Source organism: Pseudomonas sp. 478, from assembly GCF_003254125.1.
GTDB lineage: Bacteria > Pseudomonadota > Gammaproteobacteria > Pseudomonadales > Pseudomonadaceae > Aquipseudomonas.
In genome coordinates, this window is the sequence record NZ_QKZG01000002.1 from 228,076 (window position 1) to 284,750 (window position 56,675).

Genomic DNA, 56,675 nt, shown 5'->3' on the forward strand with positions numbered 1-56,675 from the left:
ACGACCTGCGCCGCGTCGATATGAACCTGTTGGTGATTTTCGAAACCCTGATGTTCGAAAAGAACCTGACCCGGGCCGGGGAGAAGCTGTTTCTCGGTCAGCCCGCCGTCAGTGCCTCACTGGCCAAGTTGCGCGATCTGTTCGACGACCCGCGGCTGGTGCGTAACGGTCGGGTGCTGGAGCCGACCCAGCGCGCATTGGCGATCCTCAAGGAATTGCAGCCGGCGATGGACACCATCTCCGGCGCGGTCAGCCGGGCCAAGGATTTCGACCCGTCCACCAGCCGCGATGTGTTTCGCATCGGCCTGTCCGACGACGCCGAGTTCGGCCTGTTTCCGCCGCTGCTCAAGCAAATACGCGAAGAGGCGCAGAACGTTGTGGTGGTGGTGCGGCGGGTGAATTTTCTGCTGATGTCGTCGATGCTGGCCAGCGGGGAGATTTCCGTCGGGATCAGCTACACCACGGAGCTGCCAGCCAACGCCAAGCGCAAGAAGTTGCGTGACCTGAGCGTGAAGATCCTGCGCGGCGACAATCGCCCCGGCACCCTGACCCTGGATGAATACTGCGAACGTCCGCATGCGCTGGTGTCGTTCTCCGGGGATTTGACCGGGGCCATCGACAACGACCTCGCACGTATCGGCCGCTCACGCCGGGTGGTGCTGGCGGTGCCGCAGTTCGCCGGCCTGCGCGCCTTGCTGGCCGGCACCGATATGCTGGCCACGGTGCCGGACTACGCGGCGTGCGCGCTGATTGAAGGCAGCAGTCAGCTGCGGGCCGACGACCCGCCGTTTGACATCGTGCTGTCCGAACTGTCCATGGTCTGGAACGGGGTCAACGATAACGATCCGGCAGAACGTTGGTTGCGCTCGCGAATAGCCCAACACATGTCGGCGCCGCTGCCGGGGCATTAATCGATTGGAAAGCAGCGGGGTCGGTCTCGCGCAGGTACACCGGCAGGTCAGTGACCGGTGGCATGACCGGGATCTCGAAATACATCTGGATCACCCAGCCGCGGTGATAACTGGCGTGGTTGACCACATGCATCAGTATCGCGCCGGCGCTCATGATGCCGCTTTCCCCCGAGACAAAGCTAAACTCCACGGGTTTATCCAGCGAGGCATCGGTCTGCTGTTCGCTCCAGTCGCAGTACCAGTGATCGATGTCCTTTTGCGCCAGGCGCAGCTCGGCGAGTTCGGGGTGCAGCAGATCGTGTGAAGTTTTAAAGCCGTGCCCTCGGCCTTCGAGGTGGGCTCGCCAGATGCAGTCCACCACGTAGATGTGGTTCAGGGTGCCGATCATGTTCTTGAACACCGACACGCGCTCTTTATTGACCTCACCCGGTGGCAGTGCGGCCAGGCTGTCAAAGAGGCGTTGATTGGCCCAGCGTTTGTAATCGGCAAGCATGCGGGCAGTGCGTACGTTAATCATCGCAGGTCTCCCATTGTGATGGGCGCACTGCCAAGCATAGCCCTCAGGGCGAGCGGCATTGCAAACGCTGATTACCGGTCACTTCGCGACCTGCGAATGCGGGGTCAGATGGTCCACCACCCGATCGGCCAACGCCAGGCAACTCGTCAAGCCCGGTGACTCAATACCGAACAGGTTCACCAACCCCGGCACACCATGCTCGGCCGGGCCACTGATGACAAAGTCGGCCGCCGGTTCGGTCGGCCCGGTGATTTTCGGGCGGATTCCGCTGTAAGCCGGTTGCAGGCTGTTATCGGGCAATCCCGGCCAGTAGCGCCGGATCGCCTCGTAGAAGCCATCGGCTCGGCGTGGATCCACACGATAATCGACCTGATCGACCCATTCGACGTCCGGCCCGAAGCGCGCCTGGCCGCCCAGGTCGAGGGTCATGTGCACGCCCAGCCCCGCACTCTCCGGGGCCGGATACACCAGATGCCGGAACGGCGCCCGACCACTGAAACTGAAATAGCTGCCTTTGCACAATCGTGCCTCGGGAACGTACTGCGACGGCAAGCCTTCAATCCGGCTCGCCACCTCAGGCGCAAACAATCCGGCGCAATTGATCAACTCACGGCAGCTCAAGGTCATCGGTTGGGCACCGCCCATCTGCAGTTCGAAACCTTGCTCGGTGCAACGGGCCGACGTCAGCGGCGTATGAAAAACCAGCGATGTGCCGCTGGCCTCGGCATCTGCCTGAAGCGCCAGCATCAGGGCATGGGAATCGACGATCCCGGTGGACGGCGACCAGAGCGCAGCGACGCAGGACACTGCCGGTTCAAGTTCCCGCGCCTGTTCGGCATCAAGCCATTGCAAGTCATCGACGCCATTGCGCCGGCCCTGCTCCAGCAACTTCTGCAAGGCCGCGCACTGACCGTCATCGGTGGCGACGATCAACTTGCCCAGGCGCCGATAATCGACGCCGCGCTCATCGCAAAAGGCGTAAAGGCGTTGCTTGCCCTCCACGCACACTTGCGCCTTGAGGCTGCCGCTCGGGTAGTAAATGCCGGCGTGGATCACTTCCGAATTGCGCGAACTGATGCCCACGCCAATGCCCTCGCCCGCCTCGACCAGGATCACGTCCCGCCCGCTGCGGGCCAGGGCTCTGGCGACCGCCAGCCCGACCACTCCGGCCCCGACCACCACGCATTCGATATCGACGCTCACCTGCCCTGCGCTCCTTTCACGCCAGCCCTCGTTCCCGATAATCGATCAGGCTGGAGAATATCGCCAGCAGCATGGCCATGACCACGAAGAAGATCAGCACCAGGAAATACGACCCGGTGAACTGCACGATCAGCCCGATCAGGATCGGCACGATCACCCCGGCCATATGTTCCCGCAGAAGTTCATGGTGCCGGCCAATACGCCGGTTTTCGAGGTGCCGCCGAGGATCGAGGGAATGCACCAGTACATGCCACACCTGCGAATGAAAAACATCGCCACGCAGAGCAAGCCGATCGCTTTGCTGGCCTCGCTCGCATACGCCACCGCCAGCATGCACAGGGCCGACCCAATGCCAGTCAGCCATGGTTCTGAATACCGCAATCCCTGTGGGAGCGACCTGTGGTGAGGGGATTTATCCCCTCGCCACAGGTCGCTCCTACAGGTTTTGCGTTTTGACTGATCGAGTATTGGGCAAGCGGCTCCACTCTAATCACCCCCCCGAAAGCTGAATAATGAGGGGATCTGATGGGGGGATCACCAATCGTCATCCCCCCAAAAAATCAGAACGTACCGGGGTAGCTGCCGCCGTCCAGCAACAGGTTTTGCCCGGTGAGGAAACCGGCGTGGGCGCTGCAGATGAACGCGCAATAGGCGCCGAACTCGTCGGGCTGGCCGAAACGCTGGGCCGGCACGTGCTGGCGGCGCTGCTCGCTGATGCTCTCGACCGTGGTGCTATTGGCTTGCGCGGCGGCACTCAGGGTTTTGTGCAGGCGCTCAGTCTCGAACGGGCCTGGCAGCAGATTGTTAATGGTCACGTTGTGCCCGGCCAGACGCGACTGACGCGCGAGCCCGGCGATGAAACCGGTCAGCCCGCTGCGGGCGCCGTTGGACAGGCCCAGCACATCGATCGGCGCCTTCACCGCACCAGAGGTGATGTTGACGATGCGCCCGAACCCGCGCTCGGCCATGCCATCGACGCAGGCCTTGATCAGCTCGATGGGCGTGAGCATGTTGGCATCCAGCGCTTTCAACCAGTCTTCGCGCTGCCAGTCACGGAAGTCACCCGGCGGCGGACCGCCAGCGTTATTGACCAGGATGTCCACCTGCGGACACGCCGCCAACACCTGCTCACGCACCGCAGGCGTGCTGATGTCCCCGGCCACCGTGCGCACTTCGATGCTCGGTGCCAGGTTGCGCAACTCAGAGGCGGCAGCCTGCAGCGTTTCATCGCCGCGAGCGTTGATCACCAGATTGACGCCCTCCTTCGCCAAGGCACGCGCACAGGCCAGTCCCAAGCCCTTGCTGGCGGCGCAGACGATGGCCCAGCGACCCGAAATAGCCAAATCCATGATGGTGCTCCTGTTGGTTGTGAGTTGAGGAAGACTGTGTGCGTTTAGAGTGAAGTCGTGGTGTTTCTGGACGCCGCACCAGGCTTCGGAACCAGCCCTCACCCTAGCCCTCTCCCGGGGGGAGAGGGAACTGACCGAGGTGTTTGCTCGGAATACGGCGAGCTGAGATATAGAGTCGAACTCAGGCTTTGAAAGCAACAAAGATCTGCTCCCTTTCTCCTCTCCCCCGTGGGGAGAGGGCGTAGGTAACGACGCAAGGTGTTGTAGCTGCTTATGACGTAACACCGATTGTCTTTAAACAGTCGTCGTTAAACAGGTTTATGCACTGCGCCAGATCCGACGCCATCGCGAGCAGGCTCACTCCCACAGGGCCCGATGTCGGCCACAAATTTCGCGAACACTATAAAACCAATGTGGGAGCGGGCTTGCTCGCGAAAGCGGTGTGTCAGGCAACAGTGTTTTTGACTGTGCCACCGCCTTCGCGAGCAAGCCCGCTCCCACAGGGGGCTGTGCCCACCACAAACTTGCGGAGTTAGCCGTCGCGCGTTTCTAGGGCTTGACGATTGCGATGCGCCAGACCTTGTTCCCGACATCGTCAGCCACCAACAACGCTCCGCCCTGATCAAGCGTGACGCCCACCGGGCGCCCTTGGGCTTCGCCATCGGCATTGAGGAAATCAGTCAGGAAGTCCACCGGCAGCCCCGAGGGTTTGCCATCGCTGAAGGGAATGAACACCACTTTGTAACCGGCCTGGGGGTTACGGTTCCAAGAGCCGTGTTCACCGACAAACACGCCATTGGCGAAATTGGCGGGCATGCCTCGGGCATCAGAGAACGTCAGGCCCAAGGGTGCGACGTGGGTGCCCAACGCATAGTCCGGCGCGATCGCCTTGGCCACCCGGTCCGGACGCGGCGGCTCGACACGGGTGTCGACATGGGCGCCGTAGTAGCTCCACGGCCAACCGTAGAACGCACCGTCCTGCACCGACGTCAGGTAATCCGGCACCAGGTCGCTGCCGATTTCGTCGCGCTCGTTGACCACCGTCCACAATTGCGTCGAACCGGGCTTCCAGGCCAGTCCGTTGGGGTTGCGCAGGCCGCTGGCAAACAGACGTTTGCTGCCGCTTTTAACGTCTACCTCCCAAATTGCAGCGCGCCCTTCTTCCGCATCGAGGCCGTTCTCGCCGACGTTACTGTTGGAACCCACCGTGACGTACAGCTTTGTCCCTTCAGGGTTGGCGATGACATTCTTGGTCCAGTGGTGATTAATGCCTGCGGGTAGATCGGTCACTTTCACCGGCGTCGCATTCACCTCGGTCTGACCCGCGTTGTACGGCACTTTGACCAGTGCATCGGCATTGGCAATAAACAATTCATTGCCCACCAACGCCATGCCAAACGGCGAAGCGAGGCCAGTCATGAAGACCTTCCGCACTTCCGCGTGGCCATCACCGTCGGCATCGCGCAACAAGGTAATGCGATTGGCGCTGGGTGCATCAGCGCCGATGCGGCCCATCACAACACCCATGACGGTGCGTTTTGCCCAGGCGATCGGCCCGGTGCCACCGTCAGTCGCGCCTTCCGGCATCGGCGGGTGGTTGCTCTCGGCAACCAGCACATCGCCGTTGGGCAGCGTGTACACCCAGCGCGGGTGATCGAGGTTTTCGGCCAGCGCGGTCACTTTAAAACCGGCAGGTGCCTTGGGCATGTCATTACCGGCCCAGCCGATCGCTTTGGACACTTTTAACGTGGGGATCAACGAGGTGGTGGGTTCAGGCAATTGCGGGGACGGACCGACGCTGGCCTGAGGCGGCAATTTGGACGACTCGCCACACGCGGTGAGCAGCACAGCAGTGGTCATCAAGAGCGCAAGTCGGTTGGACACATTCATTGTTCTAACCTCGCAACGGCCATCCGTGGGCCAATTATTGGGCAGGCAAAATCCCGCGAAGTATCCCGGCGCGGGCCCGTTTCAAACACCGCGCCTGTCGCAAATCAAATTTGCCTGAAACGCACGAATGCGCGCCTCCAAAGCCGGGCACTATCGCAAGTGCCTGTTTCAACCGGCCCCGAGCTCAAACCGGGTTCAACAACGCCTCTCGCAGCAACCTGGCCGCCGGCGAGTCCGGCACGCCTTTGCGCGAAACCAGCTCATACGGTTCGCTGCGCGAGGTGATGGGCAGCGGCAGCGTGGTGGTGAAACCGTAGCCGGAGCAGAACTTCGCCACGTCGGTCGACACCAACGCGACGAGGGTCGGGTTTTCCTGAAGCAGCGACAAGGTGGCAAACGCCGATGTGGTTTCCAGCAGGTGCACCGGGAAACGCAGGTCAGCCTCGTGAAACTCGCGCTCCAGCAGCAAACGCATCGGCATGTTGGCGCGATAGACCACCCAGCGGTAATCCACCAGGTCTTTCAGCGAGAGCTGCCGGGCATAGGCGAACGGATGCTGAGTGCTGGCGATCACCGCCAGGGTTTCTTCGACGAAGGTGGCGCTCTCATACAAGTAGGGCGTGGTGCTGATGGTCGTGCGGCAGATCGCGAGATCCAGGCGCCCGGCGTCCAGCTGGCTAAGCAGTGCGGCGCTGGTGTCCTCGACGATCTCGATGGACAGCTTCGGGTGGTCGGCAATCACCCGGCTGATCGCGGTGGTCAGCAGCGGGACGGCGCCCATGATGGTGCCGACGGACACACGTCCGCCCTCGCCGCTCATGATGCCGATGATCTCCTCGCGCAGATGGGCGAGGTCGGTCTGGATCAAGCGGGCGTAACGGATGACCGAGCGTCCGGCATCGTTCGGCTCAAGCCCGCGGTTAGTACGGGTGAACAGCGAAGTGCCGAAGGTGGTTTCAATTTCTTGCAGGGCTTTACTGGCGCCGGGCTGGGTCAGCGCGACCTGTTTGGCCGCGCCCAGCAAGGAGCCGTGTTCATCAAGGGCTATCAACAAGCGCAGCTGCTTGATGTGCAGGCGGGACATGATCGAATTGAGTGAGGGTGTCATCAGGGTTAACTAAAAGTTATAGAGGTATCGAAAGTTGTCAGTATCGAGGCTCGCCACGACGGCCCTATAGTCCACCCCACAACCAGGCAATGCAATGGGTTTGACCAGATAGCGAAAGCCTTCCTGCCGCAGACCGATTGCAACAATAACAATCCTGTATAACTTGTGGTGAATCATGTCCCTCATCAATTACGTCACCAAGATCCAGTTCGGCTACGACAGCCTGCAGCATCTGGCCGCCGAAGCCGAGCGCGCGGGCATTACCCGGCCACTGATTGTCACCGACATCGGCGTGCGCAATGCCGGCATCGTCGACAAGGTCATCGCGGCCCTCGGCGCCAGCCTGCCCCCTTCAATTTTCGACGCCACCCCGTCCAACCCCAACGAACATGCGGTACGTGAAGCCGTGGCGCAATACCACCTCGACGAGTGCAACGGCATCATCGCGGTCGGCGGTGGTTCTTCCATCGATCTGGCCAAAGGCGTCGCGGTCTGCGCCACGCACGACGGTCCCCTGCACAGCTTTGCGGTGATCGAAGGTGGGCTGGATCGCATCACCTCTGCCACCGCGCCGCTGATCGCCATTCCCACCACGGCGGGCACCGGCAGCGAAGTCGGCCGAGGCGCCATCCTGATCCTCGACGATGGTCGCAAGGTGGGCGTAATCTCACCTTATGTGGTGCCTCGCGTGGCCATCTGCGACCCGGAACTGACCCTGGGCCTGCCACCGATGCTGACCGCCGCCACCGGCATGGACGCGATCGCTCATTGCATCGAGACGTTCATGGCGCCGGCCTTCAACCCTGCAGCAGATGGCATCGCCCTCGATGGCCTGTGGCGTGCCTGGGAACACATCGAGCGCGCCACCGCCGAACCCGGTGATCGCGAAGCGCGAATGAACATGATGAGCGCGTCGATGCAGGGCGCACTCGCCTTTCAGAAGGGATTGGGCTGCGTGCACAGCCTGTCCCACGCCTTGGGCGGCATCAATCCGAAGCTGCACCACGGCACCTTGAACGCCATCTTTCTGCCCGCGGTCGTGGACTTCAACGCCAACGCCCCGACCGTTCGCGACGAACGCAAGCTCGAACGCCTGCGCCATGCCATGGGCCTTGAGGCCGGCGCCAATATCGGTACGGCCATCGAGGACATGACCCGCCGTCTGGGCCTGCCGACCCGCCTGAGCGAAATCGGCGTCGATGAAAGCCTGTTCGCCGGCATCGTTGAAGGCGCCTTGCACGATCACAGCCACAAGACCAACCCCCGCGAAGCATCGTCCGCGGACTACCTGTCGATGCTTGCGCAGTCTTTGTAAACCACCGCTATCCAACAACAATAAATCAGGAGGCAGCCGCAGCGTCGAACGTGATTCGACGCCAGCGGAACAATCATGAAGCCCACCGTCCTTATCGACCGGCAAGACAGCCTTGCCACCGTCACCCTCAGCCACCCGGGGAAAATGAACGCCCTGACCTTATCCATGTGGCAGGACCTGGGTGATGTCATGACCGAGTTGTCCGCCGACGCCAGCGTGCGCTGCGTCATATTGCGCGGTGCCGGCGAGCAAGCCTTTGCCGCTGGCGCCGATGTCAGCGAGTTTCCGACCGTACGCGCCAACGCCACACAGGCCCGGATCTATGCCGAGATCACCTCGGCGGCCATGCGTGCAGTCGTGCACTGCCCACACCCGGTGATCGCGATGATCCATGGCGTGTGTGTCGGCGGCGGCCTGGAAATCGCCGCACTCTGCGACCTGCGTATCTGCGGCACCTCCAGTCGTTTCGGCGCACCGGTCGGCAAGCTCGGGCTGGTCATGTCCTATGACGAAATGGCTGGACTGGTGGCGCTGGCCGGACGCTCGACGACCCTGGAGATTCTTCTTGAAGGCCGCATTCTCGACGCCCATGACGCCTACGTAAAAAACCTTGTGACCCGCGTCGTACCCGATGCCGAGGTCGAGTCCGAAACCCTCGCCACCGCCAGGCGCATCGTCAATGGAGCGCCCCTCGTCGCCCGCTGGCATCGCCAGGCCGCACGCCAGCTTGAGGCCGGCGTTGCCCCCAGCGTCGAGCAGATTGACGCGAGTTACTTCTGCTACGACACCGAAGATTTTCAGATCGGTCTGAACGCTTTCATCGAGAAAGCCAAACCACAATTCAAGGGGAAATAACATGGGACCGCTGACAGGAATGCGCGTGGTAGAACTGGCTCACATCATGTCCGGCCCGGTGTGCGGAATGATGCTGGCCGACATGGGCGCCGACGTGGTGAAGGTCGAGAAAGTCCCGGGCGGTGATGATTCGCGCCGCTTCTCGCCGATCATGGCCAGCGGTGAATCCGCCTCGTTCATGGTGGTGAACCGCAACAAGCGCGGCATTGGCCTGAACCTGAAAACCGAGGGCGGGCGCGACGTGTTGCGCCGCCTGTTGATGGACGCCGATGTGGTCACGGAAAACTTCCGTGCCGGCACCATGGAGAAATTCGGCCTGGGCTATGAAACGCTGAAAACCCTCAATCCAGGGCTGATCTACTGCGCGATCTCCGGCTACGGGCGCAGCGGGCCGTTCGGCGAGAAAGGCGGTTTCGACCTGATTGCCCAGGGCATGAGCGGCATGATGAGCATGACCGGTGAAGCCGGGCGTGAGCCGGTCAAGGCCGGTTCGCCTGTGGCCGACATCAACTCCGGCATCCTCGCCGCCCTCGGCATTTGCGCCGCTTACGCTGCCAAGCAGAAAACCGGCCTGGGGCAGATGGTCGATACCTCGCTGTTCGAAGCCGGACTGCAACAGATGTACTGGCCGGCGGCGGCGTATTTCGCCGATGGCACCATCCTGCCGAAGATGGGTTCGGCCAACTCTACCAGCGCGCCGTATCAGGTGTTCCGCACCGCAGACGGCTGGATCAACATTGGCGCCGCCAACCAGGCCAACTACGAACGGCTGGTCGAGGCGCTCGCCGTGCCACAACTCAAAGCCGACCCACGATTCGCCAGCAACGCGTTGCGTATGGAGCACCGCCTGGCCCTGGTGGAAATCCTCAACGAAGTCCTGGTCGCGCGCACCACGGATGAATGGATGGTGCTGTTCGACAGCCTCGGCCTGCCTGCCGGGCCGGTCCTCGATATCGCCGCGGCACTGGCTCATCCGCAAACCGAAGCACGCGGCATGATCGTCGAGACCCAACACCCGACCGAAGGCCGGGTACGCGGCATGGGCCTGCCGATTCACTTCTCCGACATGGACAACGCCGCGCCGCCGACCAGCCGGCATGCCCCGCTGCTCGGTGAACACACCCGCGAAGTGCTGAAAGAAAGTGGCTACGCGGAAGATGAAATCGACGAGTTGATTCGAACCCAGGCCGTGGTGGCACTGGCGTAACGCACAAAAACTGTGGGAGCGGGCTTGCTCGCGAATGCGGTGGGTCAGTTGACATAAATGCTGACTGACACGACGCCTTCGCGAGCAAGCCCGCTCCCACAAGGAGCAGCGTTCACTTAACTGATTCGCTGTTTTTTAGAACAACTACAAAAACAATAAGGTGAACATCATGAGCCGTATCTTGACCGAAGCTGTCAGCCGTCGATCATTCCTGGTATCTGCCGGCGTCACCGTCGGCGGTGCATTCGCCGCCAACCTGCTGCCCTCCAGCGTCTTCGCCGCGACCAAACCCATCGTGTTGCGCTACACCAGCAGCCTGCCCGACACCCATCCACTGAACATCCAGATGAAGGCGGCTTCACTCGCCATCAAGGCTGAAACCAACGGCGCCGTGGACTTGCAGGTGTACGCCAACGGCGCCATGGGCGGCGACACCGACATGCTCTCCCAGGTGCGCGCCGGCGCCATCGACTTCATTCCATTGCCAGGCGCGATTCTCTCCACGCTGGTGCCGGCCATGTCGATCGAAAGCATGCCATTCGCGTTCAAGGACTACGACAGTGTCTGGGCCGCGCTGGACGGCAAGCTGGGCGAATACGTACGCGCCAAGACCGAGAAGGTCGGCCTGATCCCGATGGAGAAAGTCTGGAACAACGGCTTCCGCCAGATCACCAGTTCGACACGGCCGATCTACACGCCGCAAGACCTGGCCGGTTTCAAACTGCGGGTGCTGGTCAGCCCGTTGTGGACTTCCATGTTCAGTGCCCTGGGCGCCTCCCCTACCGGCATCAGCATCAACGAGACCTACTCGGCATTGCAGACCAAAGTGGTCGACGGCCAGGAAAACCCACTGGTGGTGGTCGAAGCCGCGCGCTTCTATGAAGTGCAAAAATACTGCTCCATGACCGACCACATCTGGGGCGGTTTCTGGATCGTCGCCTCGGGCAAGACCTTTCCCAAACTGCCCGCGGACGTACAGGAAATCGTTTCCCGGCAAATCAACGCCGCCGCGCTGGTTCAGCGTCAACAGGTGATCGATCTCAACTCCAGCCTGGAGCCATCCCTGACCGCCCATGGCATCACCTTCAACAAAGTCGACCGTTCATTGTTCCGCACTGAGTTGCAGTCCAAAGGCTTCTACACCCAATGGAAAGAAAAGTACGGCAATGAAGCCTGGAGCTTATTGGAGCAGTACGCGGGTCAACTGTCCTAAGCCGGAGACAAGGTCATGAAAAACGAAATACCAATGACGGATGTTTCTCCCGCTGAAGGACTCAGCACGCGCCCCACCACCTTTCGTCTCGGTCACGCCTTGGACACCGGGCTGCGCTGGCTGACCGAGGGCAGCGCGGCGTTGCTGGTGGTTGTCGAAGTCACGCTGCTGTTTTGCAATGTGTTCTCGCGCTACGTACTCAATCAACCCATTGTCTGGGGCGACGAACTCGCCTCGCTGCTGTTTCTCTGGCTGGCGATGCTCGGCTCAGTGGTGGCGATGCGTCGAGGCGAGCACATGCGACTGACCTCGTTCATCGGGCGGCTGCCGCTGGAAAAACGCGCCTTTGTCGACACCTTGGGTGCGGTGATCGTCATCGCGTTCATTGGGTTGCTGTTCACCCCGGCCTGGGAATACGTCAGCGACGAGTGGATCATCACCACCGCCGCCCTTGAAATCCCCAACGCCTTTCGCGTGTCTGCCATCGCGGTCGGTCTGAGCCTGATGCTGATGACCTGTGTCGCGCGTCTGCTGACCAGTGCCCGGTTGATCGACTTCTCCGTGTCGGTGGCGATGCTGGCTTCCCTGGCCGCGTTGTTGTGGGTGGCTGAAGGCTGGATGTTGCTGATGGGTAACTGGAACCTGATCATTTTCTTCATGGTCGGTGTGATGGCGATGATCGTGATCGGCGTACCGATCATGGTAGCGTTCGGCCTGGCGACGGTGGCTTATCTGTCGACCATGACCGGCACGCCCTTGACCCTGGTGGTGGGCCGGATGGACGAAGGCATGGCGAGCCTGATCTTGCTGGCCATCCCGTTGTTTGTGTTTTTGGGGGCACTGATCGAGGCCATGGGCATGGCCCGCGCGATGATCCGCTTCCTTTGCTCGTTAATCGGCCATGTCCGTGGCGGCCTGTCGTATGTGTTGATCGGGGCCATCTACCTGATTTCCGGCATTTCCGGCTCCAAGGCTGCCGACATGGCGGCCATCGCACCGGCGCTGTTTCCGGAAATGAAGAAACGCGGTGAGGATGAAAACGAACTGGTGGCGATGCTCAACGCGTCCGGGGCGATGTCGGAAACCATTCCACCGAGCCTGGTACTGATCACCATTGGATCGGTGACCGGTGTGTCGATTTCCGCCCTGTTCACCGGTGGTTTCATGCCGGCGGTGGTGGGTGCCATCGCTATGGCGGCGGTGATCTGGTGGAAAAACCGCAAAGGCGAGGCCTCCACCGGTAAACGCGCCTCAGGCAAGGAAATCGGCCACTCGCTGCTGGTGGCATTACCGGCACTGGCCCTGCCCTTCGTGATCCGCACCGCGGTGGTTGAAGGGGTCGCGACCGCCACCGAAGTCGCCGCCATCGGCGTGGCCTACACCTTTGTCGTCGGATTGCTGTGCTACCGCTGCTTTGACTGGCGCCGGCTGTATCCGATCCTGGTCAGCACCGCGTCGCTGTCCGGCGCGATCCTGATCATCATCGGCAGCGCCACCGCCATGGCCTGGGCATTGACCCAGTCAGGCTTCTCCCACCAGTTGGCGCAGGTGATGTCGACGGTGCCGGGCGGCGCGATGGGCTTCCTGATCATCTCCGCCGTGGCGTTCATCCTCCTGGGCAGTTTTCTGGAAGGCATCCCGGCCATCGTGCTGTTCGGACCGCTGCTGTTTCCGATTGCCAAGGCCATGGGTATCAACGACGTGCATTACGCCATGGTCGCGATCTTCGCCATGGGCCTGGGTTTGTTCGCACCACCGTTTGGCGTGGGTTTCTACGCCGCTTGCGCCATCGCCAAGGTCGACCCCAGCGGCGCCATGCGTCGGGTCTGGCCGTATCTCGGCGCACTCGTTGTCGCCCTGGGCGTGCTGATCGCCGTGCCCTGGATTTCCATCGGTTTCCTGCCCAACGCCTGAATCACTTTTTGACTGTCAGCACTCAACTACGAGGTTTCTCATGAATTTCTCCACACTCGAAGCCGGCACCGCCACCGAACGCCGACTGGTCATCGACAAGCAACGCACCATCTCGTTTCTGGGCGAGGACTTGCGCATCTACGCCACGCCCCGGTTGGTGGATGACATCGAACAGACCTGCCTTGATTACCTGCTCACCTTCCTCGATGAGGGCGAAAACACCGTCGGTGCGGCCGTCGACATCCGCCACGTCGGCGCCACGTTGCTCGGCATGTCGGTCAGCATCGTCGCCACGGTCACCCGGATCGAGGGTCGCAGCGTCACCTTCAACGTCGAAGTACGCGATGACGTCGAGCTGGTGGCCACGGCGGCGCATACCCGGGTGGTGGTGAACGTCGCCAAACTGCGCAGCCGCGTTCAGGCCAAGGCCGAGGCGGCCGCCGCAGGGGACGTCGAAGACGGCGTGCTCAGCCCTTCCCAATTCGCCGCGTCGCGCTGAGCAAGGGTGACGACATGATCACGCTGCACGAACGCAACGGCTTGCCGAACCTTGCGGCCGAGGATGCACTACCGATTGTCGATGCTCACCACCACTTGTGGGACCTGGGCAACGGTCGTTATCCCTGGCTGCAGGACGACTATCACGAGGATTTTTTCCTCGGCGACTATCACAGCCTGTGCCGTGATTTCTTGCCGGAAAACTTTCTCGCCCTGACCGAAAGACAACGGTTGGTGGGAACGGTGCATGTCGAGGCCGAACGTGCTCGCGATGAGCAAGTCGCCGAGACACGCTGGCTGGAACAGGTGAATGCCCGTTACGGCTTCCCGAATGCCATCGTTGCCCACGCCTGGTTTGATCGTGAGGACAGCGCGGACATTCTCGCGGCTCAGGCCGCCAGGCCGCTGGTGAAAGGCATACGCTCCAAACCGGTGACCTCGGCATCGCCGGACGTATCGATTGCCGGCGCCAAGGGCACCATGCAGGACCCGAAATGGCTGGAAGGCTTTTCGCGCCTGGCTGAGCACGGTCTGTCGTGGGACCTGCGCGTGCCGCCGTGGCACTTGGTCGAGGCCGCCGAAGTGGCGGCGATGTTTCCGCAGATCCAGATCGCCCTCAATCACACCGGTTTCGCCTGGGATCGCAGCCCGCAGGGCATGACCCGCTGGCGCAAGGGCCTGGAAGCGCTGGCCTTGCAGCCCAACGTGCACATCAAGCTGTCGGAGTTCGGGCTGAAAGACTCGCCCTGGAACTACGACGACAACCGGATCGTGGTGCTGACCGCATTGGAGATCTTCGGTCCCGAGCGCTGCATGTTCGCCAGCAACTTCCCGGTCGCCGGTTTGCGCGCGTCCTACGACACGATTGCCGATGGCGTGGCCGCGATGCTCGCGCCACTGGGGCGTGCCGTGCAGGAAGCGGTGTTCGCCGGCAATGCACAACGCTTTTATCGTCTGGAGGAACAGCATGGATAACCCCTCCGTGATCGACTGGCGCGCGCGCTTTCTAGCCAGCGGCGAGGATGCGGACTTACCCATCGTCGACGCTCATCAACATTATTTCGACATCGAAAAACATTACTACCCGTGGCTGAACGACCGCCCGTTGCGAGCGTTTCGTTATGGCGATTACTCGTCGATCTGCCGCAACTTTCTGCCTGAGGACTATCGCCGGCTGACGGGCAACCATCGGATCGTGCAGACCGTCGTTATCGAGGGTGAATGGGACCCTGCGACCCCCGCCGACGAGGTGAGGTTTGTCGAGTCACTGGCACAAAATGAACCGACGTTGGCGGCGATGGTTGCGCAGGTTTGGCTTGATCGTGAAGACGCATCGGACCTCTTGCGCCTGTACGGCGATCATCCGTTGGTGCGCGGTGTGCGCCACAAACCGGCGGTCACCAGCCTTGAAGCCTGGCGCGAAGATTTCGTGGCGCCCGGCTCCATGCGCGACCCTCGTTGGCGTGAGGGCTACGCACAACTGGCTGAAAACGGTCTGCATTTCGAGTTGCAGGCGCCCTGGTGGCATCTGGCGGAAGCGGCCGAGCTGGCCAGGGACTTTCCCGACGTGACCATCGTGGTCAATCACGCGGCGCTGCCATCTGATCGTTCGCAACAAGGGTTGGCCGGCTGGCGTGAAAACCTCGCGTTGCTGGCACGGGAGCCGAACGTGGCCCTGAAGATTTCCGGCATTTGCATCCCCGGTGAGGCGTGGCCCGTCGAGGCGAACCGCGTGGTGGTGAACGACGCGATCTCGATTGTCGATGTCAGTCGCTGTGCGTTTGCCAGCAATTACCCGGTCGACGGCGTCGTGAACGGCATGAGCGAGATCTTCGACGGCTTCAAAACGATTGTCAGCGACCGCTCCCTGACGGATCGGCTCGCCCTGTTTCATGACAACGCCCGACGCATTTACCGGCTCACTTGACCCTCATTTGAACAGCCCTTCAGGAGTTCCCATGTTTGAAGTTTCAGGCCACAACTACATCGCTGGCGCTCGTTCGGCAAAAGGCTCGAGCACCTTGCAAAGCCACGACGCCACTACCGGCGAAGCACTGCCGTATCGCTTCCATCAGGCGACCGTGGATGAAGTGAATGCGGCCGCAGAAGCGGCGACCACGGCTTACCCGATCTTTCGTAATCTTTCATCCGCCCGACGCGCTCAGTTTTTGGAGGCGATTGCCACTGAGCTTGAGGCGCTGGACGACTCGTTCATCGCCCTGGTGTGCAGGGAAACTGCCCTGCCCGCCGGCCGTATTCAAGGTGAGCGGGCACGCACCAGCGGCCAGATGCGCCTGTTCGCCACGATGCTGCGTCGCGGCGATTTCTACGGCGCGCGCATCGATCGTGCGCTACCCGAGCGTCAACCGTTGCCCCGCCCTGACCTGCGCCAGTACCGCACGGGGCTCGGTCCGGTCGCCGTGTTCGGTGCCAGCAACTTCCCGTTGGCCTTCTCGACCGCTGGCGGCGACACCGCTTCCGCCCTCGCAGCAGGCTGCCCGGTGGTGTTCAAGGCCCACAGCGGTCACATGGCAACCGCCGATTACGTCGCCGATGCGATCACTCGCGCGGCCCGGAAAACTGGAATGCCTGATGGCGTGTTCAACATGCTCTACGGCAGCGTCGGTGAAGCATTGGTCAAGCATCCGGCGATTCAGGCAGTGGGGTTCACCGGGTCATTGCGTGGCGGTCGGGCCTTGTGTGACATGGCGGCGGCCCGTCCTCAACCGATTCCGGTGTTCGCCGAGATGAGCAGCATCAACCCGGTGTTGTTGATGCCAGAAGCACTCAAGGCGCGCGGTGACAAGATCGCTGCCGAGCTGAGCGCTTCCGTGGTGCTGGGTGCGGGTCAGTTCTGCACCAATCCCGGTTTGGTTTTGGGCATTCGTTCGCCAGAATTCACTGCTTTTCTGGAACGTTTTGCCGGTTTGATGGGCGAGCAATCCGCGCAAACGATGCTCAATGTCGGCGCGCTGAAAAGCTATTGCCACGGCCTGGACAATCTTCACGCGCACCCCGGCATGACGCACCTGGCCGGCGCCGCACAACAGGGTAATCAGGCGCAGCCGCAGGTGTTCAAGGCCGATGTCAGCCTGCTGATTAATGGTGATGAGTTGCTTCAGGAAGAAGTCTTCGGCCCGACCACCATTGTGGTGGAAGTCGCTGACCAGGCCGAATTGCTCCAGGCACTGCACGGTTTGCGCGGCCAGTTGACCGCCACGCTGATCGTCGAAGATTCGGATCTCAGCACCCTGAACGAAGTGCTGGCCCTGCTGGAACAGAAAGTCGGGCGCGTGCTGTTCAACGGTTATCCAACCGGCGTGGAAGTCTGCGACGCCATGGTTCATGGCGGACCGTACCCGGCCACTTCGGATGCTCGCGGTACATCGGTCGGTACGTTGGCGATTGATCGTTTCCTGCGTCCCGTTTGTTATCAGAACTGCCCCGACAGCTTGCTGCCGGACGCCCTGAAGAACGCCAACCCGCTGGGCATTGCCCGACTGGTTGACGGTGTCAGCAGCCGTGATGCGCTGTAAGTCACCGAACTAACACCCACCGTTAATAACAACTCCGTCGCCTATCGAAAAATAGGCGCCGGACACGCTCGCCTCCAAAAACGCTGTAACCCACAACAACAAAAACAGAGGAAGTCTCATGCACGTTCAACTTCACCCGAAACACCGCTTTTGTAAATTGATGCTGGCCGTGACCGCCGCCGTGATGATCAACACCGCAGGCACTCAACTGGCCGTTGCCGAAACCGCTCCCGCCGCGACGACAGCCCCTATGCAATGTGTCACTGAAACCACACCGCGCTACACCAAAACCCCCACCGGTTACCTCATGGTCCTGCGCATGGGCGACAACGCCTTCAAGGAACTGACCAAACTGGCCATCGCCGAGAAAATCCCCAGCGCCTCCATCAGCGGCATCGGCTTCGGCAACGTGAAGTTCGGTTTCTGGAACAAGGACAAAAAGGACTTCGACGCCAAGACCTTGAACAGTGTCGAGATGGCCAGCATCACCGGCTCGGTGGCGTGGAAAAATGATCAGCCTTCGATCCATATGCACGGCGTCGCCGGTGACGCCACGTTTCAAGCGTACGGCGGCCACATCCTCGACTTCGAAGTCACCACCGGTTCGATGGAAATCACTGTGATCGTGCACCAGCGTCGTCTGGAACGCGGGATTGACCCGTGCATCGGCGCCAACGTGTTGGGTATTTAAGCCGGGCAAATAACGCTCCCGCAGGCATCGATCGTTGCCGGCACCCGTTACTGCGGGAGCCACCCTCCCAAATTCAAACTACAAAAATAAAGGGGCGATTCAGATGAGCAAGAAGAAAACGGCGGTGACGTTTGCATTGAGTGCCATTGCACTCAGCACCCAGGCGCACGCCGACTTCCTGAGTGACAGCAAAGCCACTCTGGGGATGAGAAATTTCTACTTCAACAACGACAACCGTGACGGCACCGCCGCGCCTTCGAAAACCGAAGAGTGGGCGCAGGGTTTCATGCTCGATTACAAGTCGGGCTACACCGATGGCACGGTTGGTTTTGGTGTCGATGCACTGGGCCTGATGGGGATTACGCTGGACAGCGGCAAGGGACGGCACGTCGGCAGCTCGATGATTCCTTCAGAGAGTGATAACCGCGCTGTCGATGAATGGAGCCGGTTGGGGTTGACTGGCAAGGTCAAAGTCTCGAAAACCGAACTGCGCCTTGGCACGCTGATGCCCAAACTTCCAATCCTTGTCTCCAACGACGGCCGTCTGCTGCCGCAGACCTTTGAAGGTGGCCAGATCACCTCGGGCGAGTTCAAGGACTTGACCCTCACGGGAGGCCGAATCGAACACGCAACAGGACGGGGCTCAAGCGATCAAACGGGGTTGGCCGCCACGGGCGGCACCCGCGAAAGCAACGCGTTCGACTTCGCCGGCGGCGACTGGAAAATTACCAAGGACCTGACCGCCCAGTATTACTACGCCAACCTCGACAACTACTACACCCAGCAGTTTTTCGGCCTGATCCACACACTGGCGATCGCGGAAGGTCAATCGCTGAAAACCGATTTGCGCTACTTCAAGACCGATTCATCCGGTGAAAACAGCTCGGGCACTTCAGGCTACAAAATCAGCGGCTACACCCAAGGCAATGATGGCGAGATCGACAATCGGACCTGGAGCGCCGCGCTGATTTACACGGTGGGTGGCCATGGCCTCACAGCGGGCTATCAAAGCGTTTCCAGCGGCAGCAACTTCACGCAGCTCAATCAGGGCGGCCTGGCCAACAAGGGGGCCGGCGGCTCCAGCGTTTACCTGTACACCGACCGACTGATTCAAACCTTCACCCGCGCAGGGGAACGCACAGCCTTCGGTCAATACGCCTATGACTTTGCCGCCATGGGGGTGCCCGGACTGAAAGCGTCGGTCATGTACCTCAGTGGTGACGACATCAAGACGACCTCTGGCGACACCCAGAAGGAATGGGAGCGGGACATAGCGCTGGACTACGTGATTCAGTCCGGTTCGCTTAAAGGTGTCGGGTTCGGATGGCGTAACGGCAAGTCCAACAGCGAGGCGTCCCGTGACCAGGACCAAAATCGCTTGATCGTGAGCTACAGCATCCCGCTGCTGTAGGAGCAAAGCTTGCTCCGGGCGGCGATCCGACGATGGCGTCGGCACACTCAACATCAAGGTGACCGACCCACCGCCTTCGCGAGCAAGCCCGCTCCCACATAGGACCTCCGGTGGCCGCAGAATGTGTGATCAACCCAATTCCCTGTGGGAGTGAGCCTGCTCGCGATGGCGTCGGCACACTCAACATCAAGGTGACTGACCCACCGCAATCGCGAGCAGGCTCACTCCCACATTGAATCTCGGATGGCCGCAGAACTTGTGATCAATTTAATTCCCTGTGGGAGCGGGCTTGCTCGCGAAAGCGTCGGCCCACGCAACATCAAGGTGACTGACATACCGCCTTCGCGAGCAAGCCCGCTCCCACATTTGGACCTCCGGGGAACGCAGAATGTGTGATCAACCTGATTCCCTGTGGGAGTGAGCCTGCTCGCGATGGCGTCGGCACATGCAACATCAAGGTGACGGACACACCGCCTTCGCGAGCAAGCCCGCTCCCACATTTGGACCTCCGGTGAACGCAGAATGTGTGATCAACCTGATTCCTTATGGGAGCGGGCTTGCTCGCGATGGCGTCGGCACACGCAACATCAAGGTGACGGACACACCGCCTTCGTGAGCAAGCCCGCTCCCACATTTGGACCTCCGGTGAACGCAGAATGTGTGATCAACCTGATTCCTTATGGGAGCGGGCTTGCTCGCGATGGCGTCGGCACACGCAACATCAAGGTGACGGACACACCGCCTTCGCGAGCAAGCCCGCTCCCACATTTGGACCTCCGGTGAACGCAGAATGTCTGATCAACCTGATTCCCTGTGGGAGCGGGCTTGCTCGCGATGGCGTCGGCACACGCAACATCAAGGTGACTGACACACCGCCTTCGCGAGCAGGCTCACTCCCACATTTGGACCTCCGGTGGCCGCAGGAATTGTGGCCAGCCTCAATCCCGATCAATGCCTGGTCTTGCGCTCCAGCAATCGCACGCCAAGTGACAGCGGATAACACAGCGCAAAGTAGATCGCGCCCACCAGGATGTAGATTTCAAGTGGCATGAAGTACACAGAACTCAAGTCCTGAGCCCGCAACATCAGGTCCGGCGCCGCGATCAGCGAGGCCACCGAGGTGTCCTTCAACAGCGAGATCGCGACGTTGCCGATCGGCGCGAGCACGATGCGAATGGCCTGTGGCAACACGACCCAGCGCAACACCTTGAGGTGGGGCATGCCAATCGCTTTCGCGGCTTCCACTTGTCCCTTGGGCACCGCCTCCAGACCCGAGCGGTAAATCTCCGACAGGTAGGCCGCGGCATTCAACCCCAAACCAATCATCGCGGCTTGAAACGAGCTGAATTGAACGCCGATTTCGGTCAGGCTGAAGTAGACGATAAACAGTTGCACCAGCGCCGGGGTACCGCGGAACACCTCGATGTAGATCAGCGCCGCACGGCGCAATGGCCGGCTGCGAGACAGTCGTGCCAGTGCCACCAGCAAACCGACGACCAGGCCGATGACCAGCGCTCCGAACGCCAATTGGAGTGTGGCCCAGGCCGCGGCCAGCAATTCGACATGGGTTGCTTCCCACAACTCGCCATAGCCCATATCAGTTCTCCTTGACGACTTTGAGACGGCGTTCGGTACGCGCCGCCCAGTGGGAAAGCACCAGGCTCAACACCAGGTAGATGGTCGCCAACAGGAAGTAAATCAGGTTGGTCTGGTAGGTTTCGCTGACCAGCATTTTCGCCTTGAAGGTCAGCTCCGGCACCGCCGCCGCCGAGGCCAGGGAAGTGTCTTTGAGCAGGCCGATGGCGAAGTTGGCCATCCCCGGAATCGCGACCTTGAACGCCTGGGGCAGCACGATGATGCGCATCGCAAGGGAGCGGGTCATGCCGATGGAATACGCCGCTTCACTTTGTCCGCGATCGATGGTGCGGATGCTCGAACGGAACACCTCGGAAAGAATCGCCGCACCGTTCAGACCAAAACCGATAATCGCCGCACCGATGGCCGGCAAGGTAATGCCGATGTAGGTCAGCCCGAAATACAGGATGAACAGCTGGGTGAGGATCGGTATGTTGCGAAACACCTCCAGGTACGCACTGGCAATCAGGCTCAATACTCGGCTGCGCGAGAGTCGCATCAACGCCAGGCAAAACCCCAGTAGCGTCGCGACCACAAACGCGGCAGCCGTCAGACCGACAGTCGTCAGTGCACCGATGCCCAGCACATTCAAAAAGTACGGGAGCATTTCGATGGCTTTGTTCAGTGCAATGGAATCGAACATCGATCAGTGCTCCTGCACAGCGCGGATAAAGGAGCGGGTGCGTTCGATCTGGCTCTCGCGGAAAATCTGCCGAGGCGGCCCCTGTTCGACAATGTTGCCGTCGGCCATGAAAATCACCTGATCGGAGACGCTTTCGGCGAAGTGCATTTCATGGGTCACGATAATCATCGTCATGCCCTCCTCCGCCAGTTTGCGCATGACCGTCAGCACTTCACCCACCAGTTCCGGGTCCAGCGCCGAAGTGGCCTCGTCGAACAACATCAGCTTGGGCTGCATCGCCAGCGCCCGGGCGATGGCGATCCGTTGCTGTTGCCCGCCCGAGAGCTGTTCCGGGTACACGTCACGTTTGGCAAACATCCCCACCTTGTTCAGCAGGTCCTCGGCGAGTTCCACCGCTTCGGCGCGGCTGCGCTGTTGCACCTTGAGTGGGCCGAGGATGATGTTGTCCAGTACCGAGAGGTGCGGAAACAGGTTGAAGCGCTGGAACACCATGCCGATCTCGGTACGCATGCGTGCCAGTTCCTTGTCGCTCATGGGCACTTTTCGGGTGCCCACCAGACGCTGGCCGATCAGTTCGTTGTCGATGTAAATGTCGCCTTTGGTCGGTTCTTCCAGGTAGTTGACGCAGCGCAACAAGGTGGTCTTGCCCGACCCGCTGGGGCCGATGAGCGAGATCTTCTGACCCTGCTGCACGTTGAGGTCGATGCCTTTGAGAACGTCCAGGCTGCCGAAGGACTTGTAGAGCCCTTCGATGCGCACCAGTGGGGTTGATTCAGCCATGAGCTATATCCTCGACTCAGGCAAAGGCCTGACTGAAATCTCGCGGTTGATGCTTGAACGGCCCGATGAGGTTGCCCTGCTCGTCCCGGTCGACGCCGATGCGCGGGTCCTTGGTCGGAGGCACGAGGTAATCGGGGTTCTTGATCCCGTATTTGGCGAGGATCGGTTTGATCTGATCCGTGGCTTTGAGCCAGCGCAGGCCTTGATTGATGCCGTCGAACAGATCCTGGTGCTGCGGATGGACGCCCCAGATCGCCTCGAACTTGGCGGTCAGGCTGGGGAATTTTTCATCGTAGGACATCGGGATCTGTTTGAGTTTGAGGCTCGGGTCCTGAAGGATCATGTAGTCGATGGTCGGGGCATCCAGCACGGCAAAATCCAGGCGACCGGCACGCACATCGCGCAGGCAGGAGTCGGTGTTGTCGTAGAGTTTGACCTCCTTCACGCCGTCGATTTTCTTCATGTCCGGGATGGTGAAATAGCCGGTGATGGCGCCGATGGTGCGGCCCTTCACGTCGTTCACGGTGATGGCGGTATCGAACGGCTCATTGTCGCGCATGATCACGTAGGCACCGGTGTAGAACACCGGGTCGGTCAACAGCAGGATTTTGGAGCGCATCGGATTCCAGGCGAAGTTGCCACCGAACCAGTCGGCGCGCCCTGATCTCACGGCTTCCATCACCGCCGGGAAACCCATGGTCAGCACATCGAGCTTGAGCTCGAGACGGTCGGCGATGATTTTCAGCAATTCCAGATCGGTGCCGACGGGTACGCCTTCGCGCAACGCCCCCAGGGGCATGTCGCCCAGGCACGCCGCGGTCAGGTAGCCCTCGCGCACGGTCTTGATCGGTTTCCCGGCCGCGAAGGCGAAGGACATCGGGCCCATTGCGCTTGCCGCCAATGCCGCTAACGAACCGTAGCCAGTGGCTTTGAGGAGACCGCGTCGGGAAAAACCTTGGGTATCAAACTTGAAGTCGGACATAGATCACCTATGGGCAAATTGTTGTTTTGACCGGTACAAGCCTTGCAACTCAATCGCCGTCCGTGGCTGGATTTCCCTGTGTTTTATGACCGTGTCGACAAACCCGCCAAGATGTCGATGGCACTGACATGCGGTTTGTTGGCCTGTTGGCGTTGGAGCTTGAGCACCAGGTACGCAGCGGAAACCACGCCGAGACTGACGAGGCTGGCGAGGAACTGCGTACGCAAGGAATCCTGGAACGCCATGGCGACCAAAACACCCGCAATCACTGCCACCACAGCATAGGACAGCCATGGGAACAGCCACATTTTCAGGGTCAGTCGGGCCGGCGCGGTGGCTTCTACCTGACGGCGAACCTTGATCTGCGCGAGCGCTACCGCGAGGTACACGAACAGCATCACCGCACCGGACGCGTTGACCAGAAACAGGAACACACCCTCCGGAGAAATGATCGCCGCCATGATGGCGATATAGCCGATCACGCTGCTCAGCAGCACGGCGGCTCTTGGCACTTTGCGGCCGGTGAGGGTCGACAATTTGGCCGGTGCATCGCCGCGCTGACTGAGGCCGAACAGAATCCGCGAAGACACGTACAACCCGGAGTTCAGCGCCGAGAGCACGGCCACCAGCACCACTGCTTGCATGATCATCGCCGCGCCGGGAATGCGCATGACTTCAAGCGCTGCCACGAACGGCGAATGGCCGGCAACGATCTGACCCCAGGGCACCACGCAAACGATCAGGAAAATCGAGCCGACATAGAACGTGATGACCCGGAAAATCACCGAACGGGTCATGTTCGCCACGTTCTTCGAGGGATCGTCGGATTCAGCGGCGGCGATGGTCGCGATTTCCGCACCGCCCACGGCAAAGATCACCGTCGGCACACCGGCCAGAATCGCACTCACCCCGTAAGGCATGAACCCGCGGTCATTCACCAGGTTGCCCAACAGGTCGCTGGTGCTCGGGGCGAAACCGAAGAGGTAGGCGCCGACCACGAAGATAAAGACGATGATCGCGAACACTTTCAATGACGCGAACCAGTATTCAAATTCACCGTAGGACTTCACCGACAGGCAATTGATGGCGGTCATGATCGCCAACAGGCTCAAACCGATCATCCATGCCGGCAACGGTATCCACTGCTGGAGAATGTTGGCGCCGACCACCGCTTCCACCGCCACCACGATCACCCAGAAATACCAGTACAACCAGCCACTGGTGAATCCGACCCAATTGCCCAGGCCAATGCGTGCGTATTCGGTAAAGGAGCCGACGCCGGGTAAGGCCACGGCCATTTCGCCGAGCATGCGCATGACCAGCATCACCACGATGCCGGCAGCGAGATAACTCAGAAACGCCGCCGGTCCAATCGCCTGAATCGTTGCACTACTGCCGACAAACAAGCCTGCACCAATGATCCCGCCGAGGGAAATCATGGTGATATGGCGCTGGCGCAAGGCCCCGCTGAGGCGTTGTTGACCGGGTTTTGTATCGGTTGGGTGGGCGTGGTTCATTGGATGACCTCCGCTTTATTGGGTGGGGTCGATCGACCGGATAATTTCATCGAAGACTTTGCACGAGGGGGACAACACACCGGATACTCTGTGCCGCCCGCGGACAGGCTGAACAGTCGGTGGTGCCGGGACGCCGAGGGCGAACCCGGCTGGAGCGTTTCGTTAGTCATGTGCGTACCCGTTGGGCTGAGCATGGCAGCCATTTTCTTATTGTGTTGCATGACAAGCATTACAACTCACACACTAATCACGGTTTTTTAGCTTGTCAATGGGCTTTGTATCGGATAAAAAGCAATACAAATTTGCTTATTGTCTTGCTACAAGCATGACAAACAGGGATAAAGCACCATGAGTCAATTCGAACAACTGCTGGACGAACTGAAAGCCAACGCGGCTTTGCAGCGCGACAAAGCGGGAACCCTGTACGCCCAATTGGCCGATTCACTGGCTGAGGCGATCGGCAACGGCAAGCTCAAGCCGGGTGAGCGCCTGCCGCCTCATCGCGAGTTCGCCAGTGCGCTGGGGGTGAACATCACCACGGTGACCAAAGCCATGGCCGTGTTGCAGCAGAAAGGTCTGGTGGAAAGCCGTCCGGGGCGTGGCACGCAAGTCGCGCAGCCACGGCATCCGGCCGCCCAATTCCAGTCAGCACCGAGCAATGATCCGGGGGCCGTCGACCTGAGCGTTAACCGCCCGGCCACCGACGGTTTCAATCGGGTGCTGGCGCAGTTGCTGCCGCGTCTTTCCAGCGATCCGCGCTTTGGTGACATGAAGGACTATCACCCGTCCGAAGGCCCGCTTTGGGCCCGTGAGGCCGCCGCGCAATGGTTGCGTCATACCGGCGTCGAGGCTCAGGCCTCGCAAATGCTGATCGTCGAAGGCGCCCAACATGGCATCGCCAATACCTTGCGCAGCCTGACCAACAGCGGCGATACGGTGCTGGCCGACAGCGTGACCTATCAAGGCATCAATGCCTTGTGCCGCTCGTTGGGTCTGATCCTGGTCGGCGTCGATGCCGACGCCCGCGGCATGTCGCCCGAAGCCTTGCGCCTGGCCTGCGCCGAACATCAGCCACGGCTGTTGTTTCTGGTGCCGTCGATCCATAACCCGACCGCCATTACCCTGGACGCCGAGCGCCGCGAAGAACTGGCCGCGGTGATTCGGCAAACCAACCTGCTGGTCATTGAAGACGACGTGTATCGGCCGCTGCTGGATCAATCGCCGCCCGCTTTCGCGGCACTGATGCCGGAGCGCACGATTTATATTTCCGCCCTGTCCAAATGCATCGCGCCGGGGTTGCGCATGGGGTTTGTCATGGCCCCTCAGCCGCTGGTGCAAGACATCGCCGCCATGCAGCGCATCGACTGCTGGAGCACCTCGCCGCTGACGGCGCTGATCGCCACCCGGTTGATCGAGGACGGTCATGCCGACCAACTGGTCTCGGAACAACGCGAAGAACTGCGGATCCGCCAGGCGCTGCTCGCCACTCACCTTGAAGGTCTGGAAGTCCAGCACAGCGCCACTGGCACCCACGCCTGGCTGGTCCTGCCGGAACCCTGGACCGGCTCGCGTTTCGCCCGTCTGTGCCAGGACCGCGGCGTGGTGCTGCTCGCCGGAGGCGCCTTCACCTTGCGTCCGGAGCTCTCACCGCAAGCGGTGCGCATCAACATCTCGGCAGCCCTGTCACGGGAGCAGCTGATCAAAGCCCTGGGGGTTATCAGCCAATTGGCGCGCCAGGGTCATCTTTATATGCACAACCGGATCTGAGGACATGACACAGCCAGTTCATTGCGAAATTGCCGTTATCGGCGCCGGCGTTGTCGGGGTGGCGACCGCCCTCTGGCTACGCCGCCAGGGTTACCAGGTGTTGTTGCTCGAGCGCGACGCGATTGCCTCGGGGGCGTCCTACGGCAATGCCGGCACGCTCGCGCCTTACGGCGTGATGCCGATTGCGCAGCCATCTCTGCTGAAGGCGATTCCGTCGCTGTTGTTTTCGCCGGAGTCGCCCTTCGTCATCAACTGGGCGCGTCTGCCCCGTTTGATGCCTTGGCTGTTGCGGTTTCTCAATGAATGTCGCGCTTCGCGCTGCGAAGCCAACACCCTGGCCCTGACCAAAATACTCGAGCACACCTACAGCGGTTACGCGCCGTTACTGGCCGACTGCCCGCAGGCTGATCAGCATTTGCATCACAACGGTTGCCTCTATGCCTACGGCACCGAACAAGGTTTTGCCGGCGCCCAAGCGGCCATCGAGTTGCGCCGATCCCTGGGCATCGCGCAACAGGTACTGAGTTCGGCCGAAGTGGACCAATTGGAGCCAGCCCTCGCGGGTAAAACGGTGGCGGGCATTCTGTTCCCGGAGTCGTCCCACATGGATGACCCGCGAGCCTTCATTGAAGCGCTGGCCGCGCCGCTGATTACCGAAGGCGCGTTGCGTCAGGCAACGATCACGGGTGTGCAACGGCAGACCGATGGCCTGCACCTGCGCAGCGCCGAAGGTCAGACCTACCGCGCCGACAGGGTTGTGCTGTGCGGCGGCGCCTGGTCGGCGGCGCTGGCACGCCAGGTCGGGGATCACATTCCGCTGGATACCGAGCGCGGTTATCACATCGAATTCGACTTGCCAGACACCTTGCTCAACCGCCCCTGCTGCCCGGTGGAAAGCGCGTTCTACATGACGCCCATGGCCGGCCGCCTGAGGGTGGCGGGCACGGTGGAGCTCGGTTCGATCAACGACCCGGCCAATCCCAAGCGTTTTGAGTATCTGGAACGACACGTGCGCCGCGTCATGGGCCTGACAGAACCGGTCGCGCGCAAATGGCTCGGCTTCCGCCCTTCCCTGCCCGACTCGTTACCGGTCATCGGCCCGTCACCGAATGAACCGCGGCTGATCTACGCCTTCGGTCACCAGCACCTGGGCCTGACGCTGGCCGGGGCAACCGGTCAGTTGGTCGCCGACTGCATCGCCGGCAAGCCCCCCCAATGGCTGGACAGTTTTTCAGTGCAACGCTTCTGAGCGGCGCCATTTCACAGGAGAGCAATTGATGCAAACAATCGAGCGCAAACACACCAACCCACGGATGAGCCAGATCGTTATCCACGGCAACACCGTGTACCTGGCCGGGCAAGTCGGCGAATCGCGCCACAATGTCGCCGACCAGACCCGCGATGCTCTCGCGAGGGTCGATGCCCTGCTCAAGGAAGCCGGTTCGACCCGTCAACAACTTCTGCAAACCACCATCTGGCTCGCCGACATGGCGGACTTTGAGGCGATGAATGCCGTGTGGGATGCCTGGGTACCGGCAGGCCATGCCCCGGCCCGCGCTTGCGGCGAAGCCAAGCTGGCTGATCCGGCGTTATTGGTGGAGATCATCGTGTGTGCAGCGAGGGACTGAGTTTTTTTCAGAGGCAGGCATTGGACTGATCACGCATCGATAGGGAACTCCTGACGACCGCCACGCATCCTAGACTATGAGGTACTTCCTTTTTTGCTTCATGCTTTCCGAGGACACCGTCATGCGCCGTCTGATTATCATCTCTTCCCTTTTGCTGTGTTTACCCTTCGGCTCCGCTATGGCCAAAGTGGATGCGGGCGATGTCGCCACGTCAGCCGGGGTTTCCGCATCGCTGTACTCGACGTTCAAGGACCACAAACTCATGATTCCGGCCCGGGATGACGCCTCCAGCTTCGTCGCCAGTGGCGGCGCGATTCGTGGTGTTTATCTGGAGTCGTACTTAAAGCAGATTCGTCAGGAACATCCCGGCCTCAACGCCAGCGACGAAGACCTGGCCAGAGCAATCCTCGTCCAGGAAGGCGTAGCTGCAGGTCAATAAAGGCTGAGAAAGTAGCGGTGGGGCTCGCGACACCCGGATAGCGTTTGCAGCCCTACCTTGCTTCAGCACTCGTGGATAGTCGCGCCCAACCCGCCACCAGTTGCGCGCTGATGCTCACGCCGCCGCACACCACAATCACTACATCATGGGCCTCGGCAATCGCCGGATGGTCCAGGTAGCCAATCGCCAACGAAACGCCGCACGCCGGTTCGACCAACTGACGCAGGTCATTGGCATAACGCACCACACCCATGATCGCCTCGTCGTCGCTGAGCACGACACATTCATGCGGGAAATCGAGGATGTGCTGCACCGGCCAAGCGGCTACCTGAGCAGCGCCAAGCGAAGTGGCAACGGTGTCGATCCGCGGCAGTCTGACCGGATGCCCGGCAGCGATCGCGGCGGCAAAAGATGCCGCCCCCTGGGTTTCGCAAGCAATGATCCGGCAGTCCATGCGGTCATGGCGAATCAACCCGGTGAGAATGCCCGCCAGCAAACCACCACCCCCTACCGACGTCACCACGGCATCGACCTGAGGACAATCTTCGAGGATTTCATCGACCATCGAGCTGTGCCCTTCCCACAGCACCGGGTGATCGAAGGCAGGCACGTATTCGGTGTCCGCGCCCTGCGCGAGTTCTTTGGCCCGTAGATTGGCTTCGTCCCAGACCTTGCCATGGACGATCACCTCGGCACCGGTTTTCCTGATCCTCGCGCGGGTGGTTTCCGGTGTGGTGTTCGGCACCACAATGCAGGCTTTCAACCCCAGGCTGGCGGCAGCCACGGCGGTGGCGAACCCGGCATTACCGCCGGAAGGACAGACAACTTTGCGTTTGCCCTGCGACTTTGCCTGACTGCACAAAAGACCCATGCCGCGCAATTTGAACGAACCGCTGGGTTGCAGGTTTTCCAGCTTGAGCCAGATCCGCCGGGCCGGCGTCGACAGGCCCGGGTGCAGAATCAGCGGCGTTCTGATGTGAAGCATGGGGGATGCTCCTCAAGGGTGAACGGTCCTTATCCAAGCTTAGTTCACCCTGCCCGGAGGCTACCGATTCAGCGATAACGCGGTGCGGCCGTGGAGTTGCCGAACAGGCCTGAAAGCGTCTGGCGCTGGGCTTCGTAGGCGTCCCACTGGTCGCCTTGGTGCAGGCCCGGAATGGTCACCACTTCGCCTTGCGCCAAGCCAGTCAACGCGGCATCGACCATGTCCTGGGCAGACATCACGATCTCTTGCGGCAGGTTTTCCACCGGGTTGCCGGCCTCGCTCCAGAAGTCGGTGGCGGTGGCACCGGGCAAGACGGCCTGGATCCGAATGCCTTTGTCGGCCAGCTCGCGGTGCATCGATTGGCTCAGGCCGAGGACAAACGCCTTGGTCCCGCCATACACGCCGTTGAGAATTTCCGGGGCGATGGCCACGATCGAGGAGATATTGATCACCGTCCCGGTGCCGCGAGCGACGAAGCCTGGCACCACCGCGTAAGCCAGGCGCATCAAAGCGGTCACGTTGAGGGTGATCATGTCTTCCATGTCATCCACCGGGCTGGCGAGCAGCGGCATGACAGCGCCGACCCCGGCGTTGTTGACCAACAGGGTGATACTGGCGTCAGAGCGTAGAATTTCTTCGACCCGCCGCACGTCGGCCTTGTCTTTCAAATCGGCGGCGACCACTTCCACGGCGCGACCGGTTTCGTTACTCAGGTGGTTGGCCAGGGCGTTCAGTTTCGCCTGGCTGCGGGCGACCAGAATCAGGTCGTAACCTTGCCGGGCGAGACGGTCGGCATACACCGCGCCGATGCCCGAAGAAGCGCCCGTGATCAGTGCGGTGCCTTTGGATGAGAGAGCCATGTCGATTTCCTTCACAGTAAGGCGATAAGGTCGCCGGGTGTGAACCGTTATAAAGGGTCTAACGCTCGTCTCAAATGACGTTTAAAGTACGTTTTTAGGACATGACCTTTTGAGGACATCTCGATGACTTCCGTGGCGTTTGTAGTATTTGAAGGGTTCCAGTCCATGGCGCTGGCGGCCATGCCGGTGTTCGAGTACGCCAACTTCAGCGCTGGCGAAGCGCTTTATGACGTCAGCGTACTGTCCGAAGACGGCCGCACATTGCGCGCTTCCGGTGGGCTGAGCGTCGGCACCGAGGCCTTTGGTGAGCGGGTGTTCGACACGGTGATTGTGGTGGGTGGCGATGCCATCCTCGAGCAGGCACCCGAGGGCGTGCTGACTTACCTGCGCGACAGCGTTAAAACCGCACGGCGCACGGCGTCGATTTGCTCCGGGGCGTTCGTCCTGGCCCAGGCGGGATTGCTCGACGGACGGCGCGCGACCACCCATTGGGCTTATGCTCGGGAGCTGCAAGCGCGATTTCCGTCGATCAAAGTCGAAGAAGACCGCATCTACGTCGTCGACGGTTCGATCTGGACTTCTGCCGGGATGACCGCCGGCATCGACCTGGCGCTGGCCATGGTGGAAAAGGATCACGGCGCCGCACTGGCCCGTTCCGTGGCGCAGAAACTGGTGATGTACCACCGCCGCGCGGGCGGCCAGTCGCAGCACTCGGCGCTGTTGGAACTGGAAGCGAAATCCGACCGTATTCAAACCGTCCTTGGCTATGCGCGAGAACACCTCACCGAGACGTTGTCGGTGGAGCAACTGGCGGACGTCGCGCGCCTCAGCCCTCGGCAATTCAGCCGGGCCTTTCGGGCGGAAACGGGTCAGTCACCGGCCAAAGCCATCGAGAACCTGCGTCTGGAAACGGCACGGCAGATGCTGGAGCGCGGGCGCCTGACCCTCGATCAGATCGCCGAAGAGTCGGGTTTCAGCGACTGTCGCCGCATGCGCGAAGCCTTCCTTCGGGCGTTCGGACAGCCGCCGCAGGTGATTCGGCGTAATGCCAGGGCCGGGTTGAACGCGTGAGGGGCGCCGGGCCTCTAAACTGAACAGAATCAGCATGAGGTGCTTATGAAAATCTCGGCCAAACTGGCGTTTTTCGCCATTGTTTCCACCCTCGCCTACCTTGGGCTCGCGGTGTGGGGGCTTGGCGGGTTCTCGGCGTTTTTCTCTCATGCACCGCTGGTGGTCATCGTGCTTGCCACGTTGGTAATGGCCATCGCGTCCTTGTTCACCGAGGTCAACCTGAGTTCCGGCGAACGTGAAGACCGGGCCAATCGTTGGGTGCTGCCGGCGTTCGGGGTGATTGGTTTATTGAGCGGGTACCTGCCGGCCTACACCGACCGGATCGATTTCTGGACCTTTGGTGGCGAAGGTGTGCGCTGGCTCGGGGCGTTGCTGTTCATCATCGGCGGCACGTTGCGCCTGTGGCCGGTATTTGTGCTGGGCAAGCGTTTCAGTGGGCTGGTGGCGATTCAGCCGGGGCACACGCTGGTCACCGACGGGATTTATCGCACCTTGCGCAACCCCAGTTATCTGGGGCTGATGATCACTGCCGTGGGCTGGGCACTGGCTTTTCGCTCCGGCGTTGGCCTGTTGCTGGCCGCGCTGACGCTAATCCCGCTAATCGCCCGCATTCACTCCGAAGAAGCGCTGTTGAGGACGCAGTTCGGCAGCGAATACGAGGCTTACTGCGCCCGCAGTTGGCGGTTGATTCCTGGGGTTTACTGAAACAACACAACCCCAATGTGGGAGCGAGCCTGCTCGCGATAGCGATCTTTCAGTCACATCAATGCTGAATGTGCTGACGCCATCGCGAGCAGGCTCGCTCCCACATTAGATGTGTTGCAGGCGGACTAGTCCGTCAGGGTCTACTAGCGCGATAACAGAGTCGTAGCTGGCCAATGTAGCGTGCGGAGTCTGGAGCGGATGGTCGTGGGTCGCAGTCACCACGATCAGGCCTGCGCCCGCCGCCTCGGCCGCGAGAATGCCCACGGTGGCATCTTCGAAAATCAGGCAATCGGCCGGTTCAACGCCCAAACGCTTGGCCGCCAGTCGATAGCCCGCGGGATCGGGCTTTCCAGCACTAACGTCTTCGGCAGTGACCATCACCGAAGGCTCTGGAATACCCGCCGCGGCCATCCGCCGCAACGCCAGTGCTTTCGGCGCCGAGGTGACGATCGCCCATTGGTTGGCGGGCAGCGACTTGAGGAAACTCGCCGCGCCGGGCACTTCGATGATCCCCTCGACATCCTCGATTTCCGCCTCGGTGATGAACGCCGCTTCAGCTTCGGCATCCACCCCGGGCAAGGCCAGACGATTGATGGTGTCGATGGCGCGAACGCCATGGATGGTGGGCAGGAATGAGATGACATCGACGCCGTGGCGCAAGGCCCAGGCCGCCCAGATCCGCTCGGCAGCGGCGATGGAATTGAGGACGGTGCCGTCCATATCAAACAGAAAAGCGCGATACGGGGTATTGAAGACAGATTCTTGAGCAGACAAGGGGGAGCTTCCTCTCGCAAGTGCCAGGCGGGTTCGCCGAACAATGTAGCATTTGCGAGGAGCTGCCGAACGCGGCCCGAGCCTTCGGCAACTCCTGCAGAGGATGTCCTTGCTAAGCGGGACGCGGTGCTTCAACAGGCGGGGTGCCGTCGTGAAACATCGTTTTCAGTTGAGCACGCAGTTCCGGTGAGTCGGTGTGCTTGTGAACACTGACCGCATGCTGTGCGGCGGCCTCGAGCAGTTCGTTTTCAGAGTCTGCGGACAGTGCGACCGAGCATTTGGCATCACTTGGAAACTCGCGGCAGTCGATGTATTTACGCGCCATGATCTTCTCCTACCTGCGACGAAAGGCAGGCCGTGGCCTGCGTGAACGATCACTCGACGCGCACCCCAGACATCAAACACGATTGCAGGTCGCACCGAGTGTGCCGACTCTTGAAGTATAGGCCCGCCACAACGCGCATCGTCACAGGCTGTAGGTTTAGTTCTACAGGATACTTTTTGACTTCAAGGCACCTTCCACACAGTCCAGCAACTGCCCGAGCGCCCACGGTTTCTTGATGAATGCCACCGAATGCCTGACCCCGGAGCTTTCCGGCGTTTCAAAACCGGACATGATCATGATCGGTTTTTCGGGCCAGCGGTCGCCAAACAGATTGGCCAGGTCCGCGCCGTTGAGTTTGCCTGGCATGGTGATGTCCGTGAGCAACAAGCTCACCTGTTGTGCATGCAATTCCAGATATTCCGATGCGGCGTCTGCACTGACATGCGGTTCAACCACAAACCCTTCCTCCTGAAGAATTTCGCAAAGAAACTCCAGGATCAACGGGTCGTCCTCAACCACAAGAATCAACCCGCCAGAGAGATGTTCGCCCGCCGTCGATATTGGTCTCATGACTGTGCCACTCCCTGATTGCCAGAATGATTTCGCGGGCTCAAATCCGCTGCTTATCAGGTATGAGCAGCGGACTCGGCGGAAATTCATTTTTGATACAACCGGGCGATGAATCAGGCGCCTATACAGCGCTGTATAGGCGCCTGCAACCAGGGTGTGGCCTTGCAGGAGGGGATTTTGATCAGTACGACGGTGCGTCTTTTTTCATGGTGTCCTTGGACATCGCGTCCTTCTTCATTCCATCCTTGCTCATGGCGTCCTTGGACATGGTGTCTTTCTTCATCGCGTCCTTACTCATGGAATCCTTGGACATGGCGTCCTTTTTCATCGTGTCTTTCTGCATGGCGTCTTTGGACATTGAATCCTTGCTCATGCTGTCGTTGCTCATACCGTTAGTGGTTGTTGCATCGGCGGCAAACACGCTGGCGGCGCCAAACGCCAGGCACATGGACAGTACGGTGGTCGCTAACTTTTTCATGATGGAACTCCTTGAAGCACAGGTTGCGAATGAGCGCAGCAGGCGCTGCGCAGTGAAGTGGCCAGGCGCCATCAGCTGCCACCGAACCAGTTGTAGCCCTGGTCTTCCCAGTAGCCACCCGGATAGGTGTTGGTGACGAAAAGCGCCTGAATATGTTTGGGATTCTTGTAGCCCAGCTTGGTAGGCATGCGCAGCTTCATCGGGAAGCCGTACTGGCGAGGCAGCACCGCGCCGTCATAGGTCAGCGTCAACAAGGTTTGCGAATGCAGTGCGGTGGCCATGTCGATGCTGGTGTAGTAGTCGTCCGCGCATTTGAAGCCGACATATTTGGCATCCGTGTCGGCACCGACTCGCTTCAGGAAGTCGCTGAACCGCACGCCGCCCCACCGCCCTATTGCGCTCCAGCCTTCGACGCAGATGTGTCGGGTAATCTGCTCGGTCAGGGCCATGGCTCGCAGTTCTTCAAGGCGCCAGCTGCGCTTGTCGGCGACCATGCCGGTCACTTCCAGTCGATAACTCTCTTCCTCCACCGTCGGCGCCTCGTCGATGCCGTAGAAGGCATTGAACGGAAATGGCCGGGTGATCATTGACTCGGGATAAGTCGGTGCCAGGGCGTTGGGATTGAACAGCCAGCCCTGCACCCGATCGTTGAACCGGGACATGGAGGACAAGGCGGTTTCGACGCTTTCATTGTCGGTGAGGTTGCAGCCGGACAACATGGCCACGCCGCCGAGGGTCAGGCCGCGCATCAGGAACGAGCGTCGTGAGCGGTCCTCGATCTGCGGGGCGAGAATCTTTCTGGCGTCTGTCAGGATGGACGACTCGTCCAGGCCTGAGCCTTGAATGCGCTTTTTCATACGACCTCCTTGCGACCGACAATCATGGCCCACAACGTTTTGGGAACCAGCGCGACCATCACCAGGTGAACCGCGACAAAGGCCACCAACAGCGACATCGCGATGAAGTGCACGTGCCGCGCGCCTTCGTAACCGCCCAGCAGTTCACGCAATAGCGGAAACTGGACGGACTTCCACAACACCAGCCCGGAAATCACCAGCAGCGTGATGTCGACCATCACGAACAGGTACGCCACCCGTTGCACCTGGTTGTAATGACTCAGATCGGCATGCCCCAATCGGCCCCGCAATGCCGCCCACAGGTCATGCAGGACACCTTTAGGCGAAACCGGGAAAAAGCGCCGTTTCAGACGACCACTGACGAGGTTGATGATCAGGTAGACAAGGCCATTGATGACCAGGAACCACATCGCCGCGAAATGCCATTGCAATGCGCCGCCGAGCCAGCCACCCAAGGTGATCGTTTTGGGAAAACTGAAATCGTACAGCGGGGAAGCGTTATAGATTCGCCAACCGCTGGTCACCATGACCAGCACCGCCAAGGCGTTCAGCCAATGGGTCAGCCGTAGCCAGCGGGGATGGCTGCTGACCGTAGGTGGAGCAGGTAGCTGCGACATGATGGGCTCCTGGCGGTTGATCGTTGGAGCCGATTATGCGAGCCGACAGATCGCCAAATCCTCACGTAAAGTTAAATTAAACGTGATAACTCCCCCCCAATAACCTGTGGGAGTGAGCCTGCTCGCGATGGCGGTAGATCAGTCAATATAAATGTTGAATGTAATGCCGCCATCGTCGGAACGCCGCCCGGAGCCGGCTCGCTCCCACAGTTTTTTGGCGTGGTCCGCCCTTGGCTCAATTGTGTTTAAAATGCCGTCCCCTCAAATTGTCGACCGTACCCGATGAACGCTGAAGCCCTCTCCACGCTGCATGACCATCTGCTGACAGCCCTGGCCACTGTCCCCGCCGAAACCCGCCGGCTGTTCCACGGCCGTGGCCGGTGCTGGCCGGGGCTGGAGCAATTGACCGTCGACTGGTTGCAGGGCGTGGTGCTGGTGTCGCTGTTCAAGGAACCTGAAGCGTCGCAGCTGGAAGCGTTGAAACACAAGCTGATGGACCTCACGCAATCGCCGGCGTGGACGCAATCCGGCGCGCATACGCTCTTGCTGCAACATCGCTACCTGCTGCAAAGCACCACCGAGTGGCTGTTGGGGGACGCGATCGACGAGATGACGATCACCGAGGGTGGCCTGCATTACCGGGTGGACCTGGGCCGCAAACAGAACACCGGCCTGTTCCTCGACATGCGTTACGGCCGCGATTGGGTGCGGGCCAATGCCCAGGGCAAGCGCGTGCTGAATCTGTTCGCCTACACCTGCGGATTCTCGGTAGCGGCCATCGAAGGGGGGGCGACGCACGTGGTCAATCTGGACATGTCCAGCCCGGCCCTGAGCCGTGGTCGCGACAATCACCGGCTCAACGGCCACGACCTGAGCAAGGTGACGTTTCTCGGTCATGACCTGTTCAAATCCTGGGGCAAAGTGATCGGCAAGGGCCCTTACGACCTGGTAATCATCGACCCACCGTCCTTTCAGAAAGGCAGTTTTCTGCTGACCAAGGACTACCAGCGCGTACTGCGCCGACTGCCGGAATTGCTCAGCCCTCAGGGCACGGTGCTGGCGTGCATGAACGATCCGGCGTTTGGTGCGGACTTCCTCATCGACGGCGTCACCCGCGAAGCACCGAGCCTGCGGTTCGAGCAACGGCTGGACAATCCGCCGGAGTTTCCCGATGCCGATGTTGAATGCGGGTTGAAGGCGTTGGTGTTTCGGCAGTAAGTCCGAGTCGCCCCCTTCGCGAGCAAGTCGGATCGCCGCACCGCCGCTCCCACAGGGGATTTGTGAACGACGCAGATCCAATGTGGGAGCGGGCTTGCTCGCGAAGGGGCCTGAAAGCCGATCAATCTCTATCAGATGTACCCAGTCAACGCGGCTGCAACACCAATGCAAACAACTCACCATGCCCATTCACATTGAGCTTGTGATAGAGATTGCGCCGGTGGACCTTCACCGTCTCCGGGGAAATGCCCATCTGCTGGGCGATGGCCTTGCTTGAGAAGCCCTGAAGAATCAGGCGCGCCGTTTCGATTTCCCGCACTGACAGGCGCGCGTCGAAGCGATCCAGCAGGGTCGCCAGATCTCCGGCCACCGCCTCGGTGGCCGGTCCTTCCGGGGGCATCAATTGCAGATGACGGCGCATCGCCGCCAGCACCCAGTCGCGCACGCAAAGCAGGCGCCCCTGTTCCTCAAGCGTGAATCGCGTCGAGCGTCCCAACGACAAACCGAGCACGGCGCCCTCGACGTTGACCATGAACTGCAACTCGTCGCCGCCCACCACGCTGCGGAAGTAGCTCAGGTAGTACTCGCTCTGCTGGAACTGATCGGGGGCCACCGATTCGAGGCTGTGCAAGCCGTCGGCGATACCGGCACAAGCGGCCTGATAAAACGGATCGAGCAGGTACATGCCGGCGCTGTAGTCCGCCAGTTCTTCATGCTCGGCAGCACCGCCCTTTGAGTCGAAATCGATCAGCAGTCGCGGCACCCGCCCGGCCCGCATGACCGCAACCAACGCGTTGTCCATCGGCACCAGCAGCCGCAGCGTGTCGACCAGCGCACGCCAGAACCCGTCCTGCCCCACGGCACCAAATACCCGCGCCAGCCCCTGGTGCACCGGCAACTCTTTCAACAACGCGTCCACGCCCTACCCCTTTCGAGTAACCCATGATGGGAATGGGTGAGTCCACTCCCGGCCGATACGCTGCAAGCACCTGATCATCACCGGCCTGCAGCAGGCCAGGAGTGCCGCATCATGAGTCGTCACCGCTCGCATTTCAATCTTGGACTGGGCGCCTGTCTGTCGGTCTCGCTATCGGCGGTTGCCGCCGACGGCCCGACGGTTCACGTCTACAACTGGTATGACTACATAGGTCCCACGACCCTGCAGGATTTCAAGCGTGACACCGGGATCGCACCGGTCTACGACACCTTCGACAGCGCCGAAGTGCTGGAGGGCAAATTGCTCACCAGCCGCAGCGGATACGACGTGGTGGTGGCCAGCAACTTCAGCTTGCCGACCCTGATCAAGGCCGGCGCCCTTGCACCTCTGCCCCACGCTCAGATGCCCGACTTCAAAAACATGGACGCTGACCTGCTGGCGAAACTGGCCCACAACGATCCGGGCAACCAGTACGCCGTGCCGTATCTGTGGGGCACCAACGGCATCGGCTACAACATCGACAAGGTCCGCGCCGCGCTGGGCGACAAGGCGCCGGTGGATTCCTGGGACCTGGTGTTCAACGAAGCGAACCTGGCCAAGCTCGGTCAGTGTGGCGTGGCCATGCTCGACTCGCCGGCCGAGATGCTGCCGGTCGCCCTGCACTACCTCGGTCTGCCACCCAACAGCACCAACCCCGAAGACTACAAAAAGGCCGAGGCACTGCTGCTCAAGCTGCGTCCGCACATTGCCTACTTCAACTCGTCCAAGTTCATCAGCGACCTGGCCAACGGCAACATCTGCGTGGCGGTGGGTTGGTCCGGCGCGATGCTGGAAGCCAAGAACACTGCCGAGCAGGCGAACAACGGCGTGAAGATCGCCTACAGCTTGCCGAAGGAAGGCGCGCCGGTGTGGTTCGACACGCTGGTATTGCTCAAGGATGCGCCGCACCCGGAACAGGGTTTGGCCTTCATCGACTACCTGATGCGCCCTGAAGTCATCGCGCCGGTCAGTGATCACCTCTCCTACCCCAACGGCAACCGCAGCGCGACGCCACTGGTGGCCGAAGCGACCCGCAACAATCCGGCCGTGTATCCGTCCGCCGAAGCCATGGCCACGTTATTCACCCTTCAGCCTTTGCCACCCGCCACCGAGCGCGTGCGGACGCGGATCTGGAGCAAAGTCAAAAACGGCCAGTAACTCCGGATACCCGTCAGCCAAACGCAATCCAATGTGGGAGCGGGCCTGCTCGCGATGAGGCCATCACCTTTAACACTGATGGCGACTGACCCAACGCTATCGCGAGCAAGCCCGCTCCCACAGGTTTCGCGCCCAACCTGGCCCACTTTTTCTGCCATGAGATGAGAGAAACGATGAAACCACGTGCCCGCGACCTGAACATCCAGTTCGGCCAACTGCAACCCGGTCCGCTCAACGCCATCACCGATGTGCCCGGCGTACGGGTCGGCCACAGCAATGTGCGAGGACGCACGGCGAACGGCCGTGACATCCTGACCGGCGTCACCGTGATCGAACCGCGTGCCGGTTCCACCAGCCTGCAACCGTGCTTTGCCGGCGTCCATGTGCTCAATGGCAACGGTGATGCGACCGGTCTTGAGTGGATTCGCGAAGCAGGCCTTTTGACCAGCCCGATCGCCTTCACCAACACCCACAGCCTGGGTGTGGTGCGCGATGCGCTGGTGACGCTGGATCGCCAGAACCAGCCCGATGACGGGCGACTCTACTGGAACATGCCAGTGGTGCTGGAAACCTTTGACGGTCTGCTCAACGACATCAACGGTTTCCATGTGAAGCCTGAACATGTGGCCGAAGCCCTGCGCACGGCGGTGGGCGGTCCGGTGATCGAAGGCGCCGTCGGCGGCGGCAGCGGCATGATCTGCCACGAATTCAAGGGCGGAATCGGTACCGCTTCGCGGCGTCTGAACAGTGCTCAGGGCGGCTGGACCGTCGGCGCCATCGTCCAGGCCAACCACGGCATCCGCAACGAACTGCGCGTCGACGGTTATCCGGTCGGGCGTTACATGGAAAAGGCCGACTCGCCGTTCCTCAAGGCGTCCTTGCCGCATCCGGGCATGGGCTCGATCGTCGTCTGCCTGGCCACCGATGCACCGTTGCTGCCGCACCAGTGCACGCGCCTCGCGCAGCGCGCCAGCCTCGGCCTGGCCCGCACCGGCGGCGGTAATGAAGACCACAGCGGAGACATCTTCATCGCCTTCGCCACCGGCAACCAGCACGTGCCGCCGGCCGCTTACGAGAGCAAGCGTGCGCCGACCACCGACAACCTGAGCATGGTCAACAACGACCATATCAGCGAGTTGTTCCTGGCCGCCACCGAGGCGGTGGAGGAAGCGATCATCAATGCCTTGCTGGCCTCCGACACCGCCGAGGGCAATGGCCATGCGGTGCCGGGACTGGACGCCGGGACGCTGCTCAATGCCTTGCGCCGGGCCGGGTGGCCAGGGGATTCGACTAGCGGTACTTGAGCGCCAACCCCCAACTTTCTACGATGATTCTACGCAGCCGCTTGTTGACTCAAGCCGTTGCGTAAGTGGTGAGTGAAATGAACCCCTACCAAGCTCACCACTTGTTTCATGCGCATCTTGAGCCTCGAGGGCTCTTCTTCCTCCCCATCAAAGAGCTTTGAGGCTCTTTTTTATCTGCACGATTTCCAGACAAGAAAAAGCCCGGCATTTGGCCGTAATACTGTTCACTTAAGCGCGTTCTTGGATCGTGCGTACCTCTGTGGCGAGCGAGCTTGCTCGCGCTGGGCTGCGTAGCGGCCCCAAAAATCTGACAATCATTGCCGATTTTTGTGAGTGCTACGCACTCAAGCGGGAGCAAGCTCCCTCGCCACAGGTTTCTCCGATTCAAGAACGCGCTTAAGTGAACAGCATTGGGCATTTTGCCGGGCTTTGCGCTATCTAAAAGACAACAAAAATCCCCACAGTTAACCGAGTTCACCCAGGCGCTCGCGGACAAATTCATTGGCTTTGCGCGTCATCTGGTCCAGATGCCGGTCACGCTGTTTTTCCGCATCGAGCATCGCGCGCTTGCCGTGTTTTTGCAGCAGGTACGTATGAATCTGCCGTACCTCCAGCGAGCTGTAGATCGGCGCCACGTCCAGCAGAGCCATCAAGCCGTCGCTGCCGTGATCACGGGTGTTCATCAGCACTTGAGTCGCGCGAACGCCCACCACCTGAAACCCCATGGCCTCAAAATACGGCACCTTGGCCACCGCGCACGTCAGTTCGGCATGCGGGTAGCGGCCGACCATTTCCTGCAGCATCCGCCGGGCAATACCTTGGCGCCGATGGCTGGCACTCACCGCCATATACGCGACACCGCATGCATCGGGATCGTCCTTGACCGGCAGGTACAGCAGGAAGCCGATGACCTTCTCGGGGTCGTCTTCGTCGGTCGCGACGAGCAACTCCACCGCAATCCCTTTCGCCCCGTTCAACGCCTCCAGATAGAGGTGAACCTCGTAGCCGATCGCGTACTGGTACACGTTGTACAACAGGTTGCTCGGCCCGATAGCGACCATGCTGATGTCGGTCAGGTAATCGACCACCATCTGCAGGATCTGGCTATTGATGTGCTCGGGGCACGGGGTTTTGAAATGGGTGATCTGGGGCATTCGTGGCTCTGGCTCTGGGGCGGACGTGAAGAGTGTGTTCGCGGGCGTGCCTATCATAACCGACGCCACGCACGCCTGGCCGAGTTACCGCTGCGGCGCAACCATCCGAAACCGGATATTGATCTTGTCGGAGACAACACCGTCGGCCCATTCGCCTTCACCGATTTTGAAGTCGCTGCGCTTGAGCGTTAACTGCCCATCGAAAATCCCGATGGCGTTCTCGGCCTTCAAGAGTACCGGCACCTCCACTTCATGGGTGATACCCCTGAGCGTGAGTTTGCCGGTGATCAAGTAACGGTTGTTGCCCAGCACTTTCACGCCGGTCGATTCAAACGTCGCCACTGGATACGTTGCCGTGTCGAACCAGGCTGGTTTTTGCAGTTCGCTGTTGGCGTCGCTGCTTCCGGCGTCGATGCTGTCGAGCTGGATGGTGAGCGCGGCCCGGCCTGCCGACGGGTGCGCCGTGTCGAAATCAAGCGTGGCCTCGAACTTGTGGAACGTACCGTACACCCGCGAAGAGAACTGTTTATACGTGAAGGAAATCGTACTGGCGGTTTCATTGACCTGCGTGTATTCGACCGCCTGGACACAAGGCAACGCGCCGAATGCAAGGGCGGCCACCAGCACGGCGCAGGTCGGGAATCGGTGTTTCATGGGGCTCTCCGGTTGGGCTCCCGTCATGAGCTGAGGTGCCGCACACGTGAGCCAGCGATAGGTGGACTAAAGCAAACAAACGCCGTTAATTCCACCTGCCCTTCAGACTTCGACCACCTGTCGGCCCACGCCAATGGCCGCCCCGATAGGACCGCTGCCAGGGTGTTTAATGACAGTCCCAACACACCGCATCGGGAGACCGGCCATGAAATTCGTCATCATCGGAGGAAGCGGGCTGATCGGCAGCAAAGTCTGCAAGAACCTACAGGATCTGGGGCATGAAGTCATATCAGCGTCACCGAGTACCGGCATCAACGTCATCACCGGCGAAGGCCTGGCGGACGCGCTCAAGGGCGCCGACGTGGTAGTCGACGTGGCCAACTCCCCCTCATTCGAGGATCACGCGGCGCTGCATTTCTTTGAGACTGCCGGGCATAACCTGTTCGCTGCCGAGAAGGTTGCCGGCACCAAACACCATGTTGCCCTGTCCGTCGTGGGCACCGAGCGGATGCTCGACAGTGGTTACTTCCGGGCCAAAATGGCCCAGGAAAAACTCATCAAGGCCTCGGGCGTTCCCTATACCATCCTGCGGGCCACGCAGTTCTTCGAATTCATTGGTGCCATTGCTTACTCGGGTCGCGAGGACGGCAACACCATCCATTTATCCTCCGCCGCCCTGCAACCGGTGGCCTCGGTGGATGTCGCGGCCGCGCTGACGGCTATCGCTCAACAAGCGCCGATCAATCAGACCGTGGAAGTGGCAGGTCCCGATCGCCGCCCCATCGTCGAGTTCGTGAGTGAGTACCTGAAACACACCAACGACCCGCGCGAAGCCGTCCCGGATGACACGGTTCCTTACTTCGGCGCCCCGATCAATGACAAGTCCCTCACCCCCGGCGATAACCCTATTGTTGGAGCGACCCGGTTTGAAGACTGGCTAGAGACCGCGCATCCCTCTTGAGTCAACAGTGCTGAGCGGCGCTGGACTCTCGCTGCCACGCCCGCTGCAACAGCTTGATGACCTCGGCATCCGCGGTCTGGGTAAAGTCCATGTACCAACGGCTGATCGACATCAGCCAGTCGGGAATGATCGGGCATATCAGCTCATCCACCTCACTGCGCAGCGCTTCCGCCGTCTCAATCGGCGCCACCGGCACGGCGACGACGATGCGAGACGGCGCTTGCGCACGCACCGCGTGGATCGCCGCCAACATCGAGGCGCCTGTCGCCAGGCCGTCGTCGATCAGGATCACCACCTGATCCTTGAGTTGCACAGGCGCGCGTGCTCCCCGGTAAACCTTCTCGCGGCGTAACAGCTCCCGGGTTTCCCGTGCGACCACGTCATCGAACGTGGCCGGGTCAATCGGGTGAACCCGAAGTGCGTGTTCATTGAGAATTTGGATGCCGCCGCTGGCGATGGCACCCATGGCGAACTCTTGATGAGACGGAACACCCAGCTTGCGCACCAGCATCAGGTCCAGACGAACGTCCAGTGCAGCGGCCACTTCATAGGCCACCGGCACACCGCCACGGGGCAAGGCGAGGATGATGACATCGGGGCGATGCGCGTATTTGAGCAGCGGTTCCACCAGACGTCGCCCGGCAGCGGCTCGGTCCTGCAGAATGGTGGGTGATGAGGGACTCATTTGAAAACCTCCTCAGGCGATCACGCCTGTCGGTTCGCATCACACGGTCACTCATGGATTGTCGATCTGACGGTGGCTGACATCAAGCTTGGCCATAACGCGCCTGCCCTTTATCAAGTGCCCTCAGCCTTCGACATTCGCCGCGAGCGCAAACCAGATGCAGACTTCGAATCCATCCGTTCGACCTGTCACCGGCGAGAGCAGCCGTATTCTCGCGTTGACACCCTGCACAATGGTTTTGGCAATCGCCAACCCCAATCCCGACCCGCTGGTTTCACTGTTACCCCGCACAAAGCGCTCGGTAAGGCGCCGCAACACCGGCTCGGGCACCGCCGGGCCACCATTGACCACCCGCAGCATCGCTTGATCGGTGAGACTGACTTCGACCGGTTGATCCGCGGCGCCATACTTGAGCGCGTTCTCGATCAGGTTGCGCAACAGGATGGCGAAGGCGTCCGGATCAATCGCCGAATACACACTGGCCTGGGTTGGCAGGTGCAACTCGATCCGGTGCCCACTGTTGTGGTTCCACTCATCGACCACATGGGCCAGCAACGGAATGAGGTCCTGAGGCGTTTCGGACAACAGCCCCCCCCCCTCGGCCTTGGCCAGTTGCATGAGTTTTTCCGAGAGCCGCGTCAGTTCGCGCAACGAGTTTTCGATTTTAGCCGCGCGTAACCGCAACGGGCCTTCGGGCGCTTCGTGATGCAAACGCTGGACCTGCGCCAGGGTCGCGGCCAGTGGCGTGCGCAGTTCATGGGCGCTGTTGGCCGTAAAGCTGCGCTCGGCCTCCAAAGCTTTGCGCAAGCGCTCCAGCAGATGATTGACCGCCTCAGCCAGCGGGCCGATTTCAGCTGGCAATCGCGCCACGTTGATCGGCGACAGATCACCCACGCCGCGCGCCTCCACGGCACGCCGATAGGCCAATACACTGCGCAGGCTGAGGCGTACAAACATCCAGGTGCCAAACAGGCTGATGGGAATCAGCGCCAGCAATGGCAACAACAAGGCAAGCAACGCTTCCCGCGCGGCTTCACGGCGATGTTTCAGAGGTTCGGCGATTTCGATGAACACCGTCTCACGCAGCGCACTGGCGCCATACAGACGATATTTTTTAGTGGTTGAAAAGCCTTCGACCGGTTGTTTGTTGAAGATCTTCGGGTTGGCGTCGTGGGACTGCATCAGGATCTCGCCCTTGGCATCGCGCACCAGATACGTCAGGTATTCATTGTGCATTTTCAGGGTGGCGACATGTTGTGCCTCACTGGGATTTTCTCGGTTGCTGATTTCCAGCACAGCCAAGGGCAAGATGCGCTGCGCAGTCTCTTCCAGCGCACTGTCGAACGCCTCGTTCAATTCATGTTGCACCACCAGCCAGGCGCCGACGGTCGCCGCCAGCCAAAGCAAGGTCGTGCCCAACGTCAACCCCAGGCCGAGACGTTTTTGCAGGCTTGACGGCGGCTTCATGCGGACATCAACCGATAGCCCATGCCGCGCACGGTTTCAATCAGGTCGCGCCCGAGTTTTTTACGCAGACGGCTGATATAGACCTCGATGGTATTGCTCTCGATTTCGGCACCGAAGGCATACAACCGTTCTTCCAGCTGCGACTTGGACAGCAACGCGCTGGGGCGCTGCACAAACGCCTCGAACAGCGCCCACTCCCGCGCGGTGAGATCCACCGTCGCACCGGCCCGCAGCACCGTACGGGCACTCATGTCGATCTGCAAATCACCGAGCTTGATCTGCGGATTGGGATTGCCGCTATAACGCCGAGCCACCGCCGCCACACGGGCCGAGAGCTCAAACAGGTCGAACGGTTTGACCAGGTAGTCGTCGGCGCCCGCGTTGAGGCCAGCGATACGATCGGAAATCTGATCCTGGGCCGTCAGGATAATCACCGGGGTCACGTCCCCTGCCGAGCGTTGCTGACGCAAAAAATCCAGCCCACGACCGTCCGGGAGCATCAGGTCCAGCAGGATCAGGTCGTAAGGCGTGGTGCGTACGCTGTTGCGCGCATGGTCCAGGCGCTGCACCCAATCGACTGCGTGGCCGTCATCGGCGATCTGTTCGCGCACCGCCTCCCCCAACCCTTGTGCGTCCTCGACCAATAAAACCCGCATCTGGCACCTCCTGTGATGGTTGTCGTGCAGCACCTTAATCGCCTTATCTGACGTGAACCTGAAGATTCAGCTGGTTGTCAGGAATGCACCTTAGGGTATGCCACAGACGCCGACCTCGGCAGGAGACAGATCATGAAATCAGGTTTTATTGCCCATGCCGCGCTGTTGAGTCTGCTGCTCAGCGGCTATGCCCTGGCCGATGACGACTGCAGCGACCCGGTGAGCGACTGGCAACCGCGCGAAACCTTGCGTCAGCAGGTAGAGCGGCAGTACGGCTGGAGCGTGCAGCGAATCAAGGTCGACGACGGTTGTTACGAGCTCAAGGGGTTGGACCGCAAAGGCAATGCCATCGAAGCCAGCTATTCACCGGCATCGCTGCGCCTGCACACACTCGAGATCCATTTCCGGGACGACGGCGATGCCCGGGACTACCTCGGCACTCCGCTCAGCGAATGACGCCTCACCTGTCGATGAGTTTTTCCTGCGCTTCAGGTTGCTGTCAGCAAGCAGGTCCAGGCTCTCGACCTAACGATCAAAAGGACACCGCCATGAAAAAGATCATCGCAGCAACCTGCCTCGTCGGCGCCATTGCCCTGCCGGGGCTGGCCCAGGCCCGTGAAGTGACCTTGACCACACAGCTCAAGGACTACAGCGGCAATGATGCCTACCTGGCGATCTACGTCACCGACGCCAATGGCCAATACCAGAAAACCCTCTGGGTGGCCGGCAAGAAGGCCAAGTACTACAAGCACCTGGGCGACTGGGCCCGTGGCAGCGGGATGAACCCAAGCGAGTTTGACGGGGTCAGCGGCGCCAGTGTCGGCAGTGGGCGCACGCTCAAAGTCAGCGTCGAACTGGCAGACACCCTGATTGATGCCGGGTATCAGATCCGCATCGACAGCGCCGTCGAGGACAAACGTGACGCCCGCGCCGATGTCAGCGTGCCCCTGACGTCCAAGGGCGCAGGCAAGCCGGCGACCGGCAGTACCTACGTCGACTCCTTTACTTACGATCTGTAGCACCCGCCATTACTGGAGGCTGAACATGCTTCGTCAGTTCCATTCCCTACCTGGCCTGATCGCCGCCCTGTTGGTCATGTTGTTGGCCATCAGCGGCGCGATCCTGTCTGTCGACCCGGCCCTGGAACGCCTGCACAGCACGTCCACTCCCGCCGGACAACTCAACGTCGGCCAACTGGCCGGGCGCGTTGCCAGCCACTTTCCGGGCGTGGAGCAGATCCAGCGCTCAGCGTCCGGCACGGTGATCGTCTACTACAACCAGAACGGCCAGGCCGGGGCGCAAAAGGTCGACCCGCTGACCGGCCAAGGCCTCGCACCTTACGAGCCCTCCGCGTTCTCACGTTGGGTGAAAGAGCTGCACCGCTCGATGTTCCTTGGCACGCCAGGTCATGGAGTGTCAGGTGTCGGCGCGCTGTTCATGCTGATGCTGTCGGTGTCCGGTGCGCTATTGCTGGCCCGGCGCCTGGGCGGCTGGCGCAACCTGCTGCGGCCACTGCGGGGCACCTTCAGCCAGCGCTGGCATGCTGAAGTCGGGCGACTGGCCTTGCTCGGGCTGCTGCTGTCGGCATTGACCGGGCTTTACATGTCCGCCACCACCTTTGGTTTTATCGCCGACGGCAGTCAAAATGAACCCGCCTTCCCCGCCCACGTCAGCGCCGGCCCGGCCTTGCCGGTGGCGAAGCTGCAAGCCTTGCAGGCCACCGACCTGAACGACCTGCGCGAGCTGGTCTACCCCAGCCCCAATAATGCGCAAGACGTGTTTTCCCTGCGCACGGCCCAGGGCGACGGCTACGTGGATCAGGCCAGCGGCGCTTTGCTGTCCTATCAAGCCCACGACTCGATGCACAACCTCTACGAATTGATCTATCAGCTGCACACCGGCGAAGGCCTCTGGTGGCTGGGCCTGCCGCTGGGGCTCTGCGCTCTCTGCGTGCCGTTGATGAGCGTGACCGGCATCCTGTTGTGGTGGCGCCGCCGCAAGGCTGGCCCGAACATCCGCCACAACAGCCCTGCCCACTGCGCCGACAGCGTGATTCTGGTGGGCAGTGAAAACAACAGCACCTGGGGTTTCGCCAACACCTTGCACGACGCCTTGCACCAGAGTGGCCATCAGGTGCATAGCGCGGCGATGAATGAATGGAGGGGCGATTACCGCAATGCCCAACGGGTGTTCATCCTCACTGCGACCCACGGTGACGGCGATGCGCCGGCCTCGGCTTCGCAGTTCCTGGCGCGGCTGGGCAAAACCGGCCTCAAGCCCGGCCTGCCCTTTGCAGTGCTGGGCCTGGGCGACCGCCAGTTTGCGCAATTCTGTCAGTATGCCCATCAGGTGCAGGACGCGATGTTGCAGGCCGGTGGCTCGCCGTTACTGGGCCTCGAAACCATCAACCGCCAGTCCTCTCAGGAATTTGCGCGCTGGGGCCACGCGTTGGGCGAAGTACTGGGGCAGGACCTGACACTGGTTCACACCCCGCAGCAGCCGCGTACCCATCAATTGCAGCTGACAGAGCGGATTGCCTATGGCGAACAGGTGAATGCGCCGACCCACATACTGCGCTTCAAAGCCGCCGGCGAGTTGCCGGGCTTTCTGGCCGGCGACCTGGTCGGAATTCTGCCCCCGGGCAGCCCGATCCCGCGTTTCTACTCGCTGGCCAGCGGTTCCCAGGACGGCGTGCTGGAGATCTGTGTGCGTAAACACAACGGTGGCATGTGTTCGGAATTCCTTCATGGTCTGGACATCGGCGCGCAGATCGACGCCTTTATCCAGCCCAACCCGCAATTTCGTCCGGCATCGGGCACGCACCCGGTGATCCTGATCGGCGCCGGTACCGGCATCGGTCCCCTGGCCGGTTTTATCCGCAATAACACGGCCCGACACCCGATGCACTTGTATTGGGGCGGGCGCAACCCGGCCTCGGATTTCCTCTATGAACCGGAGCTCAACCAATACCTGTCGGACCGACGCCTCACGGCACTGCGCGCCGCCTTCTCTCAGGTTCAGGACCGCAGCTACGTGCAAGACCGGCTGATCGGCGATGCTCTGGCCTTGCGCCGACTGATTGAAAAAGGTGCCCAAGTGCTGGTGTGCGGCAGCCGCGAAATGGCCAAAGGCGTGATGCAGGCCCTCGATGAAGTGTTGGCACCTCTCAACCTGAGTGTGCTGACGCTCAAGGCACAAGGACGCTACCGTGAAGACGTCTACTGAGTTGCAGCGTTATAGCCTGAACGGCGAAACCATGGGCACCCGCTATACCGCCCTGTTTTATGCCGGGGCCGGGATCGATACCGACGACGTTGGCCATCGCCTGGCGCGCGCCGTGGCCCGGGTGGACCAGCAAATGTCCACCTGGAAACCCGACTCGGACCTCAACCGCCTCAACGCCGCCCCCGAGCAGGAATGGGTGGCCGTGCCCAAGGAACTGGCCACGGTGCTGTCTGCTGCACTGCGCGTCAGTCAGCAATCCGGCGGCGCGTTCGACATCGCTGTCGGTGATCTGGTTAACGCTTGGGGATTCGGCCCCGAGGAACAGACAGTCACCGAGCAAGCGATCGGCACGATTGCGCCCGGCGCCCGGCTGTCAGCCAGCGCCGCGTTGGTGGTTGACCCGCAACGCAATCAGGTGCGCAAGCGCATGCCGCTGAACCTTGATTTGAGTGGCATCGCCAAAGGGTTTGGCGTGGATGAACTGGCGCGTTGCCTGGAGGATTTGGGCATTACCCGCTACCTGGTCGGCATCGATGGCGAGATGCGCGCCCGGGGCGTCAAACCTGACGGCCAGTGCTGGGCCGTGGCCCTGGAAAAGCCCAACCGGGGCGTGCGTGAAGTCATGGGCGTGATGGAACTTGGCGATGCCGCTATCGCGACCTCCGGGGACTATCGACATTGGGTGGACGTGGCCGGTCAGTCCTATGCTCATACCATGAACCCGGCCACCGGCGCGCCGCTGTGCAACCCACTCGCCGCCGTCACCGTGGTGGCCGCCTCGTGCATGCTCGCCGATGCCTGGGCCACGGCGCTGATGGTCCTGGGCGAAACCGAGGGCCCGCGCCTGGCTCAGGAGCGCGGGATGGACGCGTTGTTCGTGCTGCGCGAGGGTGAACAGTTCAAAGAAATATCCATTGTCGGCGGCCAGTTGCAGGCGCAGATTGAAACCCGCTGACGCCGATTGCCGGACCGCTCGAAACCCGTCCGATTTAAACCGCCCAATGACAGGGAGTCCCGTTAAACAATGAAATTCATGCACAGGCACACCGAGGCCCACCGAAGCGATCGTATCGGCTGGCTGCGCGCCGCCGTCCTGGGCGCCAACGACGGGATTGTCTCTACCGCCAGCCTGCTGATCGGCGTCGCGGCCGCCAACGCCAGCCACGCCACGTTGCTGGTCACCGGTATGGCAGGGTTGATGGCCGGTGCCATGTCCATGGCCGCTGGCGAGTACATTTCCGTGCACTCCCAAGCCGACACCGAGCGCGCCGATCTGTCCCGCGAACGGGCAGAACTGGCGAGCGACCCGAAAGCCGAACACATCGAACTCGCCAACATCTACATGCATCGCGGCGTATCACCCGAACTGGCGCATCAAGTGGCCGATCAATTGATGGCCCATGACGCATTGGGCTCTCACGCCCGGGACGAACTGGGCATCAGCGCCACCCTCACCGCCAAACCCTTGCAGGCCGCCCTGGCCTCCGCCGCCAGTTTCGTGGTGGGTGCCGCGTTGCCGCTGGCGGTGACGTTTGTCGCGCCGGAGCACAGCGTGGTGCCCTGGATTTCGGGCATGTCATTGGTGTTTCTCGGGACGTTGGGCGCCATTGCCGCCAAGGCAGGCGGGGCCAAGGTCCTGACCGGCGCCTGGCGGGTGACATTCTGGGGGGCTCTGGCCATGGGGATTACGGCACTGGTGGGGCACTTGTTTGGCGCAGTGGTCTAGCGGGGGCGCTGTATGGCGAGCCGTCGATCATCGTGCTGGATGAGCCGAACGCCAACCTCGACGATGCCGGGGAAAAAGGTTTGCAGCACCTCTACAGCGCCCGCTCGGACAACTCGGGTTTCTCAATCAGGAGCGGGTCGGGCCGGCCAAACTTCGGCTGGCTGCCGATGCCGGTGCGTTGGGGGATGACGATATCGCCTGTGCCAATGCTTACCTGGGGTCGAAGTTGTCGTTTGGAGATGCACTGAACGTTTTTCTTAGATAACTCGCAGACGCCGGGCATAAATGTTCGAACTGGGCTGTCTGCTTGATAGCGCCAGGCGCCTCCTGCCTGTCGAACCGTTCGTAGCCATTGGCGGCGAAAAAACCGGCAGCCCCTTGCGTCAACAAGTGCAGTCGGAGTACGCCTTGCGAGGCCGCACACTGCTCCAGTGCAAGCAGCACTTGTTTGCCCAAACCTTTTCCACGACGCTCATCACACACCACCATGGAGCGAAGCAACATGTCGGGAGCCGAACCCTCCAGCCCTCCAAAAGCCACCCATTTCCCCGCCACTTCGAAACGGTAAAACTGCCGGTCTGGTTCACTGACATCGTCGCAGGGCAAATTCGCTCGGGTCAGCGCATCACGGAGCTGATCCAAACCGTTATCGTCTACTTTAATCATCTGCATGTTCAGCACCGCTACCTCCCGCCCGCCTACACCAACCGCTCGATCTTCTGATGCTGCCAGACCATTTTGTAATACGCCGTCTGCAACACCAGCATCCCCAGGTACGCCACCGGAAACGCCATCCATACCCCCTGCAACCCGAACTGCCCGTCCAGCACATACGCCACCGGCAACTGCACCCCGACCACACAAAAAATCGAAATCGCCATCGGCACCAGCACCGAGCCGCTGGCGCGCATGATGCCGCCGACAATCGCCTGGAAGCCGAACACCAACAGACTCCACAGCATGATGTGCAACAAATGCTCCGCCTTCGCCCGGGTGGAATCATCCGTGAGGAACAACCCCAGCAACCAGTGCGACAACAGATAACCCAACACCACCAACCCCCCGGTCAGGCACACATTGATCAACAGCCCCGTGCGCAGGATCGGCCCCATGCGCTCAAGCCGCCCTGCCCCAATCGCCTGAGCACCGAGGATCGACGCCGTGATCGCAATCGACAGCGCCGGAAACTGCACGTAATTGACGATCTGCGTCACCGCCCCATACGCCGCCGTCGCCTGCGAACCGTGCTGATTCACCAGCGCCAGAATCACTAACTCCGACACCGACAACACCACCATCTGCAACCCGGTCGGCAACCCGATACGCAACACCTTGCCGAGAATCACCAGATCCAGCCGCATCGCCGCAAACATCTCCCGATCCGGCGCCAACGGATGCCCCTTGCGAATCAACCGCCACGCCAGCCACCCCATCGCCGACAAATTACCCGCCAACCCCGCATACGCCGCACTCTGAATCCCCATCATCGGCAACCCGAACCAACCCCGAATCAACGCCGGCGTCAGCGCCAACCCGATACACGTCGACACCACCAACGCAATCAGCGGCGACACCGTATCGCTTACCCCGCGCAGCAATTGAGTGAACAGCACGTAGACCAGCAGCGACGGCATGATCCACATCATCACGTGGGCGTAGGACACGGCGTCGTCGATAACGTCGGCCGGAGTCCCCAAACCCTGCAACGCGGGCCTTGCGAATACGCTGCCGAGCACCGCCGCTGTCAGGCCGATCATTGCGCCTAACAACAAGGTTGTGCCGGCGATGGTTTTCACCAGATGCGGCTCACGGGCGCCCCAGGCCTGGCCGATGAGCACACCCGCACCCGCGCCGAGGCCGATGACCAGGGCGATGAAGAAGAAGACGATGGGGAACATGCCGGACACGGCAGCCAGGGCTTGGGTGCCGAGCATTTGGCCGATGTAGATGCTGTTGATGGTGCCCGACATGGATTGGAGGAAATTGGAGAGGACCATGGGGGCGAGGAAAAGGAGGTAGGTTTTCCAGAGGGGGTGTTGGGTGGCGGGGGTTTGCATTGAGGGTCCGTCTCGGGTGGGCTCGTGTTTTGGAAATTCTACGCTAGGGGACTGGGCACCACCCGATTCGATTTCGCAGATTTGGACAGCATGAGTAATGTCCGCTTTCGGCCGAGGTTGTGTAAAAACGTTTTTGACCAGCAGCTGCGGACGAAAACAGCCCGGAAATCGTGTTTCTACGCAAATTGTAGGTCCGTTGACTGAGCGAGCGCTGGCAGATTTTACATAGCAACGCGGACTTCAAAATGACGGATGCGTTTTTACACACTCTGGGCCAATAGCGGCCCTTGGTTGCGCGCGCGGTACGCGAATCGACCCGAAGGAGCTCTCAAGTGGCGATACAGTCGAATCGCACCTACCATGAGGGACTAAAATCAGTAGATTGGTTTCCGCTAGACAAGGAGGGTCGAAGTGCATCTTGTGCGTGTTCGCGTCCGGAACTTCAGAGGCATCGCCTACGGTGAGGTCCATCTCAATGGACACACTGCTTTTATTGGTGACAACAACGCCGGCAAGTCCACATTGCTGGAAGCGGTGGACCTGGTACTTGGCCCAGAGCGCCTGAGTCGCCGTCCTGTAATTGATGAGCACGATTTCTATGCAGGTACGTACGTAGATCCGGCCAGGAACGAGGTCGTCCCGATCCAGATCGAGGTTATTGTCGCTGGACTCTCCGATGAGCAGCTGCGGCATTTCCGCGACCATATCGAGTGGTGGGATTCACAGGCCAAGACATTGCTTGTGGGGGCACCCCCAGAGGGAACAGACGCCCCCCATGTTGGCGCAGCAATACGCGTCTTCTTCAACGGCTGGTATGACGTAGAAGAGGACGACTTCGCTGGGGATACCTTTTACGCCACTCCCGAAATGCCGGATGGCTCCTACCTGCGGTTCTCTGCGCCCGACAAACGAAAGTGCGGTTTTCTTTATCTTCGCACCCTACGAACCGGCGCCCGCGCACTCAGCCTAGAGCGAGGCTCTTTGTTGGACGTAATCCTTCGGCTGAAGGAGACACGACTGACAATGTGGGAAGACTTGCTCGACCAACTGAGGGCATTGCCAGTTGGAGAGACCGAGGATATCGGCGAGTTACTTGTCGCAGTCCAGGATGCAGTACGGCACTACGTACCATCCGACTGGGCAGAGCAACCCCACATGCGGGTTTCGGACCTCACCCGCGACATGCTCCGTCGAACCCTGACTGTCTTCATGGGCACTGGAGCGAAAAGGCCGGACGGTTCCGTCTATTCCGCCCCATATCAGCACCAAGGCACTGGCACGATTAACACGCTGGTATTGGCTCTGCTGTCTATCATCGCCGAACTCAAGCAAAGCGTGATCTTCGCGATGGAAGAGCCAGAGATCGCGCTTCCGCCGCACACCCAGAAACGAATTATCAATTCGCTACGCCAGAAGTCGGCACAGGCCATCTTCACCTCTCACTCACCCTACGTGCTGGAGGAGTTCGATCCTGCCCAGGTGGTGGTTCTCAAGCGCACGGCCGGTGTTATGACCGGAGTCCCTGCAACATACCCACCAGCAGTCAAGCCCAAGGCTTATCGCACAGAGTTTAAAGCTCGGTTCTGCGAAGCTCTACTTGCCCGCTACGTACTTGTGCTTGAGGGCCGTACGGAGTTCGACGCATTGCCTGCCGCCGCCCGCCGGCTCGCCGAGCTGGATCCCACGCGATTCAAATCTCTCGAAAACCTTGGAGTGGCTATCGTCGATGCTCGCGGCGAGACCAATGTCGCTCCTCTGGGTACATTCTTCCGGTCTCTCGGCAAGATCGTGTTCGCGGTGTTCGACAAGCAATCACAGGAGGCGCTCGCAACCATCAATGCCTCGGTCGATCATGCCTACGAGTCCGCGACTAAGGGCTTCGAAAACCTTGTGTTGTATGGCGTGTCTGAGGTCGCACTCCGCAGCTATGCTGCTGTTGTAGTTGCTGGCGGCGATTGGCCGCAGCATCTCGCAGCATGGACGCCAACGCCCGCAACGCCGCTGGCCGATCTGCAAGCGGCTCTGTCGAGCTATTTCAGCTGGGCCAAGGGTGGTGGCGACGCCGGCGACTTGCTCGCCTCCTGCCCAACCGCCAATGACATGCCTGAATACGTGAGAACCACGCTGGCAGCCATCAAGAACGTCATTGAGCCACCTCCGCTGCCTCCACTTCCTCCCCAGCTAGTCGGCGTGCCCCCTCTCCCAGAGGCGGCAGCCGCCTATGGGAAGTTCCAACCGTCCCCGCCCCAGCCTCTGGCATGACGGAAGTGTGGAGCGATCAGAAGCGCGACTTTCTGGAATGCGCTAGGCACGCCCTGGCGCTAGGTGGCCCTGGTGCCGGCAAAACACACGTCGCGCTGGTCAAAGCTCGCAATGAGATTCGCTCAGGAATACTCAAGCCAGGCCAGAAGGTCCTCTTCTTGAGCTTCGCCAGGCCGACCGTAGCGCGCATCATCGAAAAGGCTTCTGAGCTGATCTCTCGCGAGGATCTGAAGCAACTAGAGGTCAGCACGTACCACGGTTTCGCATGGAGCATTCTCCGAAGCCATGCCTATCTGTTGAATGGCAGACCGAACCTGCAGCTTCTGCCTCCGCCCGAAGCAGCAGCGCATTTGGCAGATATCGATAAGGCCCAGCACGAAAATGAGAAGCGACGCCTTTTCGAACAGGAGGGCCGCCTGCATTTCGACTTGTTCGCAAGTTTGGCCAGCGAACTGCTGAGCCGCAGTGATCGGTTAGGCGCCATCTTCTCCGACACCTATCCCATCATCATCCTCGACGAGTTTCAGGACACAAACAGTGATGAATGGGCGCTGATCCAGCAGCTTGGGAAGCGCAGTCGCCTCATTGCACTGGCCGACCCCGAACAGCGGATCTATGAGTTTCGAGGTGCTGATCCCAGGCGGGTGGGAGACTTTCTGGAGAACTTCGGCGCCGCCCATTTCGATTTCGCGGGTGAAAATCATCGCAGCAGCGGTACCGATATCACGGCCTATGGGAATGACCTGCTCACTGGAGCAAACAAGGGCAAGGCCTACCAGCAAGTCAAAATCGCGCGTTACGACTTCATGTATGGCAAGAGCCTGCACTTCACCGCCAAGGCCGCGGTGTTCTCGGCGTTGGATCGCCTCAAAAAAGTACCTGACAAATCGATCGCGATCCTGGTGCCATCCAGGCGGCTGA

At 60.8% G+C, this 56,675-nt stretch carries 55 protein-coding genes and 1 pseudogene (2 of these 56 only partly in view); 29 read left to right on the forward strand and 27 right to left on the reverse strand.

The annotated features are described in order from the left end of the window. A protein-coding gene (locus DFS28_RS04680; protein ID WP_111448772.1) for a LysR substrate-binding domain-containing protein crosses the window boundary here: on the forward strand, positions 1–911 show its 3' portion. Its footprint begins 10 nt before the window's first position; only the last 911 of its 921 coding nucleotides appear in the window; its start codon lies beyond the left edge, outside the window; its stop codon occupies positions 909–911. Here the strand turns inward: DFS28_RS04680 and DFS28_RS04685 are convergent. The 6 genes and pseudogenes from DFS28_RS04685 to DFS28_RS04715 form a co-directional block, all read right to left on the reverse strand. After that, entirely contained in the window at positions 832–1,428 is a 597-nt protein-coding gene (locus tag DFS28_RS04685) for a DinB family protein (RefSeq protein ID WP_111448773.1), read from the reverse strand. The two genes, DFS28_RS04680 and DFS28_RS04685, sit on opposite strands and share 80 nt — an antisense overlap. 78 nt (positions 1,429–1,506) lie before the next feature. Beyond that, positions 1,507–2,631: an NAD(P)/FAD-dependent oxidoreductase gene (locus tag DFS28_RS04690; RefSeq protein WP_111448774.1), complete on the reverse strand. Its 1,125-nt coding sequence runs from the start codon at positions 2,629–2,631 to the stop codon at positions 1,507–1,509. Between the two features lie 16 nt (positions 2,632–2,647). After that, positions 2,648–2,976 (reverse strand): annotated as a pseudogene (locus DFS28_RS04695) (MFS transporter); the annotation flags it as partial. Positions 2,977–3,191: 215 nt separating this feature from the next. Next, positions 3,192–3,980 carry an SDR family oxidoreductase gene (locus DFS28_RS04700; RefSeq protein ID WP_111448775.1) on the reverse strand — a complete coding sequence of 263 codons (789 nt, stop codon included), beginning with the start codon at positions 3,978–3,980 and terminating at the stop codon, positions 3,192–3,194. Between the two features lie 549 nt (positions 3,981–4,529). Then, a complete protein-coding gene (locus DFS28_RS04710; RefSeq protein WP_111448776.1) occupies positions 4,530–5,870 on the reverse strand; it encodes a sorbosone dehydrogenase family protein in 1,341 nt (446 codons plus the stop codon). 184 nt (positions 5,871–6,054) lie between these two features. Continuing rightward, entirely contained in the window at positions 6,055–6,978 is a 924-nt protein-coding gene (locus tag DFS28_RS04715; RefSeq protein WP_111448777.1) for a LysR family transcriptional regulator, read from the reverse strand. Between the two features lie 175 nt (positions 6,979–7,153). Here DFS28_RS04715 and DFS28_RS04720 point away from each other — a divergent pair, with 175 nt between their 5' ends. The 11 genes from DFS28_RS04720 to DFS28_RS04775 all read left to right on the forward strand — a co-directional run bounded on the left by DFS28_RS04720 (position 7,154) and on the right by DFS28_RS04775 (position 19,618). Further along, the gene (locus DFS28_RS04720; RefSeq protein WP_111448778.1) at positions 7,154–8,293 is read left to right on the forward strand and encodes an iron-containing alcohol dehydrogenase; all 1,140 of its coding nucleotides are present in this window, start codon (positions 7,154–7,156) and stop codon (positions 8,291–8,293) included. Between the two features lie 75 nt (positions 8,294–8,368). Beyond that, positions 8,369–9,148, forward strand: coding sequence for an enoyl-CoA hydratase-related protein (locus tag DFS28_RS04725; protein ID WP_111448779.1), 780 nt, complete (start codon positions 8,369–8,371; stop codon positions 9,146–9,148). Position 9,149: 1 nt separating this feature from the next. Continuing rightward, positions 9,150–10,355 (forward strand): CaiB/BaiF CoA-transferase family protein, encoded by a 1,206-nt coding sequence (locus tag DFS28_RS04730; RefSeq protein ID WP_111448780.1) that lies wholly within the window; start codon positions 9,150–9,152, stop codon positions 10,353–10,355. Positions 10,356–10,524: 169 nt separating this feature from the next. Next, on the forward strand, positions 10,525–11,568 hold the full coding sequence (locus tag DFS28_RS04740; RefSeq protein ID WP_111448781.1) for a TRAP transporter substrate-binding protein: 1,044 nt from the start codon (positions 10,525–10,527) through the stop codon (positions 11,566–11,568). 15 nt (positions 11,569–11,583) lie between these two features. Further along, entirely contained in the window at positions 11,584–13,482 is a 1,899-nt protein-coding gene (locus DFS28_RS04745) for a TRAP transporter large permease subunit (RefSeq protein WP_111448782.1), read from the forward strand. A gap of 40 nt (positions 13,483–13,522) precedes the next feature. After that, positions 13,523–13,981 carry a thioesterase family protein gene (locus DFS28_RS04750; protein WP_111448783.1) on the forward strand — a complete coding sequence of 153 codons (459 nt, stop codon included), beginning with the start codon at positions 13,523–13,525 and terminating at the stop codon, positions 13,979–13,981. A gap of 14 nt (positions 13,982–13,995) precedes the next feature. Continuing rightward, a complete protein-coding gene (locus DFS28_RS04755; protein WP_111448784.1) occupies positions 13,996–14,955 on the forward strand; it encodes an amidohydrolase in 960 nt (319 codons plus the stop codon). Continuing rightward, positions 14,948–15,907, forward strand: coding sequence for an amidohydrolase (locus tag DFS28_RS04760; RefSeq protein WP_111448785.1), 960 nt, complete (start codon positions 14,948–14,950; stop codon positions 15,905–15,907). The genes DFS28_RS04755 and DFS28_RS04760 overlap by 8 nt, the downstream gene beginning before the upstream one ends. Positions 15,908–15,938: 31 nt before the next feature. Further along, positions 15,939–17,516: an aldehyde dehydrogenase (NADP(+)) gene (locus tag DFS28_RS04765; RefSeq protein WP_111448786.1), complete on the forward strand. Its 1,578-nt coding sequence runs from the start codon at positions 15,939–15,941 to the stop codon at positions 17,514–17,516. 118 nt (positions 17,517–17,634) lie between these two features. Next, the gene (locus tag DFS28_RS04770) at positions 17,635–18,207 is read left to right on the forward strand and encodes a PPC domain-containing DNA-binding protein (protein ID WP_111448787.1); all 573 of its coding nucleotides are present in this window, start codon (positions 17,635–17,637) and stop codon (positions 18,205–18,207) included. A 103-nt stretch (positions 18,208–18,310) separates the two neighbouring features. Continuing rightward, positions 18,311–19,618: an OprD family porin gene (locus DFS28_RS04775; RefSeq protein WP_111448788.1), complete on the forward strand. Its 1,308-nt coding sequence runs from the start codon at positions 18,311–18,313 to the stop codon at positions 19,616–19,618. Positions 19,619–20,566: 948 nt separating this feature from the next. Here DFS28_RS04775 and DFS28_RS04785 read toward each other — a convergent pair. From DFS28_RS04785 to DFS28_RS04805, 5 genes are all read right to left on the reverse strand, one after another. Next, positions 20,567–21,214 carry an amino acid ABC transporter permease gene (locus DFS28_RS04785; RefSeq protein WP_109632169.1) on the reverse strand — a complete coding sequence of 216 codons (648 nt, stop codon included), beginning with the start codon at positions 21,212–21,214 and terminating at the stop codon, positions 20,567–20,569. Position 21,215: 1 nt separating this feature from the next. Next, positions 21,216–21,896, reverse strand: coding sequence for an amino acid ABC transporter permease (locus DFS28_RS04790; protein WP_111448790.1), 681 nt, complete (start codon positions 21,894–21,896; stop codon positions 21,216–21,218). A gap of 3 nt (positions 21,897–21,899) precedes the next feature. Beyond that, positions 21,900–22,676, reverse strand: a complete 777-nt coding sequence (locus DFS28_RS04795) for an amino acid ABC transporter ATP-binding protein (RefSeq protein WP_111448791.1) — start codon at positions 22,674–22,676, stop codon at positions 21,900–21,902. Positions 22,677–22,692: 16 nt separating this feature from the next. Then, positions 22,693–23,658 carry a transporter substrate-binding domain-containing protein gene (locus tag DFS28_RS04800; RefSeq protein ID WP_111448792.1) on the reverse strand — a complete coding sequence of 322 codons (966 nt, stop codon included), beginning with the start codon at positions 23,656–23,658 and terminating at the stop codon, positions 22,693–22,695. Positions 23,659–23,741: 83 nt separating this feature from the next. Further along, a complete protein-coding gene (locus tag DFS28_RS04805) occupies positions 23,742–25,175 on the reverse strand; it encodes an amino acid permease (RefSeq protein ID WP_111448793.1) in 1,434 nt (477 codons plus the stop codon). Between the two features lie 348 nt (positions 25,176–25,523). Here DFS28_RS04805 and DFS28_RS04810 point away from each other — a divergent pair, with 348 nt between their 5' ends. From DFS28_RS04810 to DFS28_RS04825, 4 genes are all read left to right on the forward strand, one after another. Beyond that, positions 25,524–26,942 (forward strand): PLP-dependent aminotransferase family protein, encoded by a 1,419-nt coding sequence (locus DFS28_RS04810; protein WP_111448794.1) that lies wholly within the window; start codon positions 25,524–25,526, stop codon positions 26,940–26,942. A gap of 4 nt (positions 26,943–26,946) precedes the next feature. After that, a complete protein-coding gene (locus DFS28_RS04815; protein WP_111448795.1) occupies positions 26,947–28,191 on the forward strand; it encodes an FAD-binding oxidoreductase in 1,245 nt (414 codons plus the stop codon). Between the two features lie 28 nt (positions 28,192–28,219). Further along, positions 28,220–28,570 carry a RidA family protein gene (locus DFS28_RS04820; protein WP_111448796.1) on the forward strand — a complete coding sequence of 117 codons (351 nt, stop codon included), beginning with the start codon at positions 28,220–28,222 and terminating at the stop codon, positions 28,568–28,570. A gap of 121 nt (positions 28,571–28,691) precedes the next feature. Continuing rightward, positions 28,692–29,009: a DUF2388 domain-containing protein gene (locus DFS28_RS04825; protein WP_111449117.1), complete on the forward strand. Its 318-nt coding sequence runs from the start codon at positions 28,692–28,694 to the stop codon at positions 29,007–29,009. Positions 29,010–29,061: 52 nt separating this feature from the next. Here DFS28_RS04825 and DFS28_RS04830 read toward each other — a convergent pair whose 3' ends face one another. Both DFS28_RS04830 and DFS28_RS04835 read right to left on the reverse strand, forming a co-directional pair. Next, the gene (locus tag DFS28_RS04830; protein ID WP_111448797.1) at positions 29,062–29,994 is read right to left on the reverse strand and encodes a pyridoxal-phosphate dependent enzyme; all 933 of its coding nucleotides are present in this window, start codon (positions 29,992–29,994) and stop codon (positions 29,062–29,064) included. Between the two features lie 68 nt (positions 29,995–30,062). After that, a complete protein-coding gene (locus DFS28_RS04835; protein ID WP_111448798.1) occupies positions 30,063–30,854 on the reverse strand; it encodes an SDR family oxidoreductase in 792 nt (263 codons plus the stop codon). A 123-nt stretch (positions 30,855–30,977) separates the two neighbouring features. Between DFS28_RS04835 and DFS28_RS04840 the strand changes: the two genes are divergently transcribed. Then, on the forward strand, positions 30,978–31,925 hold the full coding sequence (locus DFS28_RS04840) for a GlxA family transcriptional regulator (protein WP_111448799.1): 948 nt from the start codon (positions 30,978–30,980) through the stop codon (positions 31,923–31,925). Positions 31,926–31,970: 45 nt separating this feature from the next. Continuing rightward, positions 31,971–32,630 (forward strand): isoprenylcysteine carboxylmethyltransferase family protein, encoded by a 660-nt coding sequence (locus DFS28_RS04845; protein ID WP_008156957.1) that lies wholly within the window; start codon positions 31,971–31,973, stop codon positions 32,628–32,630. 105 nt (positions 32,631–32,735) lie between these two features. Here DFS28_RS04845 and DFS28_RS04850 read toward each other — a convergent pair whose 3' ends face one another. From DFS28_RS04850 to DFS28_RS04875, 6 genes are all read right to left on the reverse strand, one after another. Then, entirely contained in the window at positions 32,736–33,404 is a 669-nt protein-coding gene (locus DFS28_RS04850) for an HAD-IA family hydrolase (protein ID WP_111448800.1), read from the reverse strand. Positions 33,405–33,516: 112 nt separating this feature from the next. Continuing rightward, positions 33,517–33,729 (reverse strand): DUF1059 domain-containing protein, encoded by a 213-nt coding sequence (locus tag DFS28_RS04855; RefSeq protein ID WP_008156959.1) that lies wholly within the window; start codon positions 33,727–33,729, stop codon positions 33,517–33,519. A gap of 162 nt (positions 33,730–33,891) precedes the next feature. Continuing rightward, the gene (locus DFS28_RS04860; RefSeq protein ID WP_111448801.1) at positions 33,892–34,299 is read right to left on the reverse strand and encodes a response regulator; all 408 of its coding nucleotides are present in this window, start codon (positions 34,297–34,299) and stop codon (positions 33,892–33,894) included. Positions 34,300–34,480: 181 nt separating this feature from the next. Then, positions 34,481–34,777, reverse strand: a complete 297-nt coding sequence (locus DFS28_RS04865) for a pentapeptide MXKDX repeat protein (protein ID WP_111448802.1) — start codon at positions 34,775–34,777, stop codon at positions 34,481–34,483. A 71-nt stretch (positions 34,778–34,848) separates the two neighbouring features. Beyond that, a complete protein-coding gene (locus DFS28_RS04870) occupies positions 34,849–35,634 on the reverse strand; it encodes a molybdopterin-dependent oxidoreductase (protein ID WP_111448803.1) in 786 nt (261 codons plus the stop codon). Further along, positions 35,631–36,251, reverse strand: a complete 621-nt coding sequence (locus DFS28_RS04875; protein WP_111448804.1) for a cytochrome b/b6 domain-containing protein — start codon at positions 36,249–36,251, stop codon at positions 35,631–35,633. Before DFS28_RS04875 ends, DFS28_RS04870 begins: the two co-directional genes overlap by 4 nt. Before the next feature lie 282 nt (positions 36,252–36,533). On the opposite strand from DFS28_RS04875, the gene DFS28_RS04880 reads away from it, so the two are divergent. Then, complete coding sequence (locus tag DFS28_RS04880; RefSeq protein WP_111448805.1) at positions 36,534–37,469, forward strand: class I SAM-dependent methyltransferase; 936 nt, start codon at positions 36,534–36,536, stop codon at positions 37,467–37,469. A 145-nt stretch (positions 37,470–37,614) separates the two neighbouring features. Here the strand turns inward: DFS28_RS04880 and DFS28_RS04885 are convergent, their stop codons facing one another. Beyond that, positions 37,615–38,388 carry a helix-turn-helix transcriptional regulator gene (locus DFS28_RS04885; protein ID WP_111448806.1) on the reverse strand — a complete coding sequence of 258 codons (774 nt, stop codon included), beginning with the start codon at positions 38,386–38,388 and terminating at the stop codon, positions 37,615–37,617. Between the two features lie 111 nt (positions 38,389–38,499). On the opposite strand from DFS28_RS04885, the gene DFS28_RS04890 reads away from it, so the two are divergent. Together DFS28_RS04890 and DFS28_RS04895 are read left to right on the forward strand one after the other, a co-directional pair. Beyond that, positions 38,500–39,603 carry a polyamine ABC transporter substrate-binding protein gene (locus tag DFS28_RS04890; RefSeq protein WP_111448807.1) on the forward strand — a complete coding sequence of 368 codons (1,104 nt, stop codon included), beginning with the start codon at positions 38,500–38,502 and terminating at the stop codon, positions 39,601–39,603. Positions 39,604–39,776: 173 nt separating this feature from the next. Next, positions 39,777–40,907 (forward strand): P1 family peptidase, encoded by a 1,131-nt coding sequence (locus DFS28_RS04895; RefSeq protein ID WP_111448808.1) that lies wholly within the window; start codon positions 39,777–39,779, stop codon positions 40,905–40,907. A gap of 464 nt (positions 40,908–41,371) precedes the next feature. On the opposite strand, the gene DFS28_RS04900 is transcribed toward DFS28_RS04895, so the two are convergent. Both DFS28_RS04900 and DFS28_RS04905 read right to left on the reverse strand, forming a co-directional pair. Next, entirely contained in the window at positions 41,372–42,061 is a 690-nt protein-coding gene (locus tag DFS28_RS04900; protein ID WP_111448809.1) for a GNAT family N-acetyltransferase, read from the reverse strand. An 84-nt stretch (positions 42,062–42,145) separates the two neighbouring features. After that, positions 42,146–42,715, reverse strand: a complete 570-nt coding sequence (locus DFS28_RS04905) for a YceI family protein (RefSeq protein ID WP_111448810.1) — start codon at positions 42,713–42,715, stop codon at positions 42,146–42,148. A 205-nt stretch (positions 42,716–42,920) separates the two neighbouring features. On the opposite strand from DFS28_RS04905, the gene DFS28_RS04910 reads away from it, so the two are divergent. Beyond that, entirely contained in the window at positions 42,921–43,676 is a 756-nt protein-coding gene (locus tag DFS28_RS04910; protein ID WP_111448811.1) for an SDR family oxidoreductase, read from the forward strand. Position 43,677: 1 nt separating this feature from the next. Here the strand turns inward: DFS28_RS04910 and DFS28_RS04915 are convergent, their stop codons facing one another. From DFS28_RS04915 to DFS28_RS04925, 3 genes are all read right to left on the reverse strand, one after another. Then, positions 43,678–44,361 carry a phosphoribosyltransferase gene (locus DFS28_RS04915; protein ID WP_111448812.1) on the reverse strand — a complete coding sequence of 228 codons (684 nt, stop codon included), beginning with the start codon at positions 44,359–44,361 and terminating at the stop codon, positions 43,678–43,680. A 123-nt stretch (positions 44,362–44,484) separates the two neighbouring features. Continuing rightward, positions 44,485–45,828, reverse strand: a complete 1,344-nt coding sequence (locus tag DFS28_RS04920) for a HAMP domain-containing sensor histidine kinase (RefSeq protein ID WP_111448813.1) — start codon at positions 45,826–45,828, stop codon at positions 44,485–44,487. Continuing rightward, positions 45,825–46,484, reverse strand: coding sequence for a response regulator transcription factor (locus DFS28_RS04925; RefSeq protein WP_111448814.1), 660 nt, complete (start codon positions 46,482–46,484; stop codon positions 45,825–45,827). Before DFS28_RS04925 ends, DFS28_RS04920 begins: the two co-directional genes overlap by 4 nt. A 132-nt stretch (positions 46,485–46,616) precedes the next feature. On the opposite strand from DFS28_RS04925, the gene DFS28_RS04930 reads away from it, so the two are divergent. The 5 genes from DFS28_RS04930 (at position 46,617) to DFS28_RS04950 (ending at position 51,435) form a co-directional block, all read left to right on the forward strand. Beyond that, a complete protein-coding gene (locus DFS28_RS04930; RefSeq protein WP_111448815.1) occupies positions 46,617–46,940 on the forward strand; it encodes a PepSY domain-containing protein in 324 nt (107 codons plus the stop codon). Positions 46,941–47,032: 92 nt separating this feature from the next. Then, the gene (locus tag DFS28_RS04935; protein WP_111448816.1) at positions 47,033–47,503 is read left to right on the forward strand and encodes a DUF2271 domain-containing protein; all 471 of its coding nucleotides are present in this window, start codon (positions 47,033–47,035) and stop codon (positions 47,501–47,503) included. 25 nt (positions 47,504–47,528) lie between these two features. Next, a complete protein-coding gene (locus DFS28_RS04940) occupies positions 47,529–49,709 on the forward strand; it encodes a PepSY domain-containing protein (RefSeq protein ID WP_111448817.1) in 2,181 nt (726 codons plus the stop codon). Next, the gene (locus tag DFS28_RS04945; RefSeq protein WP_256596781.1) at positions 49,693–50,664 is read left to right on the forward strand and encodes an FAD:protein FMN transferase; all 972 of its coding nucleotides are present in this window, start codon (positions 49,693–49,695) and stop codon (positions 50,662–50,664) included. The genes DFS28_RS04940 and DFS28_RS04945 overlap by 17 nt, the downstream gene beginning before the upstream one ends. 69 nt (positions 50,665–50,733) lie before the next feature. Continuing rightward, on the forward strand, positions 50,734–51,435 hold the full coding sequence (locus DFS28_RS04950; RefSeq protein ID WP_111448818.1) for a VIT family protein: 702 nt from the start codon (positions 50,734–50,736) through the stop codon (positions 51,433–51,435). Between the two features lie 210 nt (positions 51,436–51,645). Here DFS28_RS04950 and arsN2 read toward each other — a convergent pair whose 3' ends face one another. Both arsN2 and DFS28_RS04965 read right to left on the reverse strand, forming a co-directional pair. After that, the gene (gene arsN2 / locus DFS28_RS04960) at positions 51,646–52,107 is read right to left on the reverse strand and encodes an arsenic resistance N-acetyltransferase ArsN2 (protein WP_111449119.1); all 462 of its coding nucleotides are present in this window, start codon (positions 52,105–52,107) and stop codon (positions 51,646–51,648) included. A gap of 26 nt (positions 52,108–52,133) precedes the next feature. Continuing rightward, a complete protein-coding gene (locus tag DFS28_RS04965) occupies positions 52,134–53,492 on the reverse strand; it encodes an MATE family efflux transporter (RefSeq protein ID WP_111448820.1) in 1,359 nt (452 codons plus the stop codon). 411 nt (positions 53,493–53,903) lie between these two features. On the opposite strand from DFS28_RS04965, the gene DFS28_RS04970 reads away from it, so the two are divergent. Further along, entirely contained in the window at positions 53,904–55,754 is a 1,851-nt protein-coding gene (locus DFS28_RS04970) for an ATP-dependent endonuclease (protein WP_111448821.1), read from the forward strand. Then, positions 55,751–56,675 carry the 5' portion of a UvrD-helicase domain-containing protein gene (locus DFS28_RS04975; RefSeq protein ID WP_111448822.1) on the forward strand. 788 nt of this gene lie beyond the right edge of the window, so the window shows 925 of its 1,713 coding nt (coding positions 1–925); its start codon is at positions 55,751–55,753; its stop codon lies beyond the right edge, outside the window. Before DFS28_RS04970 ends, DFS28_RS04975 begins: the two co-directional genes overlap by 4 nt.

What these genes read in the sequence shown, in the direction of transcription:
- DFS28_RS04865 (WP_111448802.1), bottom strand. Translation starts at nt 34,777, where the DNA reads ATGAAAAAGTTAGCGACCACCGTACTGTCCATGTGCCTGGCGTTTGGC.
- DFS28_RS04930 (WP_111448815.1), top strand. Translation starts at nt 46,617, where the DNA reads ATGAAATCAGGTTTTATTGCCCATGCCGCGCTGTTGAGTCTGCTGCTC.
- DFS28_RS04775 (WP_111448788.1), top strand. Translation starts at nt 18,311, where the DNA reads ATGAGCAAGAAGAAAACGGCGGTGACGTTTGCATTGAGTGCCATTGCA.
- DFS28_RS04950 (WP_111448818.1), top strand. Translation starts at nt 50,734, where the DNA reads ATGAAATTCATGCACAGGCACACCGAGGCCCACCGAAGCGATCGTATC.
- DFS28_RS04895 (WP_111448808.1), top strand. Translation starts at nt 39,777, where the DNA reads ATGAAACCACGTGCCCGCGACCTGAACATCCAGTTCGGCCAACTGCAA.
- DFS28_RS04750 (WP_111448783.1), top strand. Translation starts at nt 13,523, where the DNA reads ATGAATTTCTCCACACTCGAAGCCGGCACCGCCACCGAACGCCGACTG.
- DFS28_RS04920 (WP_111448813.1), bottom strand. Translation starts at nt 45,828, where the DNA reads ATGAAGCCGCCGTCAAGCCTGCAAAAACGTCTCGGCCTGGGGTTGACG.
- DFS28_RS04905 (WP_111448810.1), bottom strand. Translation starts at nt 42,715, where the DNA reads ATGAAACACCGATTCCCGACCTGCGCCGTGCTGGTGGCCGCCCTTGCA.
- DFS28_RS04890 (WP_111448807.1), top strand. Translation starts at nt 38,500, where the DNA reads ATGAGTCGTCACCGCTCGCATTTCAATCTTGGACTGGGCGCCTGTCTG.
- DFS28_RS04815 (WP_111448795.1), top strand. Translation starts at nt 26,947, where the DNA reads ATGACACAGCCAGTTCATTGCGAAATTGCCGTTATCGGCGCCGGCGTT.
- DFS28_RS04820 (WP_111448796.1), top strand. Translation starts at nt 28,220, where the DNA reads ATGCAAACAATCGAGCGCAAACACACCAACCCACGGATGAGCCAGATC.
- DFS28_RS04745 (WP_111448782.1), top strand. Translation starts at nt 11,584, where the DNA reads ATGAAAAACGAAATACCAATGACGGATGTTTCTCCCGCTGAAGGACTC.
- arsN2 (WP_111449119.1), bottom strand. Translation starts at nt 52,107, where the DNA reads ATGCAGATGATTAAAGTAGACGATAACGGTTTGGATCAGCTCCGTGAT.
- DFS28_RS04830 (WP_111448797.1), bottom strand. Translation starts at nt 29,994, where the DNA reads ATGCTTCACATCAGAACGCCGCTGATTCTGCACCCGGGCCTGTCGACG.
- DFS28_RS04710 (WP_111448776.1), bottom strand. Translation starts at nt 5,870, where the DNA reads ATGAATGTGTCCAACCGACTTGCGCTCTTGATGACCACTGCTGTGCTG.
- DFS28_RS04765 (WP_111448786.1), top strand. Translation starts at nt 15,939, where the DNA reads ATGTTTGAAGTTTCAGGCCACAACTACATCGCTGGCGCTCGTTCGGCA.
- DFS28_RS04900 (WP_111448809.1), bottom strand. Translation starts at nt 42,061, where the DNA reads ATGCCCCAGATCACCCATTTCAAAACCCCGTGCCCCGAGCACATCAAT.
- DFS28_RS04965 (WP_111448820.1), bottom strand. Translation starts at nt 53,492, where the DNA reads ATGCAAACCCCCGCCACCCAACACCCCCTCTGGAAAACCTACCTCCTT.
- DFS28_RS04720 (WP_111448778.1), top strand. Translation starts at nt 7,154, where the DNA reads ATGTCCCTCATCAATTACGTCACCAAGATCCAGTTCGGCTACGACAGC.
- DFS28_RS04845 (WP_008156957.1), top strand. Translation starts at nt 31,971, where the DNA reads ATGAAAATCTCGGCCAAACTGGCGTTTTTCGCCATTGTTTCCACCCTC.
- DFS28_RS04715 (WP_111448777.1), bottom strand. Translation starts at nt 6,978, where the DNA reads ATGACACCCTCACTCAATTCGATCATGTCCCGCCTGCACATCAAGCAG.
- DFS28_RS04860 (WP_111448801.1), bottom strand. Translation starts at nt 34,299, where the DNA reads ATGAGACCAATATCGACGGCGGGCGAACATCTCTCTGGCGGGTTGATT.
- DFS28_RS04685 (WP_111448773.1), bottom strand. Translation starts at nt 1,428, where the DNA reads ATGATTAACGTACGCACTGCCCGCATGCTTGCCGATTACAAACGCTGG.
- DFS28_RS04770 (WP_111448787.1), top strand. Translation starts at nt 17,635, where the DNA reads ATGCACGTTCAACTTCACCCGAAACACCGCTTTTGTAAATTGATGCTG.
- DFS28_RS04925 (WP_111448814.1), bottom strand. Translation starts at nt 46,484, where the DNA reads ATGCGGGTTTTATTGGTCGAGGACGCACAAGGGTTGGGGGAGGCGGTG.
- DFS28_RS04755 (WP_111448784.1), top strand. Translation starts at nt 13,996, where the DNA reads ATGATCACGCTGCACGAACGCAACGGCTTGCCGAACCTTGCGGCCGAG.
- DFS28_RS04880 (WP_111448805.1), top strand. Translation starts at nt 36,534, where the DNA reads ATGAACGCTGAAGCCCTCTCCACGCTGCATGACCATCTGCTGACAGCC.
- DFS28_RS04835 (WP_111448798.1), bottom strand. Translation starts at nt 30,854, where the DNA reads ATGGCTCTCTCATCCAAAGGCACCGCACTGATCACGGGCGCTTCTTCG.
- DFS28_RS04910 (WP_111448811.1), top strand. Translation starts at nt 42,921, where the DNA reads ATGAAATTCGTCATCATCGGAGGAAGCGGGCTGATCGGCAGCAAAGTC.
- DFS28_RS04810 (WP_111448794.1), top strand. Translation starts at nt 25,524, where the DNA reads ATGAGTCAATTCGAACAACTGCTGGACGAACTGAAAGCCAACGCGGCT.
- DFS28_RS04940 (WP_111448817.1), top strand. Translation starts at nt 47,529, where the DNA reads ATGCTTCGTCAGTTCCATTCCCTACCTGGCCTGATCGCCGCCCTGTTG.
- DFS28_RS04935 (WP_111448816.1), top strand. Translation starts at nt 47,033, where the DNA reads ATGAAAAAGATCATCGCAGCAACCTGCCTCGTCGGCGCCATTGCCCTG.
- DFS28_RS04740 (WP_111448781.1), top strand. Translation starts at nt 10,525, where the DNA reads ATGAGCCGTATCTTGACCGAAGCTGTCAGCCGTCGATCATTCCTGGTA.
- DFS28_RS04855 (WP_008156959.1), bottom strand. Translation starts at nt 33,729, where the DNA reads ATGGCGCGTAAATACATCGACTGCCGCGAGTTTCCAAGTGATGCCAAA.
- DFS28_RS04790 (WP_111448790.1), bottom strand. Translation starts at nt 21,896, where the DNA reads ATGTTCGATTCCATTGCACTGAACAAAGCCATCGAAATGCTCCCGTAC.
- DFS28_RS04805 (WP_111448793.1), bottom strand. Translation starts at nt 25,175, where the DNA reads ATGAACCACGCCCACCCAACCGATACAAAACCCGGTCAACAACGCCTC.
- DFS28_RS04800 (WP_111448792.1), bottom strand. Translation starts at nt 23,658, where the DNA reads ATGTCCGACTTCAAGTTTGATACCCAAGGTTTTTCCCGACGCGGTCTC.
- DFS28_RS04825 (WP_111449117.1), top strand. Translation starts at nt 28,692, where the DNA reads ATGCGCCGTCTGATTATCATCTCTTCCCTTTTGCTGTGTTTACCCTTC.
- DFS28_RS04785 (WP_109632169.1), bottom strand. Translation starts at nt 21,214, where the DNA reads ATGGGCTATGGCGAGTTGTGGGAAGCAACCCATGTCGAATTGCTGGCC.
- DFS28_RS04875 (WP_111448804.1), bottom strand. Translation starts at nt 36,251, where the DNA reads ATGTCGCAGCTACCTGCTCCACCTACGGTCAGCAGCCATCCCCGCTGG.
- DFS28_RS04730 (WP_111448780.1), top strand. Translation starts at nt 9,150, where the DNA reads ATGGGACCGCTGACAGGAATGCGCGTGGTAGAACTGGCTCACATCATG.
- DFS28_RS04870 (WP_111448803.1), bottom strand. Translation starts at nt 35,634, where the DNA reads ATGAAAAAGCGCATTCAAGGCTCAGGCCTGGACGAGTCGTCCATCCTG.
- DFS28_RS04760 (WP_111448785.1), top strand. Translation starts at nt 14,948, where the DNA reads ATGGATAACCCCTCCGTGATCGACTGGCGCGCGCGCTTTCTAGCCAGC.
- DFS28_RS04915 (WP_111448812.1), bottom strand. Translation starts at nt 44,361, where the DNA reads ATGAGTCCCTCATCACCCACCATTCTGCAGGACCGAGCCGCTGCCGGG.
- DFS28_RS04795 (WP_111448791.1), bottom strand. Translation starts at nt 22,676, where the DNA reads ATGGCTGAATCAACCCCACTGGTGCGCATCGAAGGGCTCTACAAGTCC.
- DFS28_RS04840 (WP_111448799.1), top strand. Translation starts at nt 30,978, where the DNA reads ATGACTTCCGTGGCGTTTGTAGTATTTGAAGGGTTCCAGTCCATGGCG.
- DFS28_RS04700 (WP_111448775.1), bottom strand. Translation starts at nt 3,980, where the DNA reads ATGGATTTGGCTATTTCGGGTCGCTGGGCCATCGTCTGCGCCGCCAGC.
- DFS28_RS04725 (WP_111448779.1), top strand. Translation starts at nt 8,369, where the DNA reads ATGAAGCCCACCGTCCTTATCGACCGGCAAGACAGCCTTGCCACCGTC.